This is a genomic window from Streptomyces sp. NPDC127119, from assembly GCF_042677425.1.
In the GTDB taxonomy this organism is placed as follows: Bacteria; Actinomycetota; Actinomycetes; order Streptomycetales; family Streptomycetaceae; genus Streptomyces.
Window position 1 is genome coordinate 1 of record NZ_JBHXTO010000018.1, and the last position, 57,429, is coordinate 57,429.

Genomic DNA, 57,429 nt, shown 5'->3' on the forward strand with positions numbered 1-57,429 from the left:
TCGCGCAGTTCCCCGCGCCCCTCAAAAACGGGGCTGCGCCCCAGCTTTTGCCCCTCAAGGGGCGCGGGGAACGGCGCGGGCAACCCCCACCGCCCCGCAGCCAAGCACACCCCGGTGGCACCCCAAAGGGGCGCGGGGAACTGCGCGAACAACCCCCGCCGGCCCGCAGGCGGGAACACGCCCCCGCGCGGAGCGGGTCAGTGGCCCTCGATGGCCCACGCCCGGGCCCCCTTCGCGCGCACCCCGGGCGCCGTCGGGACCGTGGGCGCGGACAGCCAGTCCGCCACCGCCGCAGCGATCGGCTGTCCCGACTCGATCTGCACGAACCCGAACTGCCCGGACTGGTTGCACTCCAGGAACCACCACATCCCCTCGGCGTCCTCGGCGAAGTCGAACGCTCCGTAGGCCAGCCCGGCCTCCCGGAGGTAGGTGCGGACGCCCGCCGCGACGGACGACGGCGTGTCCACCGGCTGCCACAGGGCTTCCGAGGCCGCGAACCGGACGTCCACCTCGTCGGGGTCGGCGTCCGGCGCGACCGCCTTGCGCGCGGCGAACATCCGGTCGCCGACACAGGTCAGCCGGATGTCCGCCCGCTTGACCACCCGCCGTTGGAGCAGGGTGGGGCCGAAGGCGACGGCCGCGAAGTCGGTGTCGGGCGCGACCCGACTGGTGGGCACCGCCCTGGGCGGTTCCTGCGGATGCGCTCCCGACACGGGCTTGACCACGAGATCCGGGAACCGGTCGGCGAAGTCACGGGCCGCCTGCGGGAACGTCGTGATCAAAGTGGCGGGTACGGGCAGACCGCAGCGCTGCGCCAGGGACAGCTGCCAGGGCTTGTGACGGGCCCGGCGGGCCGCGTCGGGGTGGTTCATCCAGCGTGCGTCGGTGGAGCGCAGCATGCCGTAGAGCGCCTGCGCGGACTCCTCGGTCAGCCAGTCGGAGGGCTCCGCGGCATGGGAGGCGGCCGTACCGGGCCTGCGGATCCAGACGGACCGCAGACCGCCCATGCTGACGAGCCTGCCGCCGGCGGACAGATGCCCGCGAAAGGTGCCGCGCACGTACTCTCCGGACAGGGCCACCGGGCCGGGAAGGTCCGCGGGATCGAGGCGGACGACCGGGACAGCGCCCCTGTCGAGCTCCGCCACCACCATGTCCGCGGTCACATCCTGTTCGCACGTCAGGATCAGAACCGTCATCGTCGGGGGTCCGAAATCAGTCGTCGAAGTGGGTCTTTGAGCCCGCTGTGGAAGTCGTGGACCCCAACTCCCGCAACACGGCGTAGTCATGCGCGGCCAGCCGCCCGTCGGGAAACACATTCAATTGCAGTCTGGAGTCATAGGCATACGGAGCGCTGACCTCCAACTGCTGGGCCGGACGGGCGTAGTTGAGCGCGAACGGTCGCATCGGTTCTCCTTGCTCGGTGCAGATCCGACCAAGCGGATCGTGACGCTCCGGCGTCACGTTACCTGGCGGATCCACAGGGCTTCCACGGAGATATACGAATCGAACTGGCGAATGGTTGCCTCACGCTGCGTAGTCATCGGACGGGTACGGTCCGTGACGTGATCCAGCCGCGCCGATCGTCCGCGCACGGGACAGCCGTTCACCTCTGGAGACGCAGGTCCGAGCGTTACGGATCCGAGGTGGAGCCGCAGTTCAGCGCACTGACGCACACGTTCGCCCGCCGCGCGCCCCGCGCGCCGGTGTGATGTCCCGGGGCCGGTGGTACGTGGGCACACCGGTCCACGAGCCCTCGTACGGGCCCGGCCTCGGCCGAGAATTTCATTCGGAGGACACCCCCCACACAGCTACTCTCGTAGCGCTTCCCGATCTCCACGCTTCATCGCCGACCGCTTGCCGATATCCCTTTTCCGCCGCTTTCAGACCGTCAACCGGAGGCAGACATGGACCAGTTGCAGCAAGAAGTGGATCCTTCGGAGGTCGGTCTGGACCCGGCGGCCCTGGACCGTCTCGACCGGTTCTTCGCCCGTCGCGTGAACGACGGCCTCCTTCCCGGGTACCTCGTTTCCGTGAGTCGTCACGGACGTGTCGCACATCTCACGTCGTACGGTCTGCGCGACCGTGAGGCCGGCCTCCCCGTCACCACGGACACGGTGTGGCGGCTCTACTCGATGACCAAGCCGGTGGCGTCCGTCGCCGCGCTGATGCTCCACGAGGAGGGCCTGCTCGGCCTCGACGATCCCGTCTCCCGCCATCTGCCGGCCTTCGCGGACCTCCGGGTCTACGAGAGCGGCGCGGGCGACGACCTCAGGACCCGCCCGGCCGACGGCCCGCTCCTGGTCAGGCATCTGCTGACCCACACCGCGGGCCTGACCATCGGCGCCTACCGCACCCATCCCGTGGACGCCCTCTACCGGGCCGCGGGGGTCGATATCCAGGCGCCGGACGGCGCGGATCTCGCCGAGGCGTGCGAGGTGTACGCGCGCCTGCCCCTGCAGTTCGAGCCGGGGACCCAGTGGAACTACTCGGTCGCGACCAATGTGGTGGGCCGCCTCATCGAGGTGGTGACGGGTCGTCCGCTGGACGCGTTCCTCGCCGAACGGATCTTCGCGCCCCTGGGCATGACCGACACGGGCTTCTGGGTCTCAGGGGAGCGGGCCGACCGGCTGGCGGTCCTCTACGAGGAGGACGCGCAGGACAAGGACGGCGGGATCGTCCCCGTCCCGGGCCCGCCGGTGCACGAGCGTCCGCGGCTGCTCTCGTGCGGCGGCGGACTGGTGGGAACGGCCGGCGACTACCACCGCTTCATGGAGTTCCTCCGCCGGCGCGGCGAACTCGACGGCGTACGGCTCCTCTCCCCCGACACCGTGGACACCATGGCGACGAACCATCTCCCCGCCGACCTGCACGCCTTCGGCAGCAAACCCATCCACGGGCAGCCGGGCAACGCGGGCCTCGGCTTCGGCCTCGGCGTCTCGGTCGTGGTGGACGCGGACCGCACACCGTCCCCGGAGAGCGAGGGCTCGTACGGCTGGAGCGGCGCGGGCGGCACGACCTTCTGGGTCGACCCCCGCAACGACCTGACCGTGCAGTTCATGACACAGGTGCGACCCGCGGGAATGCTGTCCTTCCACGAACTGAAGACTTTCGTGCACGAGGCCCTCGGGGGCTGAGCGTCCGTGCCCCTTCTCCGTGCCCCGGCCTCGCGTGCAAGGTTTCTGCAAGCGTCCGGCAAGGACACCGTCCGGCCGGGCGGGCAGGACGTCCCCGACGAAATCGGCTGTACGACACGGGGGATGTCATGTCGGCATTCAGTACGTCCACGGGGGCCGGAAGGCCCCCGGTCCGTCAGTGGCTGACACTGACCGGACGCAAGACCGTCCTGGTGGTCGCGCACACCGTGACCTACGGAAAGCGGCTCCTCGACGTGGTCTCGTTACTGGAGTCGGACCTGCGGGTCCAGGTGGTGTTCACGGTCCCACCGCACGAACTGGGCGACGGGGCTGCCAGGTTCCTGCGGCAGTCGGGAAGCGTGGTGCTGCCGTGGGAGGAGGCAGTACGCATCGACTTCGACCTTGCCCTCGCGGCCGGGCCGCGTGCCATGGAGGAGGTGCGCGCCCAGGTGGTGCTCCTGCCGCACGGGGCGAATTTCCTCAAGCGTCTCGTCGGGGCCACGGACTCCCGAACGGCGGACTCTCAAGTGCTCGGCCTCAGACGGGAGGACGTGCTGCTCGGCGGGAGACCCCCGGCCGCAGTGGTCCTCGCACACGAGAACGACCTCAGTGAACTGGCCCGGACCTGCCCGGAGGCGCTCGGGGTGGCCCGGGTGGTGGGCGATCCCGTACGCGACCGCATCGTGGCCGCTCTCCCCGGACGGGACGTCTACCGCCGAGCCCTGGGACTCGACAACGAACGGGAACTCGTCGCCGTGACCTCGACCTGGGGACCCGGCTCGGCCTTCGCCCGATTCGAGTCACTGCTTCCCCGGCTGACGGACCAGATGCGCAACAGCACGCGGCGGCTCGCCGTGCTCGTCCATCCCAATGTGTGGTCGGGGCACGGCTCCCGGCAGGTTCGGGCCTGGCTGGCCTCCTGGACAGAACGGGGCATGGGCGTCGTACCGCCGGACATGGACTGGCGGTCGGTACTGTGTGCAGCGGACCTGATCATCGGCGACCACGGCTCGGTGACGCTGTACGGGACCCTGACCCGGGCACCCATTCTCCTCGCGGCGGCCCCGGACGAGGAGATCAACCCGGCCTCACCCGCCGCAGAACTGGCGATGCTGGCCCCTGCCCTCTCGCCGTTCCACCCGCTGTCCGAACAGTTCGCGTACGCCACCGCCGAGTACCACAGACCGGCGTACGAGGCCGTCGCCGCGCGGATCACCTCCGAGCCGGGGCGGTTCAACCGGAACATGCGGGCGCTGCTCTACCGGCTGCTCGGTCTGGGGCAGCCGGCGCACGATCCGGTGATCCCGCTCCTCCCCGTGCCGGATCGGCGCCAGATCTGGTCCGGCACCGGGGTGGAGGTACCGGCATGAAGGCCGTACGGCCCGGTCACCTCTGGTCCCCGGACTGCCTGGCCGCCGATGTAGACCGGGCCGGGAGCCGCAAGGATCTCGCGGACGTACTCCGGGGCCACCGGCCGAGGCGCGATGTCAGGGACGCGTCGGAGGAGGCCGCGGAGCTGTTGGCCGCGTATCCGGGGTGTGCGCTGGTCCTGCTTCCGCTCGTCGACGGTGACTGGGTGGTCGCCGGGAGGCGAGGCGCCCCTTCACCGAACGGGACCGGCCGACCGCGGTGTTCACCCGGGCGGCAGGCCCGCGAGGCGTTCCCTGAGCCGGCGGGCGTCCTCGACAGCGATCGGCGCGCACAGGCCGAGGGAACGCCGGTAGTGGTCGCGGGCGACATCAGTACGGCCGCCGTCCTGTGCTGTCTGTCCGAGCATCTCCAGGGTGCGGGCCTGCCAGTGGACCGATCCGGAGCGCTCGAACGTCTCTAGCGCGTCGAGCAATTGGGCCGTACCGGTCTCGTACTCCCCGGCACGGGCGCGTGCACGGCCCAGGAAGGCCAGCGCACGCGCGGTGTCGTGCGGGTCCGGTACGGCCGCGAGCGTGGTGTGGGCGTGTTCGAAGTGCCGTACGGCGAGTTGGGGTTCGCCCTCGGCGAGCGCGATCTCGCCGAGCACGATCCGGGCCAGACCGATCCCGCGCGTGTAACCCGTCGCCTCCCACAGGGCGATGGCCCGGTCGAGATACGGGACCGCCTCCGAGGGCCGCCCCGCCTCATAGTGGGCGGCGCCGATACCGAGGAGCGCCTGGCCCTCGTCCCTGTGGTCGCCGGCCGACCGTGCGGCCTCACATGATGCGCCGTACCAGACGATCGCCTCGTCGGTGCGTCGGGCGGCGCTCAGCCCGATGGCACCGGAGTTGAGCATCTGGCGTTCTGCTGCCGCATGGCCGACGAGCCGGGCGGCGGCGAGCCCTCGCTCGTGCGCCTCGATCCACAGGTCGTAGTAACGCAGTTTGAGGAACAACGGCCACATGGCGTCGGCACATTGCCAGACGAGGGTGTGCCAGCCGTACGCGCCCGCCGTGCGCAACACGGTCATGAGGTTCACCCGGTGCCGGTCCAGCCAGCGCAGTGCGCCGCTCTCGTCAGTGAACGGCGGCTCCAGGTACGGCTGATGGACGTGGTCCCGGTCCAGGGTGAACTGGGCGGGAGTGATCAGCTTCTCGGCCTCCGTGGCCGTGGCGAGATACCAGTCGGCCACCCGGCGCACCGCGTCGAGCGCCTCGTCCTCGGTACCGCGCTGCCGGGCGTGCAGCCGGACCAGGTCGTGGAACGTGTAGGTGTCCTCCCCTGGTTCCTGCAGCAGATTGGCCTCGATGAGGACGTCGAGGAGTTCGTCCGCCTCCTGGAACGTGTGTCCGCCGGCCGCTGCGGCGACGGCTCCGTCCAGTTCAGGCAGGGGCAGGTGCCCGAGTCGACGGTAGAGCCGAGCCGCCGGGGCCGACAGCCCTTCGTAGGAATCGTCGAGCGCTCCGCGCACCGCTGTCTCTCCGTCCACCCTGAGCACGGCCAGTCGGTCTGCGGGCCGTGCCAGCGCGTCGGCCAGGGCACGCAGGGGCTGCCGGGGGCGCGCGGCCAGCCGGGCCGAGGCCACACAGACGGCCAAGGGCAGTCCGGCGCACAGGGCCACCACGCGGCGGGCGGCGGCCGGGTCGTCGTCCACCCGGTCCCTGCCGATGGCCCGGGTCAGCAGCGCCTCCGCGGCAGGCGGCGGCAGGACGTCGAGCGAGTGGAAGACCGCCCCGTCCATACGCAGTCCGGTCAGCCGGCGGCGGCTGGTGACCACTACGAGGCTGTGCTCCGAACCCGGCAGCAGGGGGCGCGCCTGTGCCGCGGTGCAGACGTTGTCGAGCATGACGACCAGTCGCAGGCCGGAGGTGAGCGAGCGCCACAGCGCGGTCTGTTCGTCGAGGTCGGCTGGTACCGGACCGGGATACAGGGAACGCAGGAAACGGCCGAGGATCTCGCTCGGCGACGCCGCGTCCTCAAGGGTGTGGCCTCGCAAATCCGCGTAGAAGTGGCCATCGGGAAAGTCGGTGTCGTCGGAGGCGCGGAGCCATCTGGTCACCAGTGAGGTCTTGCCCACCCCGGCGGCACCCGTCACCACGAGCAGGCCGGCACTGTTCGCGGACAACTCCCGTAGGGACGCCAGATCGCTCTCACGGTCGGTGAAGTGCGGTGGTACAGGCAGCAGTTGACGGGGAACAGGGACGCCGGGCGACGGCTGGTACACATGGACACCGCCGTGCACCTCTCCTGCCTGGACGGAAACCCCCGTCAGTCGCGCCGCGCCGCCGATGCGGTTACTGACGCTCCTGCGGCTGCTGTCGCCGTGACCGGTCATGCGAGCCCCCGTGGTCGAATCCGAGCTCACACACGGCACGGGTGTGTGCCGTTCGCAGGGATCGAAGGATGCTCTACCCGCCCCGGACACCCGATAAGGACCTGATAAGGACCTGATAAGGACAAGGATTCGGACGAGAGTTGGATACGCCTGGTGTGCCCGATGCCCCGGTGTCATTCTGTGCAGTCCCATAGTTCAATCCCGAAGTTCAGTCACACAGCTCAGTCCCATAGTTCAATACCGGGTGCCGGCGAGAGGAAACGCTGGTGGAGATCCATGTGCTCGGGCCCGTCGGCCTCGTCCTCCAGGAGCGCCGGATCGGTCTCGGCTCCGACAAGGCTCGGCTCGCCCTGGCCGCTTTGGCACTTGAGGTCGGTCGTCCCGTCCCGCTGGACACGCTGGTCGACCGTCTGTGGGACACCCCGCCGTCCAGGGCCCGGGAGAACGTGCACACGTACATCTCCAGGATCCGGCGGACGATCCGCACGGCGGCGTCCACCGCGCCAGAGCTGTCGGCCCCTTCCATCGACCACCGCACTCACACGTACACCCTGGTCGCCGACCCTGACGCGGTCGACTGGCACAGGTACCGGCGCCTCGCCGAACGGGCCGGGGTGGTCTCGGCCGAGGGCGACGACGTACGAGCCGCAGAGCTGATGCGGGAGGCCGAATGCCTGTGGGAGGAGCCGCTCGCGGGGCTACCCGGGCTGTGGCCCGAACGCGTCCGCACGAGTCTGGCCGAGCGTCGGCGAGGGATCGTCGCCACGCGGATCGCCGTGGAACTGCGGCTGGGCCGGTTCACGGAGATGGCGGGCGAGCTGTCGTCCCTCGTGGAGCAGTACCCGTCGGACGAGACGCTGGCGGGCCAGTTGATGACCGCGCACTACGGCAGCGGCCGGCACGCGGAGGCGCTTCTCCTCTACCAGCGGGTCCGCAGGATCCTGAGCGTCGGCTTCGGCACCGATCCGGGTGAGGAACTCGTCCGGATCCACCAGCACATCCTCGGCAGAGCGCCGGTACGGGTACTCACCGGACAGACCGCCCCCGCGTCGGCCGACCGCACGCCGGAGCCGCGCTCCGGCTTCCACCCGATGGCGGGACATCTCCCCCAGCAGACCGCGCTCATCGGACGCCACGAGGAGATGGGGCGGATCCGCGCAGCCATGGACACACCTTCGGAACACGGCTCGGTCGTCACGCTGGAGTCCATCTCCGGCATGGCGGGGGTCGGGAAGTCCGCGCTGGCCATGGGCGCGGCTCGCGAGTTGGGTGACCGCTTCGCGGACCATCTGTATCTCAATCTCAGGGCCCACACCTCGGGGCAGGATCCGCTCGAACCGGCCGACGCGCTCGCCACACTGTTACGCATGCTCGACGTGCCCCCGCAGTCCATTCCCACGGATGTCGACGAACGGGCCGCTCTCTGGCGCAAGGCACTGGGACACCGGCGAGCTCTGATCATTCTCGACGACGCAGCAGGGCCCGAGCAGGTCCGGCCACTCCTGCCGGGCGCGGGCGAGTGCTTCACTCTCGTCACGAGCCGTCGCAGGCTGGTCGGGCTGCCGGGCGGGCGGGCGCTGGCCCTGGACGTACTACCGGCGGGAGACGCGGTCGAATTGTTCCGTGAGTTCGCGGGGCTCCGATCCGCCGTCGACGACGGGGAGGATGCCGAGACCATCACCCAGATCGTGCGGCTCTGCGGATATCTGCCTCTCGCGATAGAGATCGCCGCCAACCGGCTGAGCGCACATCCTTCCTGGAACCTCGCCGTGCTGGGCGAACGGCTGTCGCGCTCCGACGGGCGCCTCGCCGAGATCCGCGACGGTTATTCGGAGATCACTCGCGCCTTCGAGGTGTCGTACCAGACGCTCACGGCCGAGGAACAGTCGACCTTTCGGCTGCTCAGCCTGCAGGTGGGGCCGGAGTTCGGCCTGTCCGCGGCAGCCGCGCTACTCGGACGTCCGGTCGCCGATACGGAACGGCTCCTGGAATCACTGATCCAGTGCCACCTATTACTGGAACCGGTTCCGAACCGTTTCCAGTTCCACGACCTCCTGGGCGAGTACGCACACCTGCTGTGCGCCGGCCAGGACCCGGAGGACCATCGCGAGGCCGCACGGCGACGGCTGGCGGGCCACTACCTGCGGACCGCCGACCACTGCGACCGTCTGCTGTATCCACGGCGCATCCGGCTGAGCGTGCGGGAGTTCACTGCCCACGTACCCGACTCGGTCCTCTTGGACCCCACGGCGTCCGTACGGGTCCACACCCCGGCGGACGCCTCGGAGGCCCTTGCCTGGTTCGTGGCCGAGCGGGTCAACCTCCTGGGCGTCGAGGAACACCTCAGGACGCAGGGCCCCCGGTCGCAGGCCGCCCTCCTCAGCCATGTCCTGGCGGGTTTCCTGGACAGCGAGTGCTATTGGACGGATTCCGTCCGGCTGCACGGCGCGGCGGCCGAGTTCTGGAGCGGGAACACGGGCGGAAGCGGAGGCGACGGCCCGGGCAGGGGCCGGCACGAGGCCGGGCTGTGCCGGGCTCTGCTCGACCTCGCGACCGCGTACATGGCGACCAGTCTGTACGCGCAGGCCGAGCAGGCGGCGACGGACGCCCTGCGGCTCGCCAGGGCCGTACACGACGCCGCCGCAGAGGCGGAGGCCTTGCGCGAACTGGGCATCCTGTACTGGCACATGAGCCAGTACGAGCGGGCGTTGGACTTCCACAAGGAGTCGCTGGCGCTGTGTGCGCGGACCGGCGATCAGTGGCGGCTCGCGCGCTGCCGGAACAACATCGCGATATGCCTTCTCTACTTCGGCGAGCACGACGTCTCCATGACGTACGTCCAGGACGCGATCAGCGGGTTCCGCGCGGCGGACGACCCTCGGATGCTGGCCAAAACCATGAACAACCTCGGGACCCTGCATCTCCACATGGGCGACCCGGATCTGGCACGCCAGACGCTGGAGCAGGCTCTCCGGATCGCGGAGCGCGCGGGCAACCGGTCGGACAGGGCGACCCTGCGGATCAATCTCGCGGAGATCCTCGCGTCGTCGGGCGATCCCCACACCGCGCTCACGATGTACCGCACCGCGTTACCGATCTTCCGCGAGCTGGCCGACCGGAAGAACGAGGCGATCACGCTCACGCGTCTCGGCGACGTCTACCACCACGTGTCCCAGACGGAACACGCCGTCACCCACCTCCAGCAGGCACTGGCGCTCTCCCGGAGCATCGGCGCGACGCTGGAGGAGATCCAGGCCGAACGCCTCCTCGGCAAATGCGAGTTCGCGCTCGGCCACGCGGATGACGCCGTGCGCCACCTTGAGTCGGCGCGTGAATCGGCACGACGGATCCACGCGCCCGAGGAGGAGGGTCTGGCGGAGGCGATCCTGGCGGAGATCCGCAAGAGCAACACCGATGATTGCGAAAGTAACGCATCAATCGGACACCCTGACCCTTGATCCACGATCTACGCGCATTGCAGTGAGCCCCGATTATGCCTACCGCAAGTAAGGTGGTAGGCATAGATCAACAGCCGCACCTAGCACTCAAGAGGCACTGTGATGCGCACACCCCTCACGACGGTCAAGAAGCCGCTCCTCGCCACCATAGTTGCTATTGCAACTGTTACTGGAGTGCTTCTCGTGATCGCAGGCACCGACTCCTGCATACCCACGAAGGCCGCCGCGAGCCAGTCCGAGGCCGCCTGACCCACCCCCAGGGGGCGGCACCCGCCGCCCCCGCCCTCAGTCGCCCAGCCGGAGCGTGAAGTCGATTCCCTCGCCCGCCAGTTGCGCGAGCCACTCCTCCGCGCGCTCCGGGGTCTCGGCCGCGCGGCTCAGGCCGGGCGGCAGGGTGCCTCGCAGGATCGCCCGCACGCCGACCGCCAGCGTCCGCGAGACGCATCGGGCCATCGCGCTCTCCTGCGCGTCGCCCTCCATGTCCAGGAGGTAGCGACCCGACCAGGAACGTCCCGAGCCGTCCCGTACGTCCAGGGTCACCGCGAGGACCACGCGGTCGCGGTCGGCGTCCGTGGTCGGGTGGCGGGCTGCCAGGTCGCGGGCCAGGTCGGTGATCAACCGGTCGTCTCCGCCGACGAGTTGGGTGAACACCGGCTGCCACGCCTCCAACCAGCCGGCGAGGCGCAACGTGCCGCGGACGAACGTCCGCGGCTTCCAGGCCGGCGGCAGCCCGTACTGGCCGACGAACGGGACGCTGTCGCGGTTCGGGTAGACCTCGAAGGACTCCCCGTCCACCTCATGGGCCCGGGTGGCCTCCCAGGGGCGCAGGGCTGTCGTCTCGGCGCCGGACTCGATGTAACGGGCGGGCGAGCGCAGGGCGTTGAGGACGCCCGCCGGGGCCCAGCTGAAGCGGTACCGGAAGTCGTTCGGGACGGCGGGGACGCCTCCGCAGTACGAGGTGAGGCTCACCTCGGCCGCGGTGTCCGCGCCGATCTCCGCGCGGGCCCGGTCGATGAGGCTGTGCGCGAAGAGGTGGTCGATGCCGGGGTCGAGGCCCGCCTCGGTGAGGACGGCGATCCCGGCCGCCGTCGCCGCCGGAACCTGGTCCAGTACCGCGTCGGAGACATAGCTGGAGCAGGCGAAGTGCGCGCGGCCCGCCACACAGGCGGCGAGCAGCCCCGTGTGCCCGGGGGCGGGCAGCATGGAGACCACCACGTCCCCGGGGGCCAGTTCGGCGGTGAGGGCCTCCAGGGTGTACGCGCGGGGCTCGGCGCGACCGGCGAGGCCGAGCGCAGCCAGGGCCTGTCCGGCCCGCTCCTCGGTGCGGTGCCACAGCCGTACGCGGTCGGCCGTCTCGCACAGCGCGCCGAGCCCGCTGCCGGTGGACAGGCCTGCACCGATCCAGTGGACGGTCCCGGAGGGCGGCACGAGGGCGGGATCGGTCATGGGGCCGGGGTCGGGTATGGGTCCGGGGCCGGGGTCGGGGTCGGGGTCGGGTGCGGTGGTCTCAGGCATCGCCCAACCCTTCGTCGTGTGCGCCGAGTTCGCGGCACGCCTCCGTGAACCGGTCCAGGCAGCGGCCCCACTCCCCGCCCACCCCGAACCCCCGCAGCAGAGGTGTCAGCGCCGCCGAGAAGTCCGTGCTCGCCTCCTCGGGCAGCAGCGACGGCAGATTGTCGATGGCGATGAGGTCGAGGGCGGGCCGTTCGTGCAGCCGCCGTACGGGGGCCGCCCAGTCGGTGACCGTGTCGTAGACCGGCAGGACGTTGTACGGGGAGCCGACGTCGCAGGTCACGTCGCACACCGTGCGCAGACCGCGGTCCGGCTCGGCCAGGTCCTTGTCGGTGAGGAACGGTGTGGAGGGGCCGGTGGTGAGCACCGTGTTCACCATCAACTCGTGGGCCAGCAGCGCCGGTCGGTCCAGGGCGCGGGTCTCGGGGAGGTCCCAGCAGGTGGGTTCGAGGCCCGCCTCGGCGAGCGCCGCCCGTGCCCCGCGTCCGGAACGGCCCAGCGCGCCGATCACCAGCGAGGCGAACCGTTCGTCGCCGGGGGCCGGGTGGAGTCCGTCGTCCAGTTCCTTCTTCGACAGGGGCCGCAGCGGAGCCGTCAGCCTGCCCCGGTGGTGCAGGACCGCGAGGGCGGCACCCACATAGCCCGCCCAGTAGCCGAACGCGGCGAGTCTGCGCCCGTCCTCGTCCACCAGGTACTCCAGGTCGAACAGGGTCCCGCCGCCCGCGGCGAAGCGGCGCAGCAGTGCCCCGGCGCCGGGCTGTGCCTTGTACGCGTGCCCGAAGAAGATGTGCCGGTGCCGCAACGCCGCTGCCTCGCCGGGGGACTCCCCGGTCCCGTCGGGTGCGTCCGGCAGTTCCTTGAGTCCGACGATCACCGCGTCCGCCGGTGCCCCGGTCCAGGAGCCCGCCCCGACGACCCGGCAGCCGGCCGCCTCGTACGCCGCGGCGGGGAAGACACGCTGCGGGGACTCCTCGACGGTGAGTGTCACGCCCGCCTCGACGAGCCGGCGGGCGTCGGACGGCACGACCGGGGTGCGCCGCTCGGTCGTACGGGTCTCGTGGCGCAGCCACAGGTGGAGCTCGGTCATACGAGGTTGACCTCCGGTCTCGGGGCGTCGGCGGCGAACCGGTCGGCACGCAGCGGGGTGATGTCGACGAACGGATCCTGCCCCAGGTAGAGATCGCGGACCACCTCTCCGACGGCGGGTCCCTGGAGGAATCCGTGTCCGGAGAATCCGGTCGCGTACAGGAAGCGGGAGATCTGGGCGGCCTCGCCGATCAGGGCGTTGTGGTCCGGGGTGATCTCGTACAGGCCCGCCCAGCCGCCCGTCCTCCGTACGTCGAGCAGGGTGGGGGCGCGGCGCTCCATGGCCTCGTAGAGGCGGGGGATCCAGCGGTCGTGCGTCTCGGTGGCGAAGCCGGGTCGCTCGTCGGGGTCGGACATGCCGACGAGGAGGCCGGGGCCCTCGGTGTGGAAGTACAGGCTGCTGGTGAAGTCGATGGTCATGGGGAGGCCGGGCGGGAGGTCCGGGATCGGTTCGGTGACGGCTATCTGACGGCGCAGCGGTTCCACCGGCAGGTCGGCGCCGGCCATCGCGCCGACGGCCCGGGACCAGGCGCCGGCCGCGCAGACGACGGTGGACGTGGCGATGCGGCCCTGTCGGGTGACGACGGCCGTGATGTCGTCGCCGCGCTTCTCGATGCCGGTGACCTCGCAGTGCCGGACGATCGTCGCGCCGTGGCGGCGGGCGGCGGCCGCGTATCCGTGCACGACGGCCTCGGGTGTGCAGTGGCCGTCGTCCGGGGAGAAGGCGGCGGCCAGCAGGCCGTCGGTGGTGATGAGCGGGGCGAGGCGGCGGGCCTCGGCCGGGTCGGTCATCCGGCTGGGGACGCCGAGAGCGTTCTGCAGCCGGACCCCGGCCTCGAACGCCTCGACCTCCCCGGGTGTCGACAGCAGGAAGAGGTAGCCGACGCGGTGCAGTCCGATGTCGTGGCCCGTCTCCTCCTCGAACCGGGCGAACGCCTCCAGGCTGCGGGCGCCGAGCTGGATGTTGAGCTCGTCGGAGAACTGCGCGCGGACGCCTCCGGCGGCGCGCGCGGTGGATCCGGAGGCCAGTTCGTCGCGCTCGACCAGCAGCACGTCGGGCACACCGGCGCGCGCCAGGTGACAGGCGATGCTCGTCCCCATCACCCCGCCCCCGATGACGACGACTTCCGCGCGCCCCGGCAGGGCGGTCACGGGCGGACCGTTCTGAGGTCTGAGGTCATCCCCCATCCCTTCCCCTGTCCGCGCCGGTGTCACCACATCCGGCGCGGCGGGCGGACGGTCCGCGGGGGCGGCCGGGCGGGTCAGACCCGGTGGCCCACCACCGCGTCCAGGTGCGGCAGGTCGTGGTCGAGGCGCTCGCGCTTGGTGCGCAGGTAGGTGATGTTGTCGTCGCAGGGCGGGATCAGCAGGGGCACCTGGGCGTCGACCCGGATGCCGTTGCGGACCAACGCCTCCCGCTTGCGCGGGTTGTTGGACATCAGCCGTACCGAGCGGACACCGAGGTCGTGCAGGATGTCCGCGCCCACGCCGTAGTCACGGGCGTCCACGGGCAGGCCGAGCGCGAGGTTCGCCTCCACGGTGTCGAGGCCCTCCGACTGGAGCTTCATCGCCTGGAGCTTGGCCAGCAGACCGATACCGCGGCCCTCGTGCCCCCGGAGGTAGATCAGGACTCCGCGGCCCTCCGCGGCGATCTCCCGCAGGGCGGTGGTGAGTTGCGGGCCGCACTCGCAGTGCCGGGACCCGAACGCGTCACCGGTCAGGCACTCGGAGTGCAGCCGGGTGAGTATTCCATCACCCCGGGCGCCCCGTATGTCGCCGTACACCAGGGCCACTTGTTCGTCTCCGCGAGTACGGTCCAGGTAGCCGACGGCCTCGAAATCGCCGTACACCGTGGGCAGCGGAGAACTTACGACCCGCTCGACGCCTGCGGACTGGGATTTCCCGGCGAGTACGCCATCTATTTCTGTCATGATTCTGGTTCCTAAGCAGAGACGAAAGGTCGCGAGAACATGGTCAATTCGGGCGGTTCGGAAATACGGCTCACGGCGTCAGGGCCATTGCCGACGGACACCACGGAGGATGTGCGTACGCGAGGCGCCGGTGTCGCACGGCAGGTCGCCGTGCTCCCCGTCGGCAGCTTCGAGCAGCACGGCCGGTATCTTCCGCTGTCGACCGACACGCTCGTGGCGTGCGCGATCGCCCGGGAGGTCGCTGCCGCATTCCCCGTTCATCTCCTTCCTCCGGTGACGATCTCCTGCTCCCACGAACACGCGGCCTGGCCGGGAACGGTGAGCATTTCCTCCGTGACACTCCATGCGGTGGTGCGGGACATAGCCGATTCGCTGCGTCGGTCGGGCGTGGACACACTCGTAGTGATCAACGGTCATGGCGGCAATTACGTGTTGGGCAATGTCGTTCAGGAATCCTCCGCGGCCGGTGCTCGAATGGCTCTGTTCCCGGCGGCCGAGGACTGGGAAACAGCGCGGGAGGCGGCCGGGGTGGAGACCTCGTTGCTCACCGATATGCATGCGGGGGAAATCGAGACCTCCATTCTGCTGCACACCGATCCCGAATACCTCAGGCCTGGTTACGAGACCTCCGACTTCGTCGCCGACGACCGTCGGCATCTGCTCTCCCTCGGCATGTCGGCCTATACCAAGTCCGGTGTCATCGGCCGCCCTTCGAGGGCGTCCGCCGAGAAGGGGAAGGAACTTCTCGCTTCGCTCGCCGACTCCTTCGGAGCGTACTTCTCGCTACTGACATCCGACTCCGACGTACCGCTGGTGCCGCTCGCACCGCGGGTACCGCCGGCCGTCGATCCGCACTGAGCGTCCCCGTTCCCCTCGGCGCGGACCGGCAGCGGTTCTCCCGGTGAATGCGGCCGCGCGTCCGGGGCCGCGCCGGGCGCCGCCCCGCCGCTCTCCCGCGGGCCGCGCAGTCCCACGTACCAGCGCCCCACCAGGACGGCGACGCCGGGCAGGCTCGCGGCGAAGCTGAGGACGCCGTAGACGACGGCGACGGTCAGGCCCTGGGTCGCGCCCAGGCCCGCGGCGCCGAACGCCCAGGCGGTGACACCCTCCCGCGGCCCCCAGCCGCCGACGTTCAGCGGCAGTCCCATGGCGATCAGGGCGAGCAGCGCCAGGGGCACCAACTCGGCGGCGGACGCGTCCGATCCGGCCGCCCGGGCCGCGAGCAGGAACATCAAGACGTGTCCCGCGAGGACCACGACGGACGAGATCACCACGCCCGGCCAGCTCCCGCGCGCCAGCAGCGCCCCGCGGGCCTCGGTCAGCGCGCCCCGTACGGCCCGGTAGCGGCGGGAGGTGCGCGGCGCCCTGCCCCTGCCGCGGACGGCGCCGACGGTGACGACCCCGCACACCGAGACGACGGCCAGCAGCGCGACGAGGTGCCGGGTCTCGGACAGGACGGGCGAGGGCTGGGTGAGCAGGACGGCCATGCCGACCGCGGCCAGGACGGCCTGTCCCGCGACCCGTTCGAGGACGACCGCGCGCACTCCGCGCCCGACGTCCCCGGCGCTCTGCCCGTGCCGTACCGCCCGGTGCACGTCCCCGAGGACGCCGCCGGGCAGCGCCGCGTTGAGGAACAGCGCGCGGTAGTAGTCGGCGACGGCCGCGCCCAGCGGCAGTTCGAGGCGCATGCCCCGGGCCACCACGCACCAGCGCCAGGCGCTGAACACCGTGGTGAGCAGGCCGATGCCGAGCGCCGCGAGGAGGGTGACCCCGTCGATGCGGCGCAGGCCGTCCAGGAAGACTCCGGTGCCCAGCCGCCAGGTCAGCACCGTGAGGATGACGACGCCGGCGATCGTGCCGAAGTGGGTGCGCAGGAACCGGACGCCGGAGCGGGCGGTGCCCGTCCGGCCGCCGCGCGGACGCCCGGCGGCTTCGCCGGGGTCCGCGTCGGCGTGGGTCCGCTCCGTCGCCTCGTCCGGGTCGCCGTCGCGGACCGCCGCCGACAGCTCTTCGTCCAGGGCGGCCAGTGACCGCTCCTCGCGCGCCACGGTTCCCGCGCCCATCACACGCCCCCGGCCGGTCGGGCCAGTGCGAGCAGATCGCTGTGGTGGACCACCACGGTCAGCTCCCCCGCCTCGCAGGCCGCGAGACGCTCGCGCAGATACGTCTCTGCGCGGGCGGCCAGTTCGGGTCGCTGCTCGACGGCCGCGCCGACCCAGCCGCGCAGCCACTCCGCGGTCAGCGCGGACTCGTCCCGGCCGAGGTGCCAGGCGCTGGGGTGCACCCGTACCGTCGCGCCGTGCCCGGAGAAGGCGTCGCAGGCCGCGCTGATCGCGTCCGGGCCGAGCAGGCCCCCGCGCCGCTGGTGGTCGTTGAACGCGTCGGCGATCTCGGCGTCCAGCGGGTCGGCCGGGGTGAGTTCGACCCGGCCCGCCACCGAGAGGGTGAGGAGGGCGGGGCAGCCGGCTCCGGCGCAGGCCGCGGCCAGTGCCTCGATCTCGTCGGTGTTGAGGACGTCGAGCAGTGCGGAGGCCGTCACCAGCGAGGCGCCGGCCAGGGCGTCCACGGTCAGCCGGCCGACGTCGCCGCGCTGCGTCTCGACCGTCACCCGGCTGCCGTCGGCTGCCGAACGGGGCGATCCGACGGCCGCGAAGTGCAGCAGGTACGGGTCCCGGTCGTGCAGCACCCAGTGCTGGGGGCCGTCGAGCCGGGGCGCGAGCCAGCGTCCCATGGAGCCGGTGCCGCAGCCGAGGTCGTGGATGACGAACCCGCCCGCCCGTCCCGGCAGGTTCGCGAGCCGGATCCGCAGTGGATCGAGCAGCTCGGACGACCGGGCCGAGGCGTCGACGCCCTCTCGCAGCTGCAGCCACTCGGGGGCGTAACGGGTGGTGTCGTCGGTGGCCTCACCGCGGGTGCGGTCGCCCAGCCGAATCGTTCCTGTGTCCCGTACGCGCTCCCCCGCCCCCGGGCCCTCCGCCGGCGTCGCGCCCGTACTGACGCCCGCGCCCGTACTCGTGCTGGTGCTGGTGCTGCTCATGCCGCCCCCCTCCTTGCCTCGCTCTTCAGTCGCCCCATGACACCCGACAGACTCCGGGCCGTCGCGGCCCAGCCACCGAGGGATGCCCGGCGGGCCCGCGCGGCGGCCTTGAGGCGCCGGCGTACGTCGGCCTCGCCGAACCAGCCCCGCTCTTCCGCGGCGCGCGCCGCGGGGTTCTCCGGCGGGACGAGCAGGCCGGCCACCCCGCCGTGGGGCGCGCGCCCGCCCGCCTCGGGGAGACCGCCGACGTCCGTGGCCAGTACGGGGATTCCGCGGGCCAGCGCCTCGGTGACGGCCATGCCGTACGTCTCGGCGTACGAGGTGAGGACCATCAGGTCGGCGGAGGCGTAGCTGGCGTCGAGCGCGGCGCCGGACCTGGGGCCGGTGAGCTGCAGCCGGTCGCCGAGGCCGTGGCGCTCGATCAGGGCCCGCAGTCCGTCCACGTACTCGGGGTCGTGGTCGAGGCCGCCGACGAGGGCACAGGTCCAGGGCAGATCGGTGACGGTGGCGAGGGCCTCGACGAGCCGGTGCTGTCCCTTGCGCGGGGTGACCGAGGCGACGCACAGCAGCCGCGAGACGCCGTCGGTGCCGGGGGCCAGCGGCGCGATGTCGGCGCCGGGGGTGGCGACATGGACGCGGTCGGGCGCGAGGCCGTGGTGGGCGACGAGTCTGCGGGCCGCCCACTCGCTGGTGGCCACGACGGCGGGCACGGCCCGCAGGGTGTGGCGCTCCCGGGCGTCCAGGTCGGCGGCCACCTCGGGGGTGAGCCCGGTCTCGTCGCCGAGCGGGAGGTGGACGAGGACGACCAGCCGCAGTCGTTCGGCCTCCGGGATGATGATCTCGGGGACCGCGCAGGCGACGATCCCGTCGAGCAGGACGACCGTGCCGTCGGCCAGTTCCGCGAGGGTGCGGGCCAGTTCGTCGCGGGCCGCCGTCCCGGGTCGGGGCCAGCTGCCGTCGATGGCGTGCTTGTGCACCTGCCAGCCGAAGCCGGGCAGATCGAGGCTGACGCGGGCGTCGTAGACGTTGCCGCCGCTCGGCATGGTCGAGTCGTTGACCCCGCCGGGCATCACGAAGTGCATGGCGCGCAGGGACATGGGGATGATGTCGGCGTATGAGCTCACAGGGCACGCTCGTAACTCGCCCAGGCGATGTGCGACTCGTGCAGGGTGACCGTGATGCCGGCCAGTCCGCGGGCTCCTTCGCCCAGTGCTCCCTTTTCCACTCGCTCGGCGAGGCGGTCGGCGACGACCTTCGCCAGGAACTCCGTGGAGGTGTTGGTGTCGGCGAACACCGGCTCGTTGTCGAGGTTCCGGTAGTTCATCTCGGCCACCACCTCCCCCAGTTCCCTGGTGGCCAGTCCGATGTCGACGACGATGTTGTCGTCGTCCAGCTCGGCGCGGCGGAACGTGGCGTCCACGAGGAACGTCGCTCCGTGCAGTCGCTGCGCGGGTCCGAAGACCTCTCCGCGGAAGCTGTGGGCGATCATCAGGTGATCGCGGACGGTGATGCTGAACAACGGACGACCCTCCAGGTGCGGTGCGTCTGACCCCTCTGCCGGGGCGTGCCGTGTAGTACGGCCGGTCCGTTCTCCGTGTTCAGAGGGTTCGGGTCGGAGTTTCGGACACGTTCACCGGGACAGGGGTGCCAGTTGGGCGCGTGGTGCGAACTTGATTACCGGCGTTGGGTTTTGGCTACTCGGTGTGCGGACGTGACCGCTTGCGAGGGGAGTGGGATGTCGGCCCCGGTGCAGGACCACGTCGTACTCGGGTCTGAGGAGCGGTCGGGTCCAGGTAGTGGTCGGGTCCACGTCGTGGTCGGGTCTACATCGTGGTCGAGTCTGCGCCGTATCGCACGAGATGGCACATCGCGGTCGTCTCGCCCGTGCTGAGCCCCGCCATCGCCTCGGGCAGGTCCTCGAAGGCGCACTCGCCCGTGATCAGGGTGTCGAAGGCGGGGTCCGCGAGGAGTTCGAGGGAGAGGGCCAGCCGGTCCGCGTAGGTGCGGCGGGCGCTTCTCGCGGGTGAGACGGACCCGACCTGGCTGCTGCGGATGGTGAGCCGGCGGGAGTGGAACGCCTCGCCGAGCGGCAGGGTGACCTTGCGGTCGCCGTACCAGCTCAGTTCGAGGACCGTGCCCTCCGGGGCGAGGAGTTCGAGCGCGCGGGAGAGCCCGGCCTCGGTGGCGCTCGCGTGGACCACGAGGTCGCGGTCCCCGGCGGCGTCCTGCGGGAGCGCGAACTCGATACCCAGGGCCCGTGCGATCTCCGCGCGCGCCGGGTTGGCGTCGACCAACTCGACGCGGGCGGCGGGATACCGGGCCAGCAGTGCGGCGACGCTCGCGCCGACCATGCCCGCGCCGACGACGGAGATCCGGTCGCCGATCAGGGGGGCCGCGTCCCAGAGGGCGTTGACGGCGGTCTCCACCGTGCCGGCCAGTACGGCGCGGGAGGCGGGCACGTTCTCGGGCACGGGGGTGACCGCGCTCGCCGGGACGACGTACCGGCTCTGGTGCGGATAGAGACAGAAGACGGTCCGTCCGAGAAGGTCGGCGGGCCCCTCCTCCACAGTGCCGACATTCAGGTAGCCGTACTTGACGGGGCCGGGGAAGTCGCCCTCCTGGAAGGGCGCGCGCATGGCGGCGTACTGGCTCTCCGGGACCCCTCCGCGGAACACGAGCGTCTCCGTGCCGCGGCTCACACCGGAGAAGAGTGTGCGCACCACGACCTCGCCCTCGGCGGGTTCCGGCAGGTGGGTGTCCCGCAGTTCACCACGGCCGGGAGAGCTGAGCCAGAAGGAGCGGGCGGAGCGGTCCATTCGGCATCCTCCTGAGTAGTTCATGTGAATCGGCTGAGGGAACGGGCTGAACGATCGGGCGACGGGCCACGTACCGACCTTTGCGAAGCCGCGCACAAGGTACGCGGCAATGATCGACTCTGTCACCTGGCCGGAGGATGTGCGGTGGCCCTGAACAACACGTACGACGCGAGGCTCTTGCAGCAGGAGACGGCCGTGGGAGCGGGCGTGCAACTGCTGTTGCTGACCGTGCTCGGCACGGCGATCGGCCTGGGCCCCGCGGGCTGGCTCACCGGGCTGGCGTTCGGACTCGCGACCTGGGCGGTGCTCTCACGCGCCCTGCACCGCACGCGGCCCCGCTCCTTCGGAGCCGCCAACCGCGTGACGCTCGGCCGGGCGACCCTGGTCGGCGGGGTGACAGCCCTGGTCGCCGACTCCTTCCAGAGCCCGCCGCCGGTCACGGTCCTGGTGGCGCTCACCGTGATGGCCCTGATCCTCGACGCGGTCGACGGCAAGGTCGCCCGGCGCACCGGATCCTCCACGGCGCTGGGGGCGCGCTTCGACATGGAGGTCGACGCGTTCCTCATCCTGGTGCTCAGCGTGTACGTCGCCACGACGGTGGGGGCGTGGGCCCTGCTGATAGGCGGCATGCGGTACGCCTTCGTGGCGGCCGCGCGGTTCCTGCCCTGGCTGAACAACGCGCTCCCGCCGAGCACCGCGCGCAAGACGGTGGCCGCGCTGCAGGGTGTACTGCTGCTCCTCGCGGGCGCGGGCATCCTCCCGTACGCCCTGACGTTCGGGGTCGTCGCCCTCGCCCTGGCCCTGCTGACCTGGTCGTTCGGCCGGGACATCGGCTGGCTGTGGCGCACGCGGGGCCCTGCCGTGGCTCTGGCCGAGCTGGACCTCGTCCGAGAGACGGCGACGGTCGGAGCCCCGTAAGGGGCGCGGGGAACTGCGCGGCCCACCCCCACCGGCCCGCAGACGGCGTACGACGTCGACTGCGGGCCGGATGTGGCTGAGCGCGCAGTTCCCCGCGCCCCTTAGGTGGGAATCCGCAAGCCTCCTTGCCCAGTTCGGTGGGCCCCCACCGGCCCGCAGGCGGCGTACATCGTCGGCTGCGGGGCACATGCGGGGGAATCGCTTAGGCGATCTTGTTCAGTTCAGTGATCTCCTCGTCCGGGAGGACCAGCTCTGCGGACGCGATGTTCTCGCGCAGGTGTGCCCGTGACGACGTGCCCGGGATCAGGACGATCGACGGGGAGCGTTGGAGCAGCCAGGCCAGGGCGACCTGCTGGGGCGATGCGTCCAGGCGCGTCGCGACGTCCGTCAGGATCGACGACTGGAGCGGACTGAACCCGCCCAGCGGAAAGAACGGCGCGAACGCGATCCCCTCCGCCGCACACCGCTCGACGAGCGCGTCGTCCTGCCGGTTGGCCAGGTTGTAAAGGTTCTGCACGGTGACGACCGGCGCGATGGCCTGCGCCTCGGTCAGCTGCGCGTCGGACACGGAGCTGACACCGAGGTGCCGGATCAGCCCCTGCTCCCGCAGCTCCGCCAGCGCCCCGAACTGGTCGCTCAGCGGCTCCTCGTCCGTGCCCTCGGCGGAGCCGACCCGCAGGTTCACCACGTCGAGCGTCTCCACGCCGAGGCGCTGAAGGTTCTCCCGGACCTGGGCCTTGAGGTCCTCGGGTTCCCGCGCGAAGATCCACGCCCCGTCGTCGCCACGGCGGGCGCCGACCTTGGTGACGATGCGCAGATCGTCGGCGTACGGGTGCAGGGCCTCCCTGATGATCTCGTTGACCACGTACGGGCCGTAGAAGTCGCTCGTGTCGATGTGGGTGATGCCCCGCTCGACGGCCTCCCGCAGCACCGCGACGGCCTCGTCCCGGTCCTTGGGCGGCCCGAACGCGTGGGGACCCGCCAGCTGCATGGCCCCGTACCCCATGCGTGTGAGGGTCAGGCCGTCGGCCGGGGTGAGGGTGCCGCCGGAGAGTGTGCCGGTCACGTCCGTCATGGTGTGCCTCTCGCTGCGTTTCATGTGTTTCTTGTGTTTCTTGCGTTTCTTTCTTCGCGCCTTGCTCTTCGACTCTGCGCGGGGCCGGACGCGGACGGCAGTACCCCGCTGTTCCTGGGAGTGACAGGGACAGTCACCCGCGCCGGGGCGGAACTACGGTGGCGGTATGAACGGCACGAACGTCCTCGGAGAGTTCCTGCGCGCCCGCCGTGCCCTGGTCCGGCCACAGGACGCGGGGATCCGCGGCGGCGGCCTGCGGCGCGTCCCGGGCCTGCGCCGCGAGGAGGTCGCGATGCTCTCCGGCATCAGCGCCGACTACTACCTGCGCCTGGAGCAGGGCCGCGACCGCAATCCGTCGCTCCAGGTCCTCGAAGCCCTGGCCGACGTCCTGAATCTGGACGCCGACGCCACGGAGCACCTGATCGGGCTGGCCCAGGTCCGGCCGTCGCAGGCGCACAAGGCGGGTGCCGCCGCCGGCCGCGGACGCGGGGCCGCGCGCAGGCCCGAGACCGTGCCGCCCGACATCCTCCAGCTCATGGACGCCTGGCCGAACAACCCCGCCTACGTCGAGAACAAGTTCACCGACGTGCTGGCCGCCAATGCGCTGGCCAGGGCCCTGTCCCCGAACCACGCCCCCGGCAGCAACATCATGCGGGCCGTCCTCCTCGACGAGAGCGAACGTGAGCTGCGGCGGGACTGGGACCAGCTGACCGAAGCGGGGGTCGCCGCGCTGCGGGCCAATGTGGGGCCCGACGTCGACGACCCCCGCCTGGTGGAACTCGTGGGCGAGCTGTCCGTACGCAGTGAACGCTTCCGGCAGCTGTGGGGCCGCCACGACGTGCACCCGAAGCAGTCACGTGTCCTGCGGCTGCGGCACCCCAAGGTCGGCGACTTCGAGCTGTACGCCAGCAAGCTGGGCATCGTCGGGGCGGACGGTCTGGTCCTCAAGGTCTTCCAGGCCGCACCGGGCAGCCGGGACGCCGAACTGCTCGCCATATTGGGGAGTTTGACGGCGTCCGGGGAGGCGGACCGGGACCCGGCAGGCTCCGAGAGCCGCCGGGCCGTCGAGGACCAGTGACGTCAGGTGCGTACGACCGGTGACGTCAGGTGCGTACGGTGACGTCAGTTGCGTACGGCGGGGGCGATGGTCTCCTGGTTCGTACGCGCCAGGGCCGACTCCACCTCCAGGTCCGCGTCCGGTTCCTGGCCGCCGGTGGCGCGGGGCCCGCCGGCGATACGGCGCACGTGCCGGACCGGGACGAGCAGCGCCGCCAGGGCCGCGGCCAGGAGCAGCAGTGCCAGCAGCGTGAACCCGTGGGTGTAGCCGGAGGCCTCCGGCAGCCCCGAGGTCTGCAGACGGCCGGTGACCAGGACGCTGGTGACCGCGGCGCCGATGGACCCGCCGATGGTGCGGATGTTGGCGTTCATCCCGGTCGCGGCGCCGGTCTGCTCGGCCGGGACGCTGCCGACGATCAGGTTGGCCATCGAGGCGAACGCGAGGCCGATACCGAGGCCGAACACGCCTGACACGAAGGCGACCTGCCACTGCTCGTCGTGCCACAGGGCGAGGAATCCGCAGGCGACGGCACCGAGCGCGGCGCCGGTCGTGAGCAGTTTCTTGGCCCCCACGACGGGTTCCAGCCGGCCGCTCAGGATGCCCGAGAAGAACATGGCGACCAGCATCGGCAGCATGAGCAGTCCGGACGCGGTCACGCTCGCGCCGAACCCGTACCCGGCGGAGCTGGGTGTCTGGACGAAGGCGGGCAGGAAGGACCAGATCGAGTACATGCCCGCGCCGAACAGCAGCGCGGCGGTGTTCGTGGTCCACACGGCGGGCAGCCGCATGACCTTGAGGTCGATCAGCGGCGAGCGGGAGCGCGCCTCGGCGAGCAGCCACAGGACGAAGAGGACGACCGCGGCGGCGAACAGCCCGATGACCCTGCCCGAGCCCCAGCCCCACCGGGTCGCCTGGCTGAGCGGCAGGAGCAGCGCCACCAGCCATGCCGACAGCAGGATCGCGCCGAGCCAGTTCACGCGGCCCTCGGCCCGCCTGGGCGACTCGGGGACGTACCGGACGGCGATGAGGACGGTCACCGCGACGACTCCGACGGGCAGCCAGAACAGCCACCGGTAGTCGAGCGCGGTCACGATGGGACCGGCCGCGACCATGCCGACACCGCCGCCCGCTGCGATCACGGCGGACAGGTTGCTGATGCTGGGGCTCACCCGGGACGCGGCGAACTCGTCGCGGATGATGCCGAAGGACAGCGGGAACAGCGCGCCGCCTATGCCCTGGACGACCCGGGCGACGATCAGTACCCCGATGTTCGGGGCGAGCGCGGCGATCAGACAGCCGATCATCACGGTCACCAGGACGGCGACCAGGGTGCGCTTCTTGCCGATGAGGTCGCCGACCCGGCCGAGGATCGGTGTGAAGACCGAGGCGGACAGCAGGTACGCCGTCATCACCCAGGTCGCGGTGGACTGGGAGGTGTGCAGTTCGTGCTGGACGGTCGGCAGGGCCGGCGCGATCAGCGACTGGAGCATGGAGAAGACGCCCGCACCGGTCGCGAGGACCGCGAAGGTGAGGCGGGTGGACTTGCGGGGCATGAAAGGCCTCTCCGAACTGGTTGCGGCCCCGGTCCTGTCGTCACGTTCGCGTCGTCCGCGCATGCCGGAGCGGCACGGGACGCGGCGGTGGTCGTGGGACGGGTCCCCTGTCCGGGCGCGGCCGGAGGCGGCAGCCGGGAGCAGGGGAAGGTCGCGGAAGGTGTCAGGGAGTGTCGAGTGGGCGGGCGGTGCGCTCGGCGCGGCGCCCGGACGGAGACGGGGGTGCGTCCACCGGTGGCGCGTGCGGCCGCACGTGTCCCCGGTGGACGCACCCCGCACTGCTAAAGTGGAGGTACCCCTCCACTGTAGCGGAGGCATACCTCCGCTTCAACCTCGTCCCGCCCGGGAGGCAGCAAGTGACCGCCCAGCCGTTCCCCATCAGCGAGATCGTCGCGACCCGGCGGCCCCACCGGAAGGACGCGGCCCGCAACTACGACGCGCTGCTCACCGCCGCCCGTGAGGCCTTCGCGGAGCAGGGCGCTGAGGCCTCCCTGGAGGACATCGCCCGTCGCGCGGGTGTCGGCATCGGCACGCTGTACCGCAACTTCCCCACCCGCAGACACCTCTTCGAGAGCCTGTACGCGGACGAGGTCAACTCGCTGTGCGAGGTCGCCGAGGAGGTCGCGGACCTCGCCCCGTGGGAGGCGCTGACGGCGTGGCTGGACCGGTTCGCCGGCTACATGGTGACCAAGCGGGCCGTGCGCGAGGCCCTGAACGACGAGTCGGAGATCTTCGCCGCCTGCCGCGATTCCATGTACGCGGCGGGCACCCCCCTGTTCGAGCGGGCCCAACGGGCCGGCGAGGCCCGTACGGACATGACCTTCGTCGATCTGCTGCGCATGGTCGCGGGCATCACCGCGACGACCTTCGACGACGACACCCAGCGCGACCGGGTGATGGCCATCGCACTGGACGGCGTACGCGTCACCCACTGACGTGCCCGCCCAGCGGTCCCGGCGGGCCCTCCTCCCTGCGGAGGATGCCTTCACGGAGGAGGCTGCCACGCACCGTTCCTCCCCAGGCCAGAGGGGCGGCCCCGGCGGTCCGTCTACCGTGGGGACCATGACCCTGATGGACTCGTTCGCCGGACGGCGCGTGCCCCCGGCCGTCACGGACGCGGGTCTGGCCCTGCTCTTCACCGCGGGCGCGTTCGTCCCGCTCGCGCCGATGCCGGCCGACGTGCCCGAGCTGCGCACTCCGGACGCCCTGTTCTTCGTACTGGCCCTGCTGTCCGCCCTGCCGCTGGCCCTCCACCGGCGGTTCCCCCTGCCGGTGCTGCTGGTCATGACGGCGGCGGTGGCCGCGCTCCAGGCACGGCACTACATCCCGCATCTGTCCGGTCCCCAGGGCACCTCCATCGGGCCCTCCTACCTGGGCGTGGCCACGGCCGTGCTGCTGACCGCCCGGCGGGGCGCGCCCCGGACGGCCACCCTGGTCGTGGCCGTGGTCATCCCGGCCGCGGCCGTCGCCGAGGCGGTCCTCGCCCCGCACGGGCACCGCATCGCCACCCTGCTGGCGGATGCCGTGCTGCTGGTCGGGGCCTGGGCGCTCGGCCGGCTGACCCGGGCGCGCGCCGCCATCCGCGACCAGGTGCTGGAGCGGGCCGCCGCGCTAGAACGCGCGCAGGAGGCCAACGCGCGCGCCGCCGTCATGGAGGAGCGGGCCCGGATCGCCCGCGAGCTGCACGACATCGTCGCGCACAACGTCAGCCTCATGGTCGTCCAGACGATCGCCGCCGACCGGATCCAGGACCGCGACGGCGACAAGGCCCACGAGCTGCACGGCACGATCGAGGAGACGGGCCGGGCGACCGTCACCGAACTGCGCCGACTCCTCGACGTCCTGCGTACGGAGGACGAGGCGGACGCCGATCCGAGCAGGGAGCCGCCGCAGCCCACCGTGGAGGCCCTGCCCGCGCTGGTGGACGCGGTGCGCGCGGCGGGTCTCACCGTGGACTTCACGACGACCGGGACACCCGCCGAACTGCCGGCGGGCTCGCACCTGACCGTCTACCGCGTCGTGCAGGAAGGGCTCACCAACACGCTCAAGCACGCGGGCCGCACCCACGCCGAGCTGACCGTCGCCTGGGAACGCAGGCACGGGCGGCTCACCGTCCGGCTCTGCGACGACGGGCCCCGGCCGGGCGAGGGGGCGGCCCCGCGCCCGGCCGGCCTGCCCGACGGGCCCGGTCATGGACTGCTCGGCATGCGGGAACGCATCGGGGCCGTGGGCGGTTCGCTGCACACCGGCCCGCGTCCTGGCGGCGGCTACTGCGTGCACGCGGTCGTACCGCTGCCGTCGTCGACGCCGACGCTGTCACCCGTACAGACAGAAGCACCGACACCGACGGCATCGGCATCGGCATCGGCATCGGCATCGGACGATCTTTCATTCGACCTCGCAGGGCACTACGAAGGGCATCCCCCGCATGCAAGCCATCCGCGTCCTGCTGGTCGATGACCAGCCCATGATCCGGACGGGATTCCGGCTCATCCTCGAAGCAGAACCGGACATCACGGTCGTCGGCGAGGCGGCGGACGGCGTCGAGGCCGTCGAGAGCGCCCTGTCCCTGCGCCCGGACATCGTCCTGATGGACATCCGGATGCCGAACATGGACGGCGTCGAGGCCACCCGCCGTATCGCGGAGACGGGGTCACCGAGCCGCGTCGTCATCCTGACCACCTTCGACCTGGACGCACACGTGGTGGACGCCCTGCGCGCCGGGGCCAGCGCCTTCCTCGTCAAGGACGGACCGGCCGACTCGCTCGTCGGCGCCATCCGTACCGTGGCCGCCGGTGACGCCGTGCTCTCGCCCCGGGTCACCCACCGGCTGCTCGACCGCTTCGCCCATCTCGGCGCGCCCGCGACCCCCGACGTACCGTCGCGCCTGGGCGCGCTCACCAGCCGTGAACTCGATGTCCTGCGGGCCCTGACCCGTGGGCTGTCCAACGCGGAGATCGCGCTGGAGCTGGGCGTGGGAGAGACGACGGTCAAGACGCACGTCGCGCACATCCTGGAGAAGTACGGGCTCCGCGACCGGGTGCAGGCCGTCATCCTGGCGTACGACTGCGGACTGGTGGTGCCCCGCAGTCCTCGGTGAGTCAGTACTCCAGTTCCGGCCGCAGGCGCAGTGGGCCGCCGACGGTGTGCAGATGCCTCAGCACCTGGGCGTACGAGTCGAGGAGGCTCGTCTCGTGGTACGCGATGCCGTGCCGGGCGCAGAAGGTGCGGACGAGTTCCTGGGCGTGGCGCAGGCTGGGCCGCGGCATGGACGGGAACAGGTGGTGCTCGATCTGGTAGTTCAGTCCGCCGAGGGCCAGGTCGGTGAGCCGGTGGCCGCGGACGTTGCGTGACGTCAGCACCTGCCGGCGCAGGAAGTCGACCTTGTCGTCCTTGCCGAACAGGGCCATGCCCTTGTGGTTGGGGGCGAACGAGCACCCCATGTACAGCCCGAAGAGTCCCTGGTGCACCGCGATGAAGGCCACGGCCTGGAGCGGGGTCAGGACCAGGAACAGGGCGGCGAGATAGCCGCCGATGTGCGCCGCCAGCATGGCCGCCTCGGCGAGCCTGGTCGCGCGCCCGGTCCGCGTACGGCCGCGCTCGAAGGTGGCCTGTACGCCGGCGACCTTCAGGGCGAGGCCCTCAAGGAGCAGCATGGGGAAGAACAGCCAGGCCTGGTGGCGGCCCAGCCAGGCGTACGCGCCGCTGCGGACGCGGGCCTGGTCCTCGGTGAAGGCGATCGCGCCGTCGGCGATGTCGGGGTCGCGGTCGACGTGGTTGGGGTGGGAGTGGTGCCGCGTGTGCTTGTTGATCCACCAGCCGTAGCTGAGGCCGACCAGCAGGTCGGCGTGGACGCGGCCGAGCACGTTGTTGACGCGCTTGGAGGCGGCGATCTGGTGGTGGCCGGCGTCGTGGCCGATGAACGCGGTCTGGGTGAACATCACCGCGAGGAAGGCGGCGGTCACCAGCTGCCACCACGACGGTCCGATCAGCGCGAAGGCGGTCCAGCCGGCGGCCAGCAGGAGCAGGTTCGCCCCGACCTTGACCGCGTAGTAGACCGGCCGCCGCTTCAGCAGCCCGCTCTGCTTGACCTCGCGGCAGAGCGCGGCGTAGTCGCTGCCCCGGCGGGCGGGAGGAGGCCTGGTCGTCCGGGCGGGATCCGCCGGATCGGCGCCCCGGTCGATGGTGTCGGTGGTGCTCACGTGTGTCCTCTCGGGGTACGGCTCTTGTCGGCCCGGCGCCGGATGCACGCCGAGGCAGGCCCGCGTACGGGCCTGCCTCGGGAAAGGGCCTGCCTTGTGGGAGAAGGCTCGGGAAGGGCGCTCCTCAGAGCGGGCGGACCTGGTCCGCCTGCATCCCCTTGGGGCCCTGGCTGGCCGTGAACTCCACCTTCTGGTTCTCCTCCAGGGAGCGGAACCCTTCGGTGTCGATGGCCGAGTGGTGCACGAAGATGTCGTCGCCGCCCTCATCGGGGGCGATGAAGCCGAAGCCCTTCTCCGCGTTGAACCACTTCACAGTTCCAAGAGCCATGTGATGTCTCCTTCGAGTCGAGATGCTGGTGGCCAGCTGTCGAAGAAAACCGTCGAAAACACTTCGCGAACTTCAACTACAACCACTCTCTACAACGTCCGGTGTGCCGGATACGTTCCCGATGGGCGAAAAAGCCCAGGGGCCTGAGTTCCGCCCCTTCCCTTCAGGTCGGCGCCGAATGCGGAAGGGAGTACGGTTGCGGCACCGGGCGCACCTCGTACGCCGTCACCCGTTTCGGCGTCGCCCTCGGAGAACGGCAATGGCCGACGCAGAACGATTCCGGCCGGAAATGAGCCGCACGATGCCTTCAGGCTCGTACCGCCCCGCCGTCTCCCGCAGTCCCTACCGCACCCGGCGATAGCGACCCTCCAAGCTCCGCGGACGCCCCTCGGGCGTCCGGGAGCCTCGTGCACGGTCAGACCAGACCCGAACACAGAGGATGCGGGACACATGTACTCACAGGACGCGATCTCCGGCCACCGCCGCGGTCGCCCCGAACCGACCGCCGAAATGCTCTCCGGGCTGGCCTGCCTCATGTGCGGCACCGACTACCGGACCGCACCCGACCCCGAGGCCGTGGTGGTCTCCCACCACGACGGCGGACAGCTCCTCGCCTGCCACGGCACCTGCGCGCGCATGGCGTGCGGGTCCGGCAACGGGCTGGGCGAGACGGCCCTTCCCCTGGCCGAACGTGTGCGCAGGCACCGGGCGGACCGTTCCTGATCCGGTCGGTCCGGCGTTGCACACCCCGGACGGAACCAGCACGACGATCGAACCGGCACCACGATCGAACCAGCACGACGACAACGAAATAGAAGGACGCGCATGAGTCTGTTGAGTCTCGGAGTACTTGCCTCCTCCCGCAAGGAGAACGAGTTCCGACTGCCGCTGCACCCCGGTCACCTCGACCGGATCGCTCCCGACGTACGCGCGAAGATCTTCCTGGAAGAGGGTTACGGCAGCCGGTTCGGTGTCGGTGACGACGCGCTGCGACCGCTGGTGGGCGGACTGCGCTCCCGTGATCAGCTCCTCGACGAGTGCGATGTGCTCCTCCTGCCCAAGCCGATGCACGAGGACGTGGCCCAGCTGCGCCAGGGCCAGGTGCTGTGGGGCTGGCCGCACTGCGTGCAGGACGAGCGGATGACGCAGCTCGCCATCGACCGGCAGCTGAGCCTCATCGCGTGGGAGGCCATGAACCACTGGACCTCCACGGGCGCCTTCAGCGTCCATGTGTTCCACAAGAACAACGAACTGGCCGGCTACTGCTCGGTGCTGCACGCCCTGCAGCTCGGCGGGCTGACCGGCAGTTACGGCCGCCGGATGCGCGCGGTGGTCATCAGCTTCGGGGCCACGGCACGCGGGGCGGTGACGGGCCTGGGCGCCATGGGGATCTCGGACGTCACGGTGCTGACCCAGCGCGCCGCCGCGGCGGTCGCCTCGCCGATGCCGTCGGTCGTGATGGGCCACTTCGCCGAGCACGAGGACGACCCGTCCCGGCTGGAGGCCCTCACCGGGTCCGGCCGCATGCCGCTCGCGGAGTATCTGGCCGGGTTCGACGTGATCGTCAACTGCATAAGGCAGGACACCGACGCGCCGCTCACGTTCGTCACCGAGGAGGAACTGGCCCTGTTCAAGCCGGGGACCTTCTTCGTCGACGTCTCCTGCGACGAGGGCATGGGCTTCGAATGGGCCCGGCCGACCACGTTCGAGGACCCGATGCCCGCGGTGGGCCCCGGCTGCCACTACTACGGCGTGGACCACAGCCCGTCGCACCTGTGGAACTCGGCCACCTGGGAGATCAGCGAGGCGCTTCTGCCGTATCTGCGCAAGGTGCTGAGCGGCCCGGCGGCCTGGGACGGTGACGCGACGGTCAAGAACGCCATCGAGATCCGCGACGGTGTCGTCCTGAATCCGAAGATCCTCTCCTTCCAGAAGCGCTCGGCCGTGTACCCGCACGCCGTCGAGGTCCCGGCCGCCGCGCCCCCGACGGCTCCGGTGCTTGCCCCTGCGCCGAAGGACACGGCAGCGAAGGACACGGCGGCGAAGGACGGAGTCACCTCTCCCGCGGGAGCGTCACCGGGCGGTCGTTCCTCAGCTCGGTGAAGAGGGTGCGGGCGCGGCGGTCGTCCCACCGCACGGCGCTGCCCTTGGAGGTGGCGAGCGCGGGGTCGGACACGGGCACGTTGAGCTGACGGCCGCCGCCCGCCGTGACGCCCCGCATGGCGCGGAACAGCGTCATGAGGTCCCGCAGGCCCGTGCCCTTGTCGACCACCAGCGTGTCCAGGCCCGCGCCGAGGGTCGGGAAGGACCTGGCGGGGTTGAGGAGGGTGCCGGGGGTGACCGCCTTCTCGGCGAGGGCGGTCAGGAACTTCTGCTGGTTGCGGGTCCGGCCCAGGTCGCCCTGGGCCTCCTGCTTGCGCTGCCGGACGAACGCCAGCGCCTCGGAGCCGTCGAGGGTCTGGCAGCCCTTCCGCAGGTCCGCGCCCGAGTTGGGGTCCTTGACGTCCCGGTCCAGGCACATGTCCACCCCGCCGACCGCGTCGACCACTCCGACGAAACCCGCGAAGCCGATCTCCGCGTAGTGGTCGACGCGCAGCCCGGTGTTGCTCTCCACGGCCCGTACGAGCAGGTCGGGGCCGCCGAGGGAGAACGCGGCGTTGAGCTTGTTCGGCTCGGCGCGGTAGCTGCGGCCGGTCTCGGGGCGGACGTACGGCGGGACGGTCACCCAGGAGTCGCGCGGCAGGCTCAGCATGGTGGTGCCGTTGGCGCCGGTGTGCAGCAGGATCATCGAGTCGGTGCGGCGCCCCTCGGCCGAGCCGGTGCGCAGGTCCTTCCTGGCCCGCTCGGACAGGCCCGCCCGGCTGTCGGAGCCCACGATCAGGTAGTTGGTGCCCTTTCCGGCCGGTGCGCGGTCCGGGAGCGCGCCCAGGTCGACCTCCTGGTCCAGCTCGGTGTCGGCCCACACATAGGTGCCGGCGGAGGCCGCGACCAGCGCGGCGAGCAGCAGGACCGCCAGCCGCACGGCCCTGCGGCGCCGGGTGGGTCGGGGCTTCGGGGACCGGCCGCCGGTCGCGCTCCGACGGGGCCGGCTCCCGTAGTCCGCAAGGCCCTGGCCCGTACGTTCCTGGCCCGTGCGGCCCTCGTGCGTACGGCCCGGGGTGGCCGGTGAGGGCATGCCGGGCAGTGGTGCCGTACGGGTCGAGGGCGGGGCGCCGTTCCCGCGCCCCGGCCACGCACCGTGGCCGGTCCCGTGGTCGGTCCGGTCGTTCATCCGCCTGTCCAGTCCCTCGGCGTCCGTCACCCCGGTCGCGGGGTCATCCCATGGGCACGCTCTTATACGGGGCGGGGTCGCCGATCTGTTCACCGGCGGTGCCGGAACGCTTCATGATCTGCCATCTCAGCCGGCTGCCGAGCAGCACGGCGACCACGGACTGGATGACGACGAGATACATCAGCTGCCGGTAGACGACGAGTTGGAACGGCATCCACCACAGCGTGCGTACGCGCTCCCCGTCGAGCCTCAACGCGTAACCGGCGCACAGCAGTTGGACTCCCATGAAGGCGAACCACACCGCGGCCGAGGCGAACGGGTCGAGGAACAGCACGCCGTACAGGGCGAACACGTCGATGACCGGGGCGAGCAGCGGGAGCGCGACCTGGAAGATCGCGAGGTAGGTGAGTCCGCGCCGGCCGAAGCGTCCGGCCACGCCCGTCTCCAGGACGGCGCCGCGGTGCTTCCACATGGCCTGGATCGTGCCGAAGCACCAGCGGTAGCGCTGGCGCCACAACTGCCGCAGCGAGGTGGGCACTTCGGTCCAGGCGACGGCGGACTCCTCGTAGAGGACGCGCCAGCCGGCCCGCCACAGGGCCATCGTGAGGTCGGTGTCCTCGGCGAGGGTGTCGTCGCTGACCCCGCCGACCCCGGCCAGTGCGTCCCGGCGGAAGGCCCCGATCGCGCCGGGCACGGTGGTCATGCACTCCAGCACCTCGAACATGCGGCGGTCGAGGTTGAAGCCGAAGCAGTACTCCAGGTGCTGCCACTTGGCGAGCAGTCCGCGCCGGTTGCCGACCTTGGTGTTGCCGCTGACCGCGCCGACGGCCGGGTGCGCGAGCGGCTGGACGAGGTGGTGGACGGCGTCCGGTTCGAAGACGGTGTCGGCGTCGACCATCACGAGGATGTCGTGACGGGCGTACTCCAGGCCGGTGTTGAGGGCGGCGGCCTTGCCCGCGTTGGCCTTGCGGATCACCAGTACCCGCGCGTCACCGACGCCTTCGGCGAGTGCGGCCGTACGGTCCGTGGAGCCGTCGTCGATCACGACGATCTGCAGCCGCGGGTAGTCGGAGGCGAGCAGTGAGCGGAGGGTGGCCTCGATCCCGGCCTCCTCGTTGTAGGCGGGCACGAGCACGGTGACCGGCTGCGTCACCTTCCGCAGCCAGGGCGCGCCGGGCCGGGAGCGTTCGAGCCGGCGCACATGGGCGCGGGCGAAGTGGACGAGCAGCAGCAGCCGCAGCACGCCGAGAGCCCCGGCGACGCCGAGCGTCCAGGTCATCGCCTGCGAGAAGGCGCGCCCCAGCCAGGCGGTCCTGATCAGGGCCGTACCGCTCCAGCGCTCGACGGCCGACACCCGCTGGTACGGCGCCAGCCGGGCCCCGGCGGAGACGGTCGTGAAGCGGTCGACACCGGGGTTGCGGAGCAGCTTCTCGGTCTCCCGGTACGCGGTCGCCGTCTGGCTGAACTGGCGGACCATGCCCTGCGCGGGCTTGCGGGACGCCTTGTCGGCGGCGACCAGCACATAGCCCTGGGCGGTGGCCCGCCGGGCCGCCGCCCACTCACGGCCGCACAGGGTGTCGGGCGAGGTGGTCCGCGGCATCCGCAGCAGATTGGTGCGCAGGTCGGCGGTGCTCGCCAACACGCTCTGCGTCAGGTCCAGTTCGGCGGAGAAGCGGAGGGCCGACGTCTCGCCCAGGACGGCTCCGGTGTAGGTGTTGGAGCCGATCTCGTGGCCCTCGGCGCGGATCCGCCGTACGAGGTCCGGGTGGCGGGCCGCCCGGGAGCCCAGGAGGAAGAAGGTGGCGCGGGCCCGGTGCTTCTTCAGCAGGTCGAGAAGGCGCGGGGTCCAGACGGGGTCGGGGCCGCCGTCGAAGGTGAGCGCGACGGTGCGGGCGGGCATCGAGGCGGTCTGTACGCCGTTGCGGTTGATGCCGATGACGGGGCCGCCGCGGGCCACGGCGTCGGGGGCGGGCGAGGTGCAGGCGGAGCGGGTGTCGGCGGCGTCGACCTCGTGGTTGGTCCAGCCCTCGAAGAGGAGGGCGGCGAACATCGCGGGCAGGACGAGTATCAGCAACAGCCAGTGCCCTCGCGGATCGCGGGTCTGTTTGTGCCGGGCCCTCACCAAGCGCCGCCCCTCCGCCCGGCCGCTCCTCTGCCCTCCCCCGCGTCGGTGGCCGATGCGCCGGAAGAGGTCTGCCGGCAGTGGCCGGTGGGGCCGGAGTCACGCACGGGGCTACGCATGGGGCGCGAGTCTAGCCACAGCCCCGTGGCCGCACGGGGCCATTGCCGAGCCTCACAGGAAGGGGGACTCCGGTTGAGTGCTGAGACATGAGACCAGCCGTCCCGTATCCCGAGACGCATGTTTGACATTAGGTGACCTTATGAACGATAAAGGACATGCTTTGACCACGTAATAACGATCCGTGTTCGCCCCACCGGCGACCCGGGATCGCCGCTGCCCTCCTAGTCGAATGAGCCCGCCGTGCCCCAGTCCACCGCCGCCCCGGCCTCCGTCGACCCCGGGGAGGAGTGGCAGGCCTGGCGCGCCGAGCGCCACCGCTCACTCACCTCGCCGACCGGGAACCTCGCCCTCGTCGAGACCCGCTGGCTGCCCGCCGGAGAGGAGCCCGACATCGAGGCCGCCCGCGCCGGGCAGCCGGACAGCGTGACGGTCACCACGCTCCGGCGCACCGACCTCGTCACCGGCGCACCCGAGCACGGCCTGCGCCTCTGGGACGCGGAATCGCCCGCCATCCGGCACTTCGACGGCGTCAGCGCCTTCCCGTACGACCCGGCGTGGGTCCTGGAGGCGGCCTACACCCCCGTGTCCGGCGCCCGCCGCGTCGCGTTCGAGCATCTGAGGGACAACGGCGGCACCCGTGAGCTGGTCGTCCCGGGCGACATCACGCTCACCGTCGACGGCCGCGAGTACACCCTCAGCGCCTTCGACGACGACGGCACCCTGCTCCTCGTCCTCGGCGACCCCACGAACGGGGACACCACCTACGGGGCCGGCCGTTTCCTGTTCGTACGGCGTACCGAGGACGACAACCGGGTGATCCTCGACTTCAACCGGGCCTTCGTGCCGCCCTGCGGGTTCTCCGATCAGTACAACTGTCCGATGCCGCCGCGGCAGAACCGCTTCCACCTGGCCGTCCAGGCCGGTGAGAAGCTTCCCCTCTTCCGCGACGGCTTCCCGGACCGGCACTGATCGACCCTCCACACTGAATCCCGCAACACCGGGCAGCTCCCGGCAGCACCCCCGCGGCTCCTCGTAGCGAAGGCACCTGAACCCATGAGCAAGAACAGCAGGACCAGAGCGTCCCTCTACGGCACCGCCACCGTGGCCACCCTCGCCCTCGGCCTCACCGCCTGCGGCGGCGGCTCCGGCGGCAGCGCCTCGTCCGGCACCTGGGACAAGAACGCCACCGTCAACATCGGCTCCCTCTACGAGCCGCAGAACCTCGACAACACCGCGGGCGGCGGCCAGGGCGTCACCGAGGCCCTGAACGGAAACGTCTACGAGGGCCTGTTCAAGCTCACGGACGACGGCAAGGTCGAGAAGCTCCTCGCCCAGAACCACGAGGTGAGCAAGGACGGCCTCACCTACACCTTCACCCTGCGCGACGGCGTGAAGTTCCACAGCGGCAAGGAACTGACCAGCGCGGACGTCAAGTACAGCCTGGAGAAGGTCCTCGGGAAGGACTCGCAGTCCGCCCGCAAGAGCAACCTCGAAGTCGTCAAGGACATCGCCACCCCCGACGCGAGGACCGTCAAGGTCACCCTGTCGAAGAAGTCGATCTCCTTCGTCTACAACCTCTCCTACGTCTGGATCATCAACTCCGAGGCCAAGAACCTCAAGACGACCGAGGACGGCACCGGCCCGTACAAGCTCGCCAAGTGGACCCGCGGCTCCGCGCTGAGCCTCGACCGCTTCGCCGGCTACTGGGGCGACGCCGCCGCCAACAAGAAGGCCGTCTACCACTACTACAAGGACGCCTCCGCGCTGAACAACGCGCTGCTGACCAACGCCGTCGACGTGGTCACCAGCGAGCAGTCGCCCGACGCCCTGGAGCAGTTCAAGAGCAACAAGAACTACAAGGTCAACGACGGCGACTCCACCACCAAGCTGCTCCTCGCCTTCAACGACAAGGCCAAGCCCTTCACGGACGTCAAGGTCCGCCAGGCCGTCTCCGCGGCCATCGACGACAAGAAGCTCCTCGATTCCGTCTGGGGCGGCTACGGCAAGCTCATCGGTTCGATGGTCCCGCCGACCGACCCCTGGTACGAGGACCTCACCGACGTCAACGCGTACGACGTCACCAAGGCCAAGAAGCTGCTCGCCGAGGCCGGCTACGCCAAGGGCTTCTCCTTCACCCTCGACACGCCGAACTACGACCCGCACCCCACGGCCGCGACCTTCATCAAGTCGCAGCTCGCCAAGGTCGGCATCACCGTCAAGATCAACACGATCACGCCGGACGAGTGGTACACGAAGGTGTACAAGAACCACGACTTCACGGCCACGCTCCAGGAGCACGTCAACGACCGCGACCTGGTCTGGTACGGCAACCCCGATTTCTACTGGGGCTACGACGACAAGCAGGTCACCCAGTGGGTCGAGCAGGCCGAGGAGGCCTCCACGACCGAGGAGCAGACCGAGCTGCTGAAGAAGGTCAACGAGAAGACGGCCGAGGACGCGGCCAGCGACTGGCTCTACCTCTACCCGCAGATCGTCGTCGCCAGCAGCAAGCTCTCCGGCTACCCGCTCAACGGCCTGAACTCGCAGTTCTACGCCTACGACATCAAGAAGAAGGGCTGATGGGGCGCTATCTCCTGCGCCGCCTCGCGTTCCTCCTGGTGTCGCTGGCCCTGGCGAGCGTGGTGCTCTTCGTCCTGCTGCGCCTGCTCCCCGGCGACCCGGCCAACGCGCTCACCTCGGTGGGCGCCAGTCCGGAACAGATCGCCGCGGCCCGCCACTCCATCGGCTCCGACCGTCCGCTGCCCGAACAGTTCACCCACTGGCTCGGGCAGCTGACGAGCGGTGACCTCGGCACGTCCTTCGTCAGCTCGCTGCCGGTCGGCCCCGAGGTCAGCGCCCGGCTGAACGTCACCGTCCCGCTGACGCTGGCCGCGTTCGTGCTGGCCGTCGTCATCGCCGTACCGGTCGGCTTCGTGGCCGCGTACAAGCGCCACACCTGGTACGGGGCGGTGCTCAGCGGGATCTCCCAGCTGGGCATCGCCGTGCCGGTGTTCTGGCTCGGCATGATCCTCATCGCCGTGTTCGCGCTGAACGCGGGCTGGCTGCCCTCCGGCGGCTTCCCGCAGGACGGCTGGGACGCACCCGCCGAAGCCGTCCGCTCGCTCGTCCTGCCCGTGGTCACCATCGCGCTCGTGATGGGCGCCTCCCTGATCCGGTACGTGCGTTCCGCCACCCTCGACGTCCTCGGCAGCGACTATCTGCGCACCGCCCGCGCTCTGGGCGCGTCCTTCCCGCGGGCCATGTGGCGGCACGGGCTGCGCAACGCCTCCGTCCCCGTGATCTCCATCCTCGGGATCGAACTCGCCTCGACCCTGCTCGGCGCGGTCGTCGTCGAGTCGGTGTACGCGCTGCCCGGCCTCGGCTCGCTGCTCGCCACCGGTATCGCCCAGCACGACTACCCGGTCGTCCAGGGCGTCCTGTTCGTCTCGACCCTCGCCGTGCTCCTGATCGGCTTCGCCGCCGACCTGGTCCAGCGGATCATCGACCCGCGGCTGCGCGGACGGCTCTCCGGAGGTTCCCGATGACCCTGCCGGCCGCCCCGCTCAAGGAGACCGAGCCCACGGAGTCGACGACACCGGTCTCCCGCCGCCGCCGTTCCGTCACGCTGCTCGCGGGCTGCTCGCTGACCGCCCTGATCGTGCTGCTCGCCCTCGTCTCGCTCGTCTGGCTGCCCTACGACACCGACGACACCTCCGGCGGCCGGCTCGCGGGCCCCGGCGACGGACATCTGCTCGGTACGGACAAGCTGGGCCGGGACCTCCTCACCCAGCTGATGACCGGCGCCCGTATCGCCGTGCAGGCCGGTCTCGGCTCGGTCGCCATCGCCGCGCTCGTCGGGGTCACCCTCGGCGTGCTCGCCGCGTTCGCGCAGGGCTGGCTCGACGACACCCTCGCCGCGTTCCTCGACATCCTCATCGCCTTCCCGACGCTGCTGCTCGCGATGCTCGTCGTCGCCGCCCGCTCGGCCACCCTCGGCTCCGCGATCCTCGCCATCGGCCTCGCCCAGAGCGCGGTGGTCGCCCGCCTCGTACGGATCCTCGTCAAGCGGGTCCTGGCGCAGGACTACGTCACCGCCGCCCGGACCTCGGGCACCTCCTGGCCGCGTACGGTCGCGGCGCACATCCTGCCGAACATCTGGCCCACCCTCGTGGTGAACCTGGCCCTCCAGTTCGGCCTCGCCGTGCTCGCCGAGGCCGGACTGTCCTACCTCGGCCTCGGCGCCCCGCCGCCCAACGCCTCCTGGGGCCGCATGCTCCAGGAAGCACAGGCCACCTTCACCACCGCACCCGCGGGCGCGCTGGCCCCCGGCATCCTGCTGGTCGTGCTCGTCGTCGGCGTCAACCTCGTCGCCGACGGACTGCGCGACACCCTCGACCCGGCCACGAGAAGGAGGCGGACATGACCTCACCCGGCCCCCTCCTGGACGTACGCGGCCTGACCGTGCGCACCGACGACGGCCGCACCCTCGTCGACGACCTCTCCTTCACCGTCGGCAGCGGCGAACGGCTCGGCCTGATCGGCGAGTCCGGCTCCGGCAAGTCCCTGACCACCCTCGCCCTGCTGGGCCTGCTGCCCGACGGCATGACCGCCACCGGCAGCGTCGAACTGGCCGGCACCCAGATCGTCGGCGCCCCCGAGAAGCGCCTCACCGCCGTACGCGGCCGGGACGCGGCCGTGGTCTTCCAGGAGCCCCTGACCGCCCTCGACCCGCTGATGCGCATGGGCCGCCAGATCGCCGAGCCGCTGGCCCGCAGGACCGGCCTCAAGGGCCGTGACCTGCGCACCGCCGTCACCGACGCGCTCGTACGGGTACGGCTGCCCGAGCCCGACCGCATCGCCCACGCCTTCCCGCACGAGATCTCCGGCGGCCAGCGCCAGCGCGTCGCCCTCGCCATGGCGCTGGCCTGCGAACCGAGCCTGCTCGTCGCCGACGAACCCACCACCGCGCTCGACGTCTCCGTCCAGGCCGAGATGCTGGACCTGCTCGACACCCTCGTCCGCGAACGCGAGATGGCCGTGCTGTTCGTCAGCCACGACCTCGCCGTGGTCGCCAAGGTGACCGACCGGGTGCTGGTGCTGAAGGACGGACGGGCCGTCGAGGAGGGCCCCGTCCTGGACGTCGTCACCGCGCCGAAGGCCGAGTACACCCGGGCCCTCGTCGCGGGCGCCCGGAAACTGGAGTCCGCCCTGGACCTGAGGAGCCCGCGATGACCCCCGAGCCGAAGCCCACGGACGGGGCGCGGGCGACACCCGTGCTGGAGCTCACGGACGTGGCCGTACGCTACCGGGGCGCCGCCGCCGACGTCGTACAGGGCGTGTCCCTGGCCATCGAGCCGGGGCAGTCGCTGGCCCTCGTGGGGGAATCCGGCGCCGGGAAGACGACGCTGCTGCGGATCCTGCTGGGACTCGCCCGTCCCACCGCCGGTACCGTCCGCTTCGACGGCGAGCCCCTCGCCCCGCGCGACCGGCGGCAGATGCGCCGCTTCCGGCGGGGTGTCCAGTGCGTGTTCCAGGACCCGTACTCCTCCCTCGACCCCAGCCGCCGCGTCGCCGCGATCGTCGCGGAGCCGCTGCGCTCCCTGGGGCTCGACTCCCGGACGACCGCCGCGCCGAAGGTGGCCGCCGCGCTGGAACGGGTCGGGCTTCCGGCCGACGCGGCCTCCCGCTACCCGCACGAGTTCTCCGGCGGCCAGCGTCAGCGCATCGCGATCGCCCGCGCCATCGTGTGCGACCCGCGCGTACTGCTCGCCGACGAACCCGTGAGCGCGCTCGACGTCACCACCCGGGTCAAGGTCGTCGACCTGCTGGCCGAACTGAAGGAGGAGCGGCGGCTGACCCTCGTCATGGTCTCCCACGACCTGTCGGTCGTCGCCTCCCTGTGCGAGCGCACGGCGGTACTGGAGAGCGGCCGGCTCGTCGAACAGGGCGCCACGGACCAGGTGTTGGGCGACCCCGCCCACCCGTACACCCGGCGCCTGATCGACAGCGTGCCGCGGCTGCCGGTCTGAGCGGGGCACCGCACGAACAGCCGCCGCACGAGCAGCCACCGCACGACGGTCCCGGTCAGGCGCCCGTGCCGCCCAGCGCGGGCGTCGGGGCAAACCGCACGGGCAGTTCGGTGAGGCCCCGCAGCCACGGTGACTGACGGCGCTTCAGGGACTCCGCCGGTACGGCGAGGTCGATGTCGGGCAGCCGGTCGAGGACGACCTCGATCCCCGTCCGCGCGATGACCTCCGCCACCTCCTGTGCGGGGAAGGGGCAGCGGTGTTCACCGTGACTGAAGGAGAAGTGCGCGTTGTTGCCGCCCGTCAGAGCGGCGTGGTCGGCGCGGATGTGCGGGTCCGAGTTGGCGGCCTGGAGCCCGAGGAGCAGCAGGTCGCCGGTGTTGATGCGGACGCCGCCGAGGTGGGTGTCGCGGGTGGCGTAGCGGCCGGGCATGTTCTGGGTCGGGGTGTCCTCCCAGAGGACCTCGTTCATGGCCTCGGTGACACTGCTCCGGCCGCCGAAGAGGGAGGCCGCGAAACGGGCGTCGGTGAGCATGAGGTGGAGGGAGTTGCCGATCCAGTCGGCGGTGGGCTGATGGCCCGCCGACAGCAGGATCATGATGTCCTGGACGATCTCCTCGTCGCTGAACCCGCTCCGGTCGGCCAGGATGCGGGAGGCGACGTCGTCGCCGGGCGCGATGCGCTTCTCGGCCACCAACTGCTGGGCGGCGGTGTACAGATGCTGCTCGCCCGCCAGCGCCCGGTCCCCCGCGTCGATCATGTCGGTGAGGGAGGCGACCAGCGCCGTGGCCTTGGTGTCGTTCCAGCCGTAGATACGGGCCAGGACGCGGGCCGGGAGCAGCTTGGCGTACTGGCCGATCAGATCGCCGCTGCCGGCGGCGCAGAAGGAGTCGATCAGCTCGTCGGCGAACTGCTCGGCGTGCGCCCGCAGTTCGGAGGGGTCGACGCCGTCCAGAGCGTTGCTCAGCATCGCGGAGCGGGTACGGTGCCGTTCGCCGACGGTGTAGAGGATGGACGGCTGCTTGCGCCCGATGACCGGCGCCAGGGGCCAGTCCTCGGGAATGTTGTCCCACTGGTTCCACAGCTCGGAGTCCCGGCTGAAGAGCCCCGGGTCGCTGGTGACCTGGTGCAGTTCACGGTAACCGAGCACCAGCCAGGCGGGGATGTCGCCGTCGAGGAGGACCGGTGCCACCGGGCCGTGCTTGCGCCGCATCTGCCGGTACAGCTCGGCCGGTTCCTCGTGCGAGCGCGGACCGCGCAGGGGGATGGGACTCACACCAGCTCCTGAGGCGAGTTGCGCACATGATCGGTGTGCAGTCGGTGGACGTACTCGACCAGGGTGATCAGGACCTGCTTGCTGGACTCGCGCGAACGGGCATCACAGCCGATCAGCGGGACGTGCGCGTCCAGGTCGAGGGCCTGGCGGATCCGCTCGGGAGAGTGCGCGGGGCCGCCGAAGTCGTTGCAGGCGACGACGAACGGGGTGCCGTGCTTCTCCAGGCGGTCGATCGCGTACCAGGAGTCGTCGATGCGCCGGGTGTCGACGAGGACGACCGCTCCCAGGGTCCCGGAGAAGAGGCGGTCCCACAGGAACCAGAAGCGCTGCTGGCCGGGCGCCCCGAACAGGTAGAGCACGTTGCGGGCGTCGAGGGTGATGCGGCCGAAGTCGAAGGCGACGGTGGTCGCGGTCTTGGCGCCGACGCCGGTGAGATCGTCGACGTCCGCTCCCGCCTGCGTCATCGTCTCCTCGGTGTTCAGCGGGCGGATCTCGCTGACCGAGCGCACCAGGGTGGTCTTGCCCACTCCGAAGCCGCCCACGACCACGATCTTCAGTCCGTTGTCGGCGGATGCGCTCAGGGGAGCGCTCGCTCTAGAGATTACGGAGTCCAACGAGCACCTGCTCCAGGATGTCGAGGTCGGGTAGGGCCTGCTGCCGGCGGGGGTGACGGGCGCTGACGCGGCCCGCGGCCAGGAGGTCGGACAGCAGGATCTTGGTGATGCCGACCGGCAGCCGCAGTTCGGCGGCGATCTCCACGACCGCGGTGGGGCGTTCGGTCATCCGCAGGATCGCCGCGTGCTCGGACTGCATGCCGGGCACGGGGTCGCACTCGGCGATCACGAGGGTCACCAGGTCCAGAGGGCTGTCCGCGCCGACCCGGCTGCGCCCCGAGGTCAGGGTGTAGAACCGGTCGGGAGCGTCGTCCCTGCCCGGCCTGCCGGCGTACGCGGTCATGAGGCCCGGGGCGGGGCCGTCAGGTGTTCGCCGAGTTGCTCGATCAACTCGCTCATGTTGTGTCCGATGAGGCCCGCGTCGGCGTCCTCGTCCGTGACGACGGCCAGATGCGCGCCCTGGCCCGCCTCGACGATGAACAGCACGCCGCCGTAGAACTCGGCCATGGCCGTACGGACGCCGCCGGTGCCGTCGCCGAACTCCACCGAGGCGCCGTGCGACAGGGACTGGATGCCGGCGGCTATCGCGGCGAGCTGGTCGGCCTGGTCCGCGGAGAGTTCCGGGGTGCGGCACAGTTTCAGGCCGTCACGGGAGAGCACGAGCGCGTGCCGTGCGCCCGGGGTGCGCTTGAGCAGGCCCTCGATGAGCCACGTGAGTTTGTCGTCGGCGGTCGTCGTGCCGGTCATGAGGTGGTGTCGCCTTCCGGGTGAGACTGCGGGGGGACGGAGGATCTCGGGCGGGGAGCGTGCGGGCGGTGGTACCGGGGGTGGCGGCGGCGGACCGGGCGGCCGGTACGGTCCCGGCCGTCACGGTCGTTCCGGTCGTTCCGGTCGTTCCGGCAGGGGCCGCCGTCGGACGAGGAGTTGTCGGGCGTCGGCCTCAGCCGCTCATGGGGGCGGGTGGGGACTGACCGGTGTCGGGTGCGGTGGGGCTGGCACTGGCCCCGGCGGGCGCGGTGCCGGCACCGGGCTCGGCACCTGGCGCGGGTGCGGGTGCGGGTGCGGTGCCGGTGCCGGTGCCGGACGGTTGGTCCGCCGTACCCGCAGTACCCGCCGTGTCCGCCCCGGCCGTAGCGCGCTGCTCGGCAGCGGCGGGAACCCCGCGCACGGCTTGGCGGAAGCTGCCGAAGCGGGCGGCGCGTACCTGTACGTCCACGGCGGCCGGCGCGGTGTGCGGTGTGGCGGAGTGCGCCGCCACACGCGCCCGCTCGGCCTCGGCCTCGGCGAGGGTCCGTCCGCGGCGGCGCCGGGGCAGATCCTCCACCGACTCCTCCTCACCGGTGGCCGGGCCAGGGGTGCCGGAGGGGGCAGGCGTGCCAGGGGTGCCGGAGGTGGCGAATGCGTGCGCGGGGGCGGGGGCTGGGGCGGAAACGAGGTGCCGGCCGGGCGCGAGAGCCCGTGCCGCGTCGGCCCCCTTCTCCGGAACGGGTGCCACGGACCCACCGTGGCGCCGGGGCAGTTCCGGGACCGCGGGCGCGGTCGTGGTGCCCGCGGTGGCCGACGGCTTCCCGGCGGCCGGCACCTCCGGGGTGCGGTCGGCCGACGGGATCGAGGTGCCCTGGACGACGAGGATGTCCTGCGGAACGAGCAGCAGAACGCCGGTGCCGCCGCGGGCCGAGGGACGGAAGGAGATCTTGAGGCCGTACCGGTGGGCGAGCCTGCCGACGACGGCGAGGCCCAGCCGGGTGCCGGTGAGACCGCCGAGTTCGCTGCCCCGGCCGGTGACCGCCTCCTCGGCGCGGCGCAGTTGCAGGTCGCTCATGACCAGGCCGCTGTCCTCGACGGACACGATGACACCGGCCGGCACCTCCTCCACGTAGACGTGCACCTCCGCGGTCGGCGGGGAGAAGTTCGCGGCGTTGTCGAGCAGTTCGGCCAGCGCGTGCATCACGGCCTCGGCGGCGTGCCCGGCGACGGCGGCCTGACTGGCGGAGTGGACCCGGACCCGCTGGTAACTGCCGATCCGGCCCATGGCGCCACGCAGGATGGACTCCATGCCGATCGGCCGGGCCCAGCGTCGGCCCGAGCGGGCCCCGGTCAGCACCGCGAGGGAGTCCGCGAGCCGGCCGGCCTGCGCGGTGCGGTGGTCGAGGTGGAGGAGGTCGGCGAGGACGTCCTCGTCGGCGTGCCGCTCCTCCATGGCCCGCAGGTCCGCGAGCATCGCGGTGGCCACGGCCTGCATGCGCCCCGCCGCGTTGGCGGTGGCGGAGACGGCGGCGGTGCGCGAGGCGTTCGCCTCCCGCAGCAGCGCCGTGAGCTGCGCGTTCTCCTCGGCGAGCCGGGCACTCTTCGTGCTGTGCTCCCGGGCGAGATGGTCGCGTTCGGCAGTCAGCGAATCGGCGAGCCGGGCGTGCTCCGCGCCCTGTTCCTGAACGATGCGGGCGCGTTCGGCGGCCAGCGAGTCGGTCAGCCGGGCGTGTTCCTGGGCCAGTTCCGCCGTCAGGCGGGCCCGCTCCCTCTCCAGCTCACCCGTCAGCCGCACGCGTTCGAGACGCGTGTCCTCGGTCAGCCGGACACGTTCCTGGAGCATCCGGCCGACGTCCTGGGTCAGCGTCTCCAGCCGCCGGCGCATCGTCCGGCCGGACAGGACGGCGTACACGGCCACGACGACGGCCACGCACAGCAGGAGGCCCGCCGCGCTGCCGCCCAGGGCGAGAGGCAGGCGCACGCCGGGCGGCGCGATGACGACCGCACCCGCGACCGCGAGCCCGGACAGTACCGCCGTGAGCACGAAAGCCGTCAGCAGGCCGCGGGTGGCGGGCCGTTCGCCCGGGTGCGTGGGGGAAGTCATCGCTCGTTTCCTCGGTCGGTTCCGAGGGCGTTCACCGTGATCTCGGATGGCCTTCGGGTCGGTTCCTCGGGACAAGTCCCTGCGGCAGGCTGCCAGTAGTTTTTCGGCTCACTACATACAGGTGTGAGCCTTCACCTCTGCGCATCTGGCGGTCACTATATGGGACTTTACGATCACAGTGAAAAGGTCTTGGTCTTACTTTTCACATCTACACACACGTGTAACCAACGCGAACAGGTCGGACCCGAGAGAAGCGGCCCGGGATCGGAGGTGGCTGAAAGAGGTTCGTCCGGTCAGCGATACCGAGGGCGTCCTCGCCGGGCGACAAGCCGGCATCGGCGGACCCGGTCGTTCAAGAGGGCGCGCACTGGTTGCCTCTTGAACGCTTTCTTCGTCCTGTCGGTGTCCGGCCCTAGCGTGTGCACGTGACCCAACTCCCCCATCAAGCAACCGACTTGAGCCCATCGGCCGGGCACCCGCACACAGCCGGACCCCCTCTCGCCCCGCGGAGCACAGCCGCGGACGCAGACGCTGAGGCAGACGTAGACGCTGAGGCAGACGCAGAGACAGAGGCAGCAGCGGACGACGGAAAGGACGAAGGCGGCACGATGAGACTGGTCGAACTCGTGGAGGCCGGCGACCTCGCCGGAGTGGTCCGGGAGCTGGGCGCCCTGCCGCCGGAGCGGCGCGGGGCGTGCGCGGCCGGGCTGAAGGCCCACCGCGAGACGATCGCCCGGCGGGTGAACACCGCGGAGGTGAAGGCATGCCTGTTCGCCGCCGAACTGGGCTGCCAGGTCACCCCCGGGGCCGCGGCGGCCTGGCTGCTGACGTACCGGTACTTCAAGGTGGACACCTGGACGGTGGACGTCCTGGACCTGTATCCCGTCGCCTGGCGCGCCGAGCTGGTGGCACGGCTCGGCGACAGCGTGACGGCCTCGGACACGGTGTATACGATCACCGAGCACCTCGTCCATGACACCGGCTGCCCGCTGCCGGCCTCCCGGAAGTTCGTCCTGGCCTGGCTCTCCAACCGCGCGAACGACCGGGAGCGGCCCGCGCGGGTACTGGGCGGAGTGCCGGGCGGCGACCTCCTGGAGCGGCTGCGCGCGGACGCCTTCACCCCGAAACTCGTACCCCTGGCCGTGGAGAGACCGGGGCGGGTCGTCTTCGGCCGTCCGGGGTGGCTGCTGGAAACTCTCGTCGCCCTCACCGCCGAGGGGTTCGCCGACCGTGACGAGCTGGTCGACAACCTCTTCGCGGACCTGGCCGCCGATCCGCCGGACGGCGCCCAGGCGGCGGCCCTGCTGGAGACACTCGCGCTCACCCCGGCCGAACACGCCCGGGTGGCCCCCGCACGGGCCGCGCTGGCCGGACAATTCCTCGGGCGCCTGCCGGCCGACGGCACACGCATGGAGACCGCGCCCTTCCTTGAGTTCCTGCGGGCCCTGAACTGCACACCGGCCGAGAACGCACTCCTGGTACGGGACCATCTGGCGCTGCTCGACGGGTCGTTGCCGGTGGCCGCCCACGCCCAGGAGATCCTGACCGGCCTGGACGAGTCGGGCCTGCTGGAGCCCGGCGTACTCACCGAGGTGTGCGAACGGGTCCTGCCACGCCCCGAGAAGAAGCTGGTCCGCGCGCAACTGACCTGGCTCGACCGCGCGATCCGGCGGGACCCGGCGCGCGCGGACAGGCTGCTCGTCGACCTGTCCATCGCCGTCGAGCACCGGGACCTGGCGATACAGGAGCGCGCACTGGACCTGACGGCTCGTCACCTCCGTTCTGCCGGGGAGTCGGTGCTGCCGGAACTGAGGAAGGCCGCCGAACGACTCGGCCCCGGACTCGCGGCGCGGGCCGCCGAGTTGTTCGGCCTGCCCGGCGTACACGAGGACCTGGGCGGCACGCCGGAGGCCGTCGCCACCGAGTCGTACGCGGACACGCTGCCCCCCGTGCCGGTTCCGAGCCCGGTGCCGGGGCCCATTCCGACGGCCACCGAGGTCGCGCAGGAGGTCGCGGCGGTCGTCGCGGGCGACCAGGACGTGGCGGCCTTCGAACGCGCCCTCGACGGACTGGTCCGCCACGCCCACGTGGACCGGCCCGCACTGTCCGACGCACTGGAACCGGTCATGCGCAGCCGACCGAAGGACGCCTACGACTGGGTGCCGGCGGACCTCTACGACGTGGCGGCCGCGGTACGGGGCGACGAACCGCGGTCACGCGTCGGCCTGCTGCACCGGGTCGTCCACCTCGGGCGGACCCGCCCGAGCAGCAGCTTCTCCCTGGCCGGCTCGATGCTCGCCGCACGGCTGGCCGAGGCGATGGAGATCGTCGAGTCCGGCACACAGCCGTTCCTGCTGGCCGTGCCCACCCTCTCCACCGGCGCGCTGAACGCCGCCGTCCTGCTGGAACGGATCTCCGCGCTCGACGCACTCGGTATCGACGACCCGGCCCCGGTCGACCTGGCCCAGGCCCTGCTGCGGGTCACCCCGACGACGGACGGCGAGGTGCTGCGCGCGGCCGGGGCTCTCGACTCCCCCGCCGGCCGGCGGCTGGCGCACTGGCTGCGCGTGGGCGGGCTTCCGCACCAGGACTCGGAGCCGAAGGGCTGGCCCCACTGCAAGCCGCCGAAGCCCGCCTCGCAGGGCTGGTGGACGCCCGCGCGGCCGGGGGCGGCCGTCGACCCCGGGTTCCCGTTGGCCGCGGCGGCGCTGGTCGGGCCGTACGTCGGCAACAAGGGCCTCGCCGACCCGATCCGGCCGTTCTGGGTGGCCCAGTTGCCGCACCACCGCGAGGAGTTGATGGCGCGGGACTACTTCGAGCCGCGTACGTCCCAGACGGCGTGGCCGCGCGTCCTGCCGCTCGTCGCGGAGTCCGGCGGCCCGGCGGGTTGGTCGGTGCACCTGGCCGTGGCCTTCGGCCTGATCTGGCGCATGGACACCAACGCGGTGGTGGACGCCCTGCTCGTCCTGGCCGCGCGAGGGCAGTTGGACAGCGGGCTGCTCGGACGGCAGCTGGAGGCGTTACTGAACGACGAGTGGCCCAGCGCGAGCCGGGCGGCCGAGTCGCTGCGGTTCGCCGCCGAGACGGGTGCGTACGCGACCGTGTGGTCCGTCCTGGCGGCGGCCCTGCCCGGCCTGCTGCGGGACACGCCGGTCCGGGGCGTGGGCGACCTGCTGGCGCTCGCGGTGGAATGCGTGTCGCGCTGCGGTGCGAAGGGCGCGATCCCCGAGGTCACGACAACGGCGGACCGCAAGGGGTCGAGCTTGCCGGTGCGGAACGCGCGGCTGCTGAGGGACGCGCTGCGCTGAGGGCCGTGTGGCGACCGGCGATCCTGCCCATGGGTGGGCGGGACCGCCGGGCCCCGGCCCCGGGGGCGGGAGCCGTCGCCCCCGCTCCCCCTCCCGAGGCCGGGGACCGGAGCCGGGACCGGGACCGAGGCCGGGACCGGAGCCGGGAGTTCGGGCCCCGCTCCGGAGCCCCGGGCGGACGGCTGGGACGCGGGGCCCCTCGCCGGGCCCCGCCGCCGGGAAGTACCCGTGGGACGTCCGGGCTCCTGGGCCACGGGCTGTCCCGTACCCAGGGAGACGGACCCCGCTCCGGCGCGCGTCCAACCTGGCGGGGCACGGGCGTGCCGTCGCCCGACCCCGGCGCGGGGCGCACCCCGTGGGACACGCCCCGCCTCGGAACCCATCCGGACTACCCCGGCACCGAAGTCCCCTCGCCCGACCTCGGCAGCCGGGGCGTATCCCGGGGGTCACACCCCACTCCGGAGCCCGTCCGGACTACCGGGGCGCGGATGCCCCCGCCCCCACACCGGGCCGTACCCCCCCCGTGGGCCGAGGCGCGGCTATCCCCGGCCCCGACGCCGGGGCGTACCCCCGTGGGACATCCCCTGCCCCGGAACACATCCGGACTACCGGAGCGCGGGTACGCCCAGGCGCCAACACCGGGGCGTACCCCGGTGGGACACACCCCCTCCGGAGTCCGTCCCGGCTACCGGAGCGCGGGTGTCCCCGGCGTCGGCGCCAGGACGTACCCCGTGCCCGTGGGACGCACCCGCGCTCCGGAGTCCGCCCGGACTACCGGGGCGCGGGTGTCCCCGGTGTCGGCGCCGGGGCGTACCCCGTGGGGCGGGTGGTGAAAACCCCCCGGCCCTGCGTGCGGCTTCGCAGGCGTGTCGCGTAGCCGAACAGTTCGGCCAGGGGCACCGTGGCTGTGACGATTGCCGCACCCGCCCGCGTGGCCGATCCGGTGACCCGGCCGCGCCGTGCCGCCAGGTCGCCGAGGACCCCGCCGACGGCCTCGTCGGGAGCGGTGACCGTGACCTCGACCACCGGTTCCAGCACCGCCATCGCGCTGGCCCGCAGCGCCTCGCGCAGGGCCAGCCGTCCGGCCGTCCGGAACGCCATCTCCGACGAGTCCTTCGCATGGGTCGCCCCGTCCCGCAGGACGACCCGCAGCCCGGTCACGGGATGCCCGCCGAGCGGACCCTCGCCCAGCGCGTCCCGGCAACCGGCCTCGACGGCTCGTACGTACTCCTGCGGTACCCGGCCGCCGACGACGGCCGACCGGAACTCGAACCCGGTCACGCTGCCCCCGTCCTCCCGTTCGGCGTCGACCTCCAACGGCTCCACGTCCAGCACGACATGGGCGAACTGGCCCGCCCCGCCGTCCTGTTTGACATGCCGGAAGACGAGCCCGGCGACTCCGCGTACGACGGTCTCCCGGTAGGCCACCCTCGGCCGGCCGACCCGGACGTCCAGCCCCTGGGCGCGGCGGATCTTCTCCACCGCCACCTCCAGATGCAGTTCGCCCATGCCGGACAGCACGGTCTGCCCGGTCTCGTCGTCGGTCCGCACCACCAGCGACGGATCCTCCTCGACAAGCCGTGCCAGCGCGGCCACCAGACGATCCGTGTCCGTGCTCGTCCGGGCCTCGACCGCCACCGAGACGACGGGCTCGGCGGTGGCCGGCGGTTCGAGGACGAGCGGGGCCCCGGGCGCGCACAGGGTCGATCCCGCGCGGGCGGACTTGAGTCCGACCACGGCGACGATGTCCCCGGCCATGGCCAGGTCCAACTGGGCGTGCCGGTCGGCCTGGACCCGCAGGATCCGGCCGATCCGTTCGGTGCGCGTCCCACTCGCGTCCCGCACGGCCACCACGTCTCCCTTCCGGATCGTCCCGGAGTACACCCGCAGAAAGGTCAGCCGCCCGGTGGCGGTGGAGTGCACCTTGAACGCCAGGGCCGCGAGCGGGGCGTCCGGATCGGTGGCCCGCACCTGTTCGGCACCGTCCAGCGTGCCGCGTACGGCGGGCACGTCCGACGGCGAGGGCAGGTACGCGACCACGGCGTCCAGCAGCGGCTCGATGCCCCGGTTGCGGTAGGCCGAGCCGCAGAGCACGACCACACCCTCACCGGTACGGGTCAGGTCGCGCAGCGCGCCCGCGAGGGTCTGCGGGGAGAGGCCCGCCGGCGTACAGAACTCCTCCAGCGCACCGGGGTGGAGTTCCGCGACGGCCTCCTCCAGCAGCCGTCGCCGCCGGCCCGCCTCCTCCGACAGGGCTTCGGGTACGGGCCCTTCCTCGACCCCGCCGATCCCTTCGGCGCTCTCGGCACTCTCGGCCCAGACCAGCGCCCGCATCCGCACCAGGTCGACGACTCCGCGGAACCCGTCCTCCGAGCCGATGGGCAACTGCACGACCAGCGGCGCCGGATGCAGCCGTTCCCGGATGGACGCGACCGCCGAGTCGAGGTCGGCCCCGGCCCGGTCCAGCTTGTTGACGAAGGCGATCCGCGGCACGCCGAACCGGTCGGCCTGCCGCCACACCGACTCGCTCTGCGGTTCGACCCCCGCGACGGCGTCGAACACCGCCACCGCCCCGTCCAGCACGCGCAGCGACCGTACGACCTCGTCGGAGAAGTCGACGTGCCCCGGAGTGTCGATCAGGTTGATCCGGTGCCCGTCCCAGTCACAGCTGACGGCGGCGGCGAAGATGGTGATCCCGCGGTCGCGTTCCTGGGAGTCGAAGTCGGTGACGGTCGTGCCGTCATGGACCTCACCACGCTTGTGCGTGGTCCCGGTGACATACAGGATCCGTTCGGTGACGGTGGTCTTGCCCGCGTCGACGTGGGCGAGGATGCCGAGATTGCGGACGGCACCCAGCGGGTCGTCGGGATGCGAGAAGCGAGGGTCGAGAGGGTGGAGTTCGGTACGCACGGCCCAGGGCCTTCCAGGACTACTGATCCGGATGGGGTCGGCGCGATTCCCGTACGAAGCGTCAAGTGACGTGTGAGCCCGCAGAAAGACGTACGCAGGTCAGGGTCAGACGTTCGGAACGGGCATCCGGTGCGGGCCGCGCAGCACGCACCGGCTCCGCGAAGACACGAGGATCACCTCGTACCGCGACAGAGGAACGACGACAGCGGTGCGGTACCGCATGGCCGGGCTCCTCTCAGTGGTCACGGGGGCGCGTCGCGGTGGTGTGCGGCGCGTGTTGTGGGGCGAGTGTAGGGAACCGAACTGGCCCGGCGCACCGGGTTATTCGCGTCCGGGCTCCACGATCCCCGGCTCGAAGGTCCCGGGCTCCACAGCCCCGGCCTCGACGATCTTGGGCTCCACAGCCCCGGGCTCCACGATCCTGGGCTCCGCAGTCCTGGGCTCCGCGGTCCCGGGCTGTCCGTCCCGCCGCTGTTCGGTGCGGGCCGGAGCGATGATCGTGGGCGCGTGCCCCTGCGGGGCGGGGCTGCCCGCCCCGAGCACCTGACAGCGGGTGAGCCCGTGCCGGGACCACAGCGCGGCCGTCCACGCGCAGAGCAGCGCGTCGACGAGGTCCTCCCGGTGCTTGTAGTCGGCCGCCCGCCGGGGCGAAGGCTCCTCGGTCAGCCGGCGGGAGACGGGATGCGAGGCGAGCAGAAGGGGCGGATCGGCGGTGGCGAGGCACGCCACCCGGCCGATCAACTCGTCGCACGCCAGCGCCCGCACCGCTCGCCAGTCGGCCGACGGTACGCGCGCCGGGCGGCGTTTGTAGGTGGGGCGCTCCAGGTCGTAGCCCAGCTCGGCCGCTCCGACGAGTGTCGTGTACGGGTAGCACTCGGACAGGACGAGGCCGCCGGCCGGCGGGCCCTGCCTGCCGTCGTCGTAGGACCAGCCCGCCTCTCGGAGCCGTTCCAGCAGGAGCACACCGGCCTGGCGGGGGGAGCCCAGGTTGGTGCTGTTCGCGCTCACCTTCCAACGGCCGTACCGCTGGCCCACCTCCCGCTCGCACCGGCGCTGACCTGCCAGGTTGTCGACGACCAGCGGCGCGTCGACGAAGACCAGGGTCGATCCGTCGACGGCCGCCCCGGCCAGCCATTCCGTCGTCTCGTCGAGGCCGCGGGTCCAGCCGCAGTCGATGACCGCGCCGGAGCCGTCGACGGCGGCGACACCCGTCTCGTTGGGCCTGCGGGTTCCGTCGTCCGCCCAGGCCAGGTCGATGCCGATGAACCGCTCGATCGGCATCTCAGGCCTCGCACGTTCCGGTGACCGTCTCGACCAGGTCCGCCAGTGCGGCCGCCACCCGGGCGAGCCCGGGTCCCGCCGGACCACCCGGCTCGGTCATGTAGACGTCGCGGCGGATCTCGATCATCAGGGCACTGACCCGCCGGTCGGTGCCGTAGTACCTCAGCGGTACGTACGTTCCGGCGAAGGGGCTGTCGACGCCCGTACCGCCGAAGCCCGCGAAGGCCTTCTCGGCGTGGGCGAGGAGGTCGGGCGGGGTGTGGAAGGCGTCGGTTCCGAGGCAGACGGGCGGGCGGGGGCCGTCGCCGTGGAGTTCGTACGGCAGCCGGTCCGTGGGATAGGAGTGCACGTCGATGATCACGGCTCGCCCGGCGGCTGCCAGCCGCTGTGTCACGGCGTCGGTCATGGCGCGGGCGTACGGGTGGAAGTAGCGTTCCAGGAGCGGTTGTTCGGTCACCACACCCGGGTGGCCGGGGCGGTCCGGGTCGTCGACCGGTCGGAGCGGTTCGCCGTGCGTGGTGCGGGTGTAGACGGCTCCCATGCCCACCGCCCGCATCTCCTCCCGTTCGTCCGGGAAGCGTTCGGGGTCGATGACCAGCCGGGACAGCCGGTTGACGAACTGCCAGGGCAGGGCGGCACATTGGACGGCGGCCTCCGCGGCGATCCGCGCGGTGTGCGAGTCGGTGATGTGGTCCAACTCCCGCTCCAGGGCGGCATCGTCGAGCACGATGCCGTTCCGTACGTCCGCGGGGACGGTCCGCGAGGAGTGCGGTACGTGCAGGATCACCGGTGAGACGGGGTCGCCCGGTTCGAGGGTGTACGGGTCCGAAGTGCCGTTCATCTAGGCACCCTTGGCCACGGTCACCGTCACGGAGAGGTCGCCGGAGTTGTCCGAGACGCAGCCGTTGTCGCCGTCGTTGATGCGCAGTTCGAGCGTGCCCCCGGCCGCCGCCTCGAAGGTCCACTGCTTCCCCACGACATGGCTCTCCTCGCCCTCCCCTGCCTCGGTGAAACGCCCGAGGAGCGCGCCGAAGGGAGCCGACTCGTTGACCTTGCAGTCGGCCGCGGCGAAGGCGAGGGACTTGTCGGTCTCGGGGTCGTAGCCGTCCGGTCCTGTCAGTGGCATCTCGGGGTCGTCCACGGTCCACTGCCCCGAGGTGAAGCGGATGGTGACCGTGTCTCCGGACTGGATGGGCGTGTCGGTGACCCGCTGCCAGCCCTCCGCGGCATGGACCACCGATTCGTTGACGACGGGCGTCGCCGGCAGGGGCGTACCGGCCGGGAGGGAGATGCCGGCTTCGCTGCCCGGTTCCTTGCCGTCCGACGCGTCGGCCTGGGCGGACCTCTCGAACGGCGGCACCCCGGCGAGGAAGAGGCCGAGACCGGTCCCCGCGAAGACGAGGGCGACCGAGGAGACCACCAGCCCCATGACCCGTCTGTCCCGCCGGACCTCGTCCCTGCGCATCAGCGCGGACGCGGTCGCGGCGTCGTACCGCGACGTGGGTGGTGCCGAGTGGTCCGTCCACGGGACGTGCTGACGGGTGCGGGTCTCCGCGTCCGCGAGGGAGGTTCCGGCCGGGATGGCGATCCGGACGGTGGCCGACGGCAGCGATCTCGGGTCGGCCGCGAGCCCCTCGGCGGCGTGCCGCAGGGCGGTCGTCGCGTCGGGGATGGAGGGCCGCTCCTCGGGCGCCTTGCGCAGCAGTGCCTCGACGGCCGGCAGCAGCGGGCCCAACCGCGCCGGGAGGTTGGGCTGTTCGTACGCGACGGCGTGCAGGGTGGCCGCGTGCGCGGGGCGCCGGAAGGGGGACGCCCCGGTGGCGGCGGTGACGAGTGTCGCGGCCAGCGACCACAGGTCCGAAGCGGGCCCGACCTCACCGCCGTTGACGCGTTCGGGCGCCATGTACTCGACGGAGCCCGCGAATTCGCCTGAGTTGGTGAGCGCCTCGCCGTCGTCGACGACGGCGATGCCGAAGTCCGTCAGGACGGCGCTGCCGTCGCGGCGCAGCAGGACATTGGCCGGTTTGACGTCCCGGTGCAGGGCTCCGGCGGCGTGCACGGCGTCGAGCGCGCCGAGCAGCTGGGCACCCAGTTCGGCGACTTTCGTGGGCTCCAACGGGCCGTTGCGTGCGATGAGTTGGGCGAGCGAGGGGCCGTCGATGAGTTCCATGACGATCCACAGCCGGTCCTCGTACTCGACGAGGTCGTGGACTCCGACCACATGCGGGTGCGGCACCCTGGCCACCACCCGCGCCTCCCGTACGGCACGGCGCAGCCATACGCGGTGGTCCTCGTCGCCCTGGGTGAAGACGTGCAGCTCCTTGGCCGCGACGTCCCGCGCGAGCAGTTGGTCGTGGGCCCGCCAGACGGTGCCCATGCCGCCCCTGCCGAGCTGGTCGGTCAGCCGGTACCGACCCGCGATCAGACGCCCGGCACCCCGTGCCGCGTGCGCCGCACCCTGCTGATCATCACTGCCGGACAACACGCCCGCCTCACGCCCCTCCCGATGGCGTCCTCGCCACCGGCCCCATGTATCACTCGAACACCGGCGAGCATAGCGGGGGGAACTGACGTCGGAACGACGGCCGAGGGAAGTGGGCCGCGGGGAGGCCGGGCCGGAGCCGGGCCGCGTCGCGGGGCGGAGCACAGGGCTACCGGACGTGCCGCACCCGTCACACCGCGGTGGTGGGGAACAGGGCGCGACATGGGTCCCATCAGCCTTCCTTTGCCGCTATCCGCGACACGTGTACGGGACAGGTTCCGGGACAACGCTCCCCTCGGTGTGGGACGTGCGGTAGCGGAAGATGATGTTCCTGGTGGGGTGATCCCTCGCCGGGAACATTCCGTCCGCACACGACCGAAGGGACTGAAGACATGCTGGTGGACCTCATCGAGACCCCCGAGCTGGCTCCGCAGACGTACCTCGACGACGAGTCGCCGCTGGTGGCCGTCGACGCACCGGAGGAGCGCGCCTGGCTCCCGTCGTACCAGGCGGTCCGCGCCGCCTGACGTCCGACGCGTTCGGTCGGCACCGGACCCGTGACGGGTCCGGTGCCGGTCGTCCCAGGTCTCACGTCCGTCATCTCGCCCGCGCCCCCGAAGGACGGTCCGTCGTTGTCCTCCTCGCTCTCCGCCGCCCAGCCGGCCTCCGCTTCCACCGACCGGCCGGGTTCGCCGGCCCCCGCCGGACCGGTCGCCGCTGAACCGGCCACCGCAGGACAGGCCACCGCAGGGCCGGCCGCCGACCGGGTGGCGCAGGCCGACACTCTGCTCTGTGCCGACCGGCAGTTCGGCGACTCCCCCGCCATCGGCGAGCGCAATCTCGCCCGGTTCCGCCTCGGCCTCACCATGCTGGCGCGGCATGACGCCGAGGCCGCGGACGTGCTGCGGGAGACGGCCGCCGCATCCGACGAACGCCTGCGCCCCCTGCTGTACGACCCCGTGCTGCGCAACTGCTTCGAGGTCGACCTCGCGCGACTGGACAGCGGCCGGTTCGAACACAGTTCGTTCGCCGCGTACGTACGCGGTCATCTGACCACCGGTGCGGTGGCGGACGCACCGGCCACGGGTACGCCGACCATGGACGCGGCGCCCTCTGACGCGGTGCCCTCCGCAGGTCCCTCCGAAGCCCTCATGCGTCCGCACCGGCCCGCCTGGCCCGGTCTCGGGGACGCCTGGGTGCTGGCCGAACCCGCACCGCAGGGTGACGCGCAGAAGCTGCTGGCCGAGCGACTCATGGAGCTGTACCGGGACGCGCTCGGCGACGGCCGGGCAGCGGGCCCCGTCGACCCGACGGAC

The 57,429-nt window shown here is 71.7% G+C and carries 46 protein-coding genes and 1 pseudogene (1 of these 47 only partly in view); 20 read left to right on the top strand and 27 right to left on the bottom strand.

What is annotated here, in order from left to right; genetic code table 11:
* Positions 1-197: 197 nt before the first annotated feature.
* Both tgmB and tgmA read right to left on the bottom strand, forming a co-directional pair.
* On the bottom strand, positions 198-1,196 hold the full coding sequence (gene tgmB / locus ACFVH5_RS11310) for an ATP-grasp ribosomal peptide maturase (protein WP_385833299.1): 999 nt from the start codon (positions 1,194-1,196) through the stop codon (positions 198-200).
* A 16-nt stretch (positions 1,197-1,212) separates the two neighbouring features.
* Positions 1,213-1,404 carry a putative ATP-grasp-modified RiPP gene (tgmA, locus tag ACFVH5_RS11315; protein WP_107016910.1) on the bottom strand — a complete coding sequence of 64 codons (192 nt, stop codon included), beginning with the start codon at positions 1,402-1,404 and terminating at the stop codon, positions 1,213-1,215.
* Between the two features lie 500 nt (positions 1,405-1,904).
* Between tgmA and ACFVH5_RS11320 the strand changes: the two genes are divergently transcribed.
* Positions 1,905-3,134, top strand: coding sequence for a serine hydrolase domain-containing protein (locus ACFVH5_RS11320; protein WP_385833300.1), 1,230 nt, complete (start codon positions 1,905-1,907; stop codon positions 3,132-3,134).
* A gap of 128 nt (positions 3,135-3,262) precedes the next feature.
* Positions 3,263-4,504: a hypothetical protein gene (locus tag ACFVH5_RS11325; protein ID WP_385833301.1), complete on the top strand. Its 1,242-nt coding sequence runs from the start codon at positions 3,263-3,265 to the stop codon at positions 4,502-4,504.
* Positions 4,505-4,767: 263 nt separating this feature from the next.
* Here the strand turns inward: ACFVH5_RS11325 and ACFVH5_RS11330 are convergent, their stop codons facing one another.
* Positions 4,768-6,879: a tetratricopeptide repeat protein gene (locus ACFVH5_RS11330; protein WP_385833302.1), complete on the bottom strand. Its 2,112-nt coding sequence runs from the start codon at positions 6,877-6,879 to the stop codon at positions 4,768-4,770.
* Positions 6,880-7,145: 266 nt separating this feature from the next.
* Between ACFVH5_RS11330 and ACFVH5_RS11335 the strand changes: the two genes are divergently transcribed.
* Entirely contained in the window at positions 7,146-10,337 is a 3,192-nt protein-coding gene (locus ACFVH5_RS11335) for a tetratricopeptide repeat protein (RefSeq protein ID WP_385833303.1), read from the top strand.
* Between the two features lie 285 nt (positions 10,338-10,622).
* Here the strand turns inward: ACFVH5_RS11335 and ACFVH5_RS11340 are convergent, their stop codons facing one another.
* From ACFVH5_RS11340 to ribA, 4 genes are all read right to left on the bottom strand, one after another.
* Positions 10,623-11,783, bottom strand: coding sequence for a saccharopine dehydrogenase family protein (locus ACFVH5_RS11340; RefSeq protein ID WP_385833363.1), 1,161 nt, complete (start codon positions 11,781-11,783; stop codon positions 10,623-10,625).
* Positions 11,784-11,844: 61 nt separating this feature from the next.
* A complete protein-coding gene (locus ACFVH5_RS11345; RefSeq protein WP_385833304.1) occupies positions 11,845-12,936 on the bottom strand; it encodes a saccharopine dehydrogenase in 1,092 nt (363 codons plus the stop codon).
* Positions 12,933-14,078, bottom strand: a complete 1,146-nt coding sequence (locus ACFVH5_RS11350; protein WP_385833364.1) for an NAD(P)/FAD-dependent oxidoreductase — start codon at positions 14,076-14,078, stop codon at positions 12,933-12,935. The genes ACFVH5_RS11345 and ACFVH5_RS11350 overlap by 4 nt, the downstream gene beginning before the upstream one ends.
* Before the next feature lie 119 nt (positions 14,079-14,197).
* Complete coding sequence (gene ribA / locus ACFVH5_RS11355; protein WP_385833305.1) at positions 14,198-14,866, bottom strand: GTP cyclohydrolase II; 669 nt, start codon at positions 14,864-14,866, stop codon at positions 14,198-14,200.
* 39 nt (positions 14,867-14,905) lie between these two features.
* On the opposite strand from ribA, the gene ACFVH5_RS11360 reads away from it, so the two are divergent.
* The gene (locus ACFVH5_RS11360; RefSeq protein ID WP_385833306.1) at positions 14,906-15,724 is read left to right on the top strand and encodes a creatininase family protein; all 819 of its coding nucleotides are present in this window, start codon (positions 14,906-14,908) and stop codon (positions 15,722-15,724) included.
* Positions 15,725-15,933: 209 nt separating this feature from the next.
* Here ACFVH5_RS11360 and ACFVH5_RS11365 read toward each other — a convergent pair.
* The 5 genes and pseudogenes from ACFVH5_RS11365 to ACFVH5_RS11385 form a co-directional block, all read right to left on the bottom strand.
* Positions 15,934-16,929, bottom strand: a pseudogene (locus ACFVH5_RS11365) (YbhN family protein); the annotation flags it as partial.
* Positions 16,929-17,903: a class I SAM-dependent methyltransferase gene (locus tag ACFVH5_RS11370; RefSeq protein WP_385833307.1), complete on the bottom strand. Its 975-nt coding sequence runs from the start codon at positions 17,901-17,903 to the stop codon at positions 16,929-16,931. The gene ACFVH5_RS11370 and the pseudogene ACFVH5_RS11365, both read right to left, overlap by 1 nt.
* Positions 17,900-19,000 (bottom strand): glycosyltransferase family 4 protein, encoded by a 1,101-nt coding sequence (locus ACFVH5_RS11375; protein WP_385833365.1) that lies wholly within the window; start codon positions 18,998-19,000, stop codon positions 17,900-17,902. The genes ACFVH5_RS11370 and ACFVH5_RS11375 overlap by 4 nt, the downstream gene beginning before the upstream one ends.
* A 23-nt stretch (positions 19,001-19,023) precedes the next feature.
* A complete protein-coding gene (locus ACFVH5_RS11380; protein ID WP_055513514.1) occupies positions 19,024-19,422 on the bottom strand; it encodes a 6-carboxytetrahydropterin synthase in 399 nt (132 codons plus the stop codon).
* Positions 19,423-19,726: 304 nt separating this feature from the next.
* Positions 19,727-20,719, bottom strand: a complete 993-nt coding sequence (locus ACFVH5_RS11385) for a zinc-binding alcohol dehydrogenase (RefSeq protein WP_385833308.1) — start codon at positions 20,717-20,719, stop codon at positions 19,727-19,729.
* A gap of 144 nt (positions 20,720-20,863) precedes the next feature.
* Here ACFVH5_RS11385 and ACFVH5_RS11390 point away from each other — a divergent pair, with 144 nt between their 5' ends.
* Entirely contained in the window at positions 20,864-21,637 is a 774-nt protein-coding gene (locus tag ACFVH5_RS11390; protein ID WP_385833309.1) for a CDP-alcohol phosphatidyltransferase family protein, read from the top strand.
* A 202-nt stretch (positions 21,638-21,839) separates the two neighbouring features.
* Here the strand turns inward: ACFVH5_RS11390 and ACFVH5_RS11395 are convergent, their stop codons facing one another.
* Entirely contained in the window at positions 21,840-22,712 is an 873-nt protein-coding gene (locus ACFVH5_RS11395) for an oxidoreductase (protein ID WP_385833366.1), read from the bottom strand.
* A 166-nt stretch (positions 22,713-22,878) separates the two neighbouring features.
* Here ACFVH5_RS11395 and ACFVH5_RS11400 point away from each other — a divergent pair, with 166 nt between their 5' ends.
* Positions 22,879-23,790 (top strand): helix-turn-helix domain-containing protein, encoded by a 912-nt coding sequence (locus ACFVH5_RS11400; RefSeq protein ID WP_385833310.1) that lies wholly within the window; start codon positions 22,879-22,881, stop codon positions 23,788-23,790.
* Between the two features lie 44 nt (positions 23,791-23,834).
* Here ACFVH5_RS11400 and ACFVH5_RS11405 read toward each other — a convergent pair whose 3' ends face one another.
* Positions 23,835-25,322, bottom strand: a complete 1,488-nt coding sequence (locus ACFVH5_RS11405) for an MFS transporter (protein WP_385833311.1) — start codon at positions 25,320-25,322, stop codon at positions 23,835-23,837.
* Between the two features lie 356 nt (positions 25,323-25,678).
* Here ACFVH5_RS11405 and ACFVH5_RS11410 point away from each other — a divergent pair, with 356 nt between their 5' ends.
* The 3 genes from ACFVH5_RS11410 to ACFVH5_RS11420 all read left to right on the top strand — a co-directional run bounded on the left by ACFVH5_RS11410 (position 25,679) and on the right by ACFVH5_RS11420 (position 28,422).
* The gene (locus ACFVH5_RS11410) at positions 25,679-26,257 is read left to right on the top strand and encodes a TetR/AcrR family transcriptional regulator (protein WP_385833313.1); all 579 of its coding nucleotides are present in this window, start codon (positions 25,679-25,681) and stop codon (positions 26,255-26,257) included.
* 127 nt (positions 26,258-26,384) lie between these two features.
* The gene (locus tag ACFVH5_RS11415; RefSeq protein WP_385833314.1) at positions 26,385-27,782 is read left to right on the top strand and encodes a sensor histidine kinase; all 1,398 of its coding nucleotides are present in this window, start codon (positions 26,385-26,387) and stop codon (positions 27,780-27,782) included.
* Positions 27,751-28,422: a response regulator gene (locus ACFVH5_RS11420; protein WP_385833315.1), complete on the top strand. Its 672-nt coding sequence runs from the start codon at positions 27,751-27,753 to the stop codon at positions 28,420-28,422. Before ACFVH5_RS11415 ends, ACFVH5_RS11420 begins: the two co-directional genes overlap by 32 nt.
* A 1-nt stretch (position 28,423) precedes the next feature.
* Here ACFVH5_RS11420 and ACFVH5_RS11425 read toward each other — a convergent pair whose 3' ends face one another.
* Positions 28,424-29,524 (bottom strand): fatty acid desaturase family protein, encoded by a 1,101-nt coding sequence (locus ACFVH5_RS11425; protein ID WP_385833316.1) that lies wholly within the window; start codon positions 29,522-29,524, stop codon positions 28,424-28,426.
* 124 nt (positions 29,525-29,648) lie between these two features.
* Positions 29,649-29,852 carry a cold-shock protein gene (locus ACFVH5_RS11430; RefSeq protein ID WP_384804684.1) on the bottom strand — a complete coding sequence of 68 codons (204 nt, stop codon included), beginning with the start codon at positions 29,850-29,852 and terminating at the stop codon, positions 29,649-29,651.
* Between the two features lie 450 nt (positions 29,853-30,302).
* Between ACFVH5_RS11430 and ACFVH5_RS11435 the strand changes: the two genes are divergently transcribed.
* Complete coding sequence (locus tag ACFVH5_RS11435; RefSeq protein WP_385833317.1) at positions 30,303-30,575, top strand: hypothetical protein; 273 nt, start codon at positions 30,303-30,305, stop codon at positions 30,573-30,575.
* Positions 30,576-30,677: 102 nt separating this feature from the next.
* Complete coding sequence (locus tag ACFVH5_RS11440; RefSeq protein ID WP_385833318.1) at positions 30,678-31,955, top strand: N(5)-(carboxyethyl)ornithine synthase; 1,278 nt, start codon at positions 30,678-30,680, stop codon at positions 31,953-31,955.
* Here ACFVH5_RS11440 and ACFVH5_RS11445 read toward each other — a convergent pair.
* Together ACFVH5_RS11445 and ACFVH5_RS11450 are read right to left on the bottom strand one after the other, a co-directional pair.
* Positions 31,906-33,123: an LCP family protein gene (locus tag ACFVH5_RS11445; protein WP_385833319.1), complete on the bottom strand. Its 1,218-nt coding sequence runs from the start codon at positions 33,121-33,123 to the stop codon at positions 31,906-31,908. The genes ACFVH5_RS11440 and ACFVH5_RS11445 overlap by 50 nt on opposite strands.
* A gap of 43 nt (positions 33,124-33,166) precedes the next feature.
* Complete coding sequence (locus tag ACFVH5_RS11450) at positions 33,167-35,197, bottom strand: bifunctional polysaccharide deacetylase/glycosyltransferase family 2 protein (protein WP_385833320.1); 2,031 nt, start codon at positions 35,195-35,197, stop codon at positions 33,167-33,169.
* A 408-nt stretch (positions 35,198-35,605) separates the two neighbouring features.
* On the opposite strand from ACFVH5_RS11450, the gene ACFVH5_RS11455 reads away from it, so the two are divergent.
* The 6 genes from ACFVH5_RS11455 (at position 35,606) to ACFVH5_RS11480 (ending at position 41,394) form a co-directional block, all read left to right on the top strand.
* Positions 35,606-36,334: a DUF1684 domain-containing protein gene (locus ACFVH5_RS11455; RefSeq protein ID WP_385833321.1), complete on the top strand. Its 729-nt coding sequence runs from the start codon at positions 35,606-35,608 to the stop codon at positions 36,332-36,334.
* Between the two features lie 84 nt (positions 36,335-36,418).
* Positions 36,419-37,945 carry an ABC transporter substrate-binding protein gene (locus tag ACFVH5_RS11460; RefSeq protein WP_385833322.1) on the top strand — a complete coding sequence of 509 codons (1,527 nt, stop codon included), beginning with the start codon at positions 36,419-36,421 and terminating at the stop codon, positions 37,943-37,945.
* Positions 37,945-38,910 carry an ABC transporter permease gene (locus ACFVH5_RS11465; protein WP_384804698.1) on the top strand — a complete coding sequence of 322 codons (966 nt, stop codon included), beginning with the start codon at positions 37,945-37,947 and terminating at the stop codon, positions 38,908-38,910. The genes ACFVH5_RS11460 and ACFVH5_RS11465 overlap by 1 nt, the downstream gene beginning before the upstream one ends.
* Positions 38,907-39,788, top strand: a complete 882-nt coding sequence (locus ACFVH5_RS11470; protein ID WP_385833323.1) for an ABC transporter permease — start codon at positions 38,907-38,909, stop codon at positions 39,786-39,788. Before ACFVH5_RS11465 ends, ACFVH5_RS11470 begins: the two co-directional genes overlap by 4 nt.
* A complete protein-coding gene (locus tag ACFVH5_RS11475; protein WP_385833324.1) occupies positions 39,785-40,597 on the top strand; it encodes an ATP-binding cassette domain-containing protein in 813 nt (270 codons plus the stop codon). The genes ACFVH5_RS11470 and ACFVH5_RS11475 overlap by 4 nt, the downstream gene beginning before the upstream one ends.
* The gene (locus ACFVH5_RS11480; RefSeq protein WP_385833325.1) at positions 40,594-41,394 is read left to right on the top strand and encodes an ABC transporter ATP-binding protein; all 801 of its coding nucleotides are present in this window, start codon (positions 40,594-40,596) and stop codon (positions 41,392-41,394) included. Before ACFVH5_RS11475 ends, ACFVH5_RS11480 begins: the two co-directional genes overlap by 4 nt.
* A gap of 55 nt (positions 41,395-41,449) precedes the next feature.
* On the opposite strand, the gene ACFVH5_RS11485 is transcribed toward ACFVH5_RS11480, so the two are convergent.
* The 5 genes from ACFVH5_RS11485 to ACFVH5_RS11505 form a co-directional block, all read right to left on the bottom strand.
* Complete coding sequence (locus ACFVH5_RS11485) at positions 41,450-42,667, bottom strand: cytochrome P450 (protein WP_385833327.1); 1,218 nt, start codon at positions 42,665-42,667, stop codon at positions 41,450-41,452.
* Positions 42,664-43,281, bottom strand: coding sequence for an ATP/GTP-binding protein (locus ACFVH5_RS11490; protein ID WP_384804708.1), 618 nt, complete (start codon positions 43,279-43,281; stop codon positions 42,664-42,666). Before ACFVH5_RS11490 ends, ACFVH5_RS11485 begins: the two co-directional genes overlap by 4 nt.
* Positions 43,262-43,624: a DUF742 domain-containing protein gene (locus ACFVH5_RS11495; protein WP_384804710.1), complete on the bottom strand. Its 363-nt coding sequence runs from the start codon at positions 43,622-43,624 to the stop codon at positions 43,262-43,264. The genes ACFVH5_RS11490 and ACFVH5_RS11495 overlap by 20 nt, the downstream gene beginning before the upstream one ends.
* Positions 43,621-44,028, bottom strand: a complete 408-nt coding sequence (locus ACFVH5_RS11500) for a roadblock/LC7 domain-containing protein (protein WP_210888142.1) — start codon at positions 44,026-44,028, stop codon at positions 43,621-43,623. Before ACFVH5_RS11500 ends, ACFVH5_RS11495 begins: the two co-directional genes overlap by 4 nt.
* Positions 44,029-44,221: 193 nt before the next feature.
* Positions 44,222-46,132 carry an ATP-binding protein gene (locus ACFVH5_RS11505; protein WP_385833328.1) on the bottom strand — a complete coding sequence of 637 codons (1,911 nt, stop codon included), beginning with the start codon at positions 46,130-46,132 and terminating at the stop codon, positions 44,222-44,224.
* 608 nt (positions 46,133-46,740) lie between these two features.
* On the opposite strand from ACFVH5_RS11505, the gene ACFVH5_RS11510 reads away from it, so the two are divergent.
* Positions 46,741-49,440 carry a hypothetical protein gene (locus ACFVH5_RS11510; protein ID WP_385833329.1) on the top strand — a complete coding sequence of 900 codons (2,700 nt, stop codon included), beginning with the start codon at positions 46,741-46,743 and terminating at the stop codon, positions 49,438-49,440.
* A 771-nt stretch (positions 49,441-50,211) separates the two neighbouring features.
* On the opposite strand, the gene fusA is transcribed toward ACFVH5_RS11510, so the two are convergent.
* The 4 genes from fusA to ACFVH5_RS11530 form a co-directional block, all read right to left on the bottom strand.
* Positions 50,212-52,350 carry an elongation factor G gene (fusA, locus tag ACFVH5_RS11515; RefSeq protein ID WP_385833330.1) on the bottom strand — a complete coding sequence of 713 codons (2,139 nt, stop codon included), beginning with the start codon at positions 52,348-52,350 and terminating at the stop codon, positions 50,212-50,214.
* Positions 52,351-52,671: 321 nt separating this feature from the next.
* A complete protein-coding gene (locus tag ACFVH5_RS11520; protein ID WP_385833331.1) occupies positions 52,672-53,631 on the bottom strand; it encodes a DUF429 domain-containing protein in 960 nt (319 codons plus the stop codon).
* A 1-nt stretch (position 53,632) separates the two neighbouring features.
* Complete coding sequence (locus ACFVH5_RS11525; protein ID WP_385833332.1) at positions 53,633-54,472, bottom strand: N-formylglutamate amidohydrolase; 840 nt, start codon at positions 54,470-54,472, stop codon at positions 53,633-53,635.
* Entirely contained in the window at positions 54,473-56,113 is a 1,641-nt protein-coding gene (locus ACFVH5_RS11530; protein WP_385833333.1) for a protein kinase, read from the bottom strand. It lies immediately after the preceding gene.
* A 392-nt stretch (positions 56,114-56,505) separates the two neighbouring features.
* Here ACFVH5_RS11530 and ACFVH5_RS11535 point away from each other — a divergent pair, with 392 nt between their 5' ends.
* Together ACFVH5_RS11535 and ACFVH5_RS11540 are read left to right on the top strand one after the other, a co-directional pair.
* Complete coding sequence (locus ACFVH5_RS11535; protein ID WP_263973071.1) at positions 56,506-56,640, top strand: hypothetical protein; 135 nt, start codon at positions 56,506-56,508, stop codon at positions 56,638-56,640.
* Between the two features lie 105 nt (positions 56,641-56,745).
* A protein-coding gene (locus ACFVH5_RS11540) for an aKG-HExxH-type peptide beta-hydroxylase (RefSeq protein WP_385833334.1) crosses the window boundary here: on the top strand, positions 56,746-57,429 show its 5' end (the start). Its footprint extends 972 nt past the window's final position; the window shows 684 of its 1,656 coding nt (coding positions 1-684); the start codon lies at positions 56,746-56,748; its stop codon lies off the right edge, out of view.

Excerpts from the sequence above, each read along its gene's own strand:
- ACFVH5_RS11520 (WP_385833331.1), bottom strand. The coding sequence starts at position 53,631 with ATGCCGATCGAGCGGTTCATCGGCATCGACCTGGCCTGGGCGGACGAC.
- ACFVH5_RS11495 (WP_384804710.1), bottom strand. The coding sequence starts at position 43,624 with ATGACCGCGTACGCCGGCAGGCCGGGCAGGGACGACGCTCCCGACCGG.
- ACFVH5_RS11505 (WP_385833328.1), bottom strand. The coding sequence starts at position 46,132 with ATGACTTCCCCCACGCACCCGGGCGAACGGCCCGCCACCCGCGGCCTG.
- ACFVH5_RS11460 (WP_385833322.1), top strand. The coding sequence starts at position 36,419 with ATGAGCAAGAACAGCAGGACCAGAGCGTCCCTCTACGGCACCGCCACC.
- ACFVH5_RS11395 (WP_385833366.1), bottom strand. The coding sequence starts at position 22,712 with ATGACGGACGTGACCGGCACACTCTCCGGCGGCACCCTCACCCCGGCC.
- ACFVH5_RS11500 (WP_210888142.1), bottom strand. The coding sequence starts at position 44,028 with ATGACCGGCACGACGACCGCCGACGACAAACTCACGTGGCTCATCGAG.
- ACFVH5_RS11470 (WP_385833323.1), top strand. The coding sequence starts at position 38,907 with ATGACCCTGCCGGCCGCCCCGCTCAAGGAGACCGAGCCCACGGAGTCG.
- ACFVH5_RS11465 (WP_384804698.1), top strand. The coding sequence starts at position 37,945 with ATGGGGCGCTATCTCCTGCGCCGCCTCGCGTTCCTCCTGGTGTCGCTG.
- ACFVH5_RS11320 (WP_385833300.1), top strand. The coding sequence starts at position 1,905 with ATGGACCAGTTGCAGCAAGAAGTGGATCCTTCGGAGGTCGGTCTGGAC.
- ACFVH5_RS11535 (WP_263973071.1), top strand. The coding sequence starts at position 56,506 with ATGCTGGTGGACCTCATCGAGACCCCCGAGCTGGCTCCGCAGACGTAC.
- ACFVH5_RS11375 (WP_385833365.1), bottom strand. The coding sequence starts at position 19,000 with ATGTCCCTGCGCGCCATGCACTTCGTGATGCCCGGCGGGGTCAACGAC.
- ACFVH5_RS11330 (WP_385833302.1), bottom strand. The coding sequence starts at position 6,879 with ATGACCGGTCACGGCGACAGCAGCCGCAGGAGCGTCAGTAACCGCATC.
- ribA (WP_385833305.1), bottom strand. The coding sequence starts at position 14,866 with ATGACAGAAATAGATGGCGTACTCGCCGGGAAATCCCAGTCCGCAGGC.
- ACFVH5_RS11370 (WP_385833307.1), bottom strand. The coding sequence starts at position 17,903 with ATGAGCAGCACCAGCACCAGCACGAGTACGGGCGCGGGCGTCAGTACG.
- ACFVH5_RS11480 (WP_385833325.1), top strand. The coding sequence starts at position 40,594 with ATGACCCCCGAGCCGAAGCCCACGGACGGGGCGCGGGCGACACCCGTG.
- ACFVH5_RS11420 (WP_385833315.1), top strand. The coding sequence starts at position 27,751 with ATGCAAGCCATCCGCGTCCTGCTGGTCGATGACCAGCCCATGATCCGG.
- ACFVH5_RS11345 (WP_385833304.1), bottom strand. The coding sequence starts at position 12,936 with ATGACCGAGCTCCACCTGTGGCTGCGCCACGAGACCCGTACGACCGAG.
- ACFVH5_RS11405 (WP_385833311.1), bottom strand. The coding sequence starts at position 25,322 with ATGCCCCGCAAGTCCACCCGCCTCACCTTCGCGGTCCTCGCGACCGGT.
- tgmA (WP_107016910.1), bottom strand. The coding sequence starts at position 1,404 with ATGCGACCGTTCGCGCTCAACTACGCCCGTCCGGCCCAGCAGTTGGAG.
- ACFVH5_RS11340 (WP_385833363.1), bottom strand. The coding sequence starts at position 11,783 with ATGACCGATCCCGCCCTCGTGCCGCCCTCCGGGACCGTCCACTGGATC.
- ACFVH5_RS11430 (WP_384804684.1), bottom strand. The coding sequence starts at position 29,852 with ATGGCTCTTGGAACTGTGAAGTGGTTCAACGCGGAGAAGGGCTTCGGC.
- ACFVH5_RS11445 (WP_385833319.1), bottom strand. The coding sequence starts at position 33,123 with ATGAACGACCGGACCGACCACGGGACCGGCCACGGTGCGTGGCCGGGG.
- ACFVH5_RS11435 (WP_385833317.1), top strand. The coding sequence starts at position 30,303 with ATGTACTCACAGGACGCGATCTCCGGCCACCGCCGCGGTCGCCCCGAA.
- ACFVH5_RS11360 (WP_385833306.1), top strand. The coding sequence starts at position 14,906 with ATGGTCAATTCGGGCGGTTCGGAAATACGGCTCACGGCGTCAGGGCCA.
- tgmB (WP_385833299.1), bottom strand. The coding sequence starts at position 1,196 with ATGACGGTTCTGATCCTGACGTGCGAACAGGATGTGACCGCGGACATG.
- ACFVH5_RS11325 (WP_385833301.1), top strand. The coding sequence starts at position 3,263 with ATGTCGGCATTCAGTACGTCCACGGGGGCCGGAAGGCCCCCGGTCCGT.
- ACFVH5_RS11400 (WP_385833310.1), top strand. The coding sequence starts at position 22,879 with ATGAACGGCACGAACGTCCTCGGAGAGTTCCTGCGCGCCCGCCGTGCC.
- ACFVH5_RS11440 (WP_385833318.1), top strand. The coding sequence starts at position 30,678 with ATGAGTCTGTTGAGTCTCGGAGTACTTGCCTCCTCCCGCAAGGAGAAC.
- ACFVH5_RS11510 (WP_385833329.1), top strand. The coding sequence starts at position 46,741 with ATGAGACTGGTCGAACTCGTGGAGGCCGGCGACCTCGCCGGAGTGGTC.
- ACFVH5_RS11415 (WP_385833314.1), top strand. The coding sequence starts at position 26,385 with ATGACCCTGATGGACTCGTTCGCCGGACGGCGCGTGCCCCCGGCCGTC.
- ACFVH5_RS11385 (WP_385833308.1), bottom strand. The coding sequence starts at position 20,719 with ATGGACCGCTCCGCCCGCTCCTTCTGGCTCAGCTCTCCCGGCCGTGGT.
- ACFVH5_RS11475 (WP_385833324.1), top strand. The coding sequence starts at position 39,785 with ATGACCTCACCCGGCCCCCTCCTGGACGTACGCGGCCTGACCGTGCGC.
- ACFVH5_RS11525 (WP_385833332.1), bottom strand. The coding sequence starts at position 54,472 with ATGAACGGCACTTCGGACCCGTACACCCTCGAACCGGGCGACCCCGTC.